Below are 48,646 nucleotides of genomic sequence, written 5' to 3'. Positions count from 1 at the left end.
ACTGACGGAGTTTTCTTCTTCCTCGACCTTACCGGAAAGAAGCCTGCCTACGACTACCTTTCAACAAGCGGAAAGGCTGTTGTATGGTATCAGGACATCATTGATCCGCTGCTTGATCCGTTATATGAACATCTTCCGCCGTCAAGCGTTGATAACTATGTTGATTACCGCAAAGATATAGCTGTCGGCTTCGAGAAACTCCTGCAATGCTTCGAGTCATGCACTCACCGCCATGAGAACGATTCATATTACTACTACGGCAGTGATACCGGAAGATATGTTTATTACAATAAGGGTGAGCTTTATGTCACTGACAGCAAGCCTCCGGTCATTTACCGCAGGTCAGCCCTTATCGCTCTTATCGCAGCTTTAGTATCCGGCGGACTTACAAACCTCATATCCTTCTTCTCGACCAAGAGCAAATACAAGCTGAAAGAAAAGACAGATGCAAGGATATATACGGGAAATCATTCACCGTCATACGCCAATAATTCAGATGTTTTCATCCGTACATATACCACCAAGACACGCATACAGTCCAACAGCGGCGGTGGCGGCGGCGGTCACAGCGGCGGCGGCGGTCACAGCAGCGGCGGTACTCACGGCGGCGGCGGCAGACACCGGTAAATACCAATTCATAATTCATAATGCATAATTCATAATTATTGTCGCTTTATCATTCTGTAGTACTCTGTAACGATTAATTTTTTGTAGGGACGGCGATTCGCCGTCCGCAAATAACCAAATAACATCCGGAAACAAATATTGTATGTGTATTGTTACATTGATACACGGACGACCAATTAAGCAGTCTCGCAAATCTATGATTTGCAGAGAATGCTATATGCAGCTCTGATGTAGGTCGTCCCTACAATATAAAGTTTAAAATGATACATTGTAGTAGGGGCGGATATCATCCGCCCTTTTATTTTATGCAGTCACGGTACACAAAACAAATATGAATTATTTGTTAAGAATAGCCAAAGTATTTTTTTGCTCTTGACAAAAGTGATTATTTATGATAATATTTCCCTATAAACCTTTGACGAAGTGTAAGTAACTGCTTTGGATGTTTTTCAGAGAGCCTGCGGTCGGTGTGAGCAGGTATACAATATTGCGGTGAATGGACTTCTGAGGGCAGGCTGAAAGGTTAGTTCCGAGTATGTGCGCCGCAGCGGTACTGCGTTAACAAATCCCGTGTATGTATGTACACATGAGTGGACGTAAATCGTCAAGCGGGGTGGCACCGCAGAAGCTGAATATGTATATTCGCTCCTGTCCCGGCATTTATATGTCGGACAGGAGTTTTTGTTTTGTCCGATTATGCTGTAAATACCTGAATATTATTATTTCAAAGGAGAAGATCACCATGGCAAACGAAAATATCCCATACAAAATATACCTTGAAGAAAATGAACTTCCTAAGCAGTGGTACAATGTACGTGCTGATATGAAGAAGAAACCCGCTCCCCTTCTCAATCCCGGCACCGGCAAGCCTGTTACCGCTGAGGAGCTTGGTCACGTTTTCTGTGACGAACTCGTTAAGCAGGAGCTTGATGATACTACACCTTATATCGACATCCCTGAGGAGATACAGTCTTTCTACAAGATGTACCGTCCTTCTCCGCTGGTAAGAGCTTACTGCCTCGAAAAGGCTCTTGGTACTCCGGCTAAGATATACTACAAGTTCGAGGGTAACAATACCTCCGGAAGCCATAAGCTCAATTCCGCTATCGCTCAGGCTTACTACGCTAAGAAGCAGGGACTCAAGGGCGTTACTACTGAGACCGGCGCAGGTCAGTGGGGTACAGCTCTTTCAATGGCTTGCTCTTACTTTGACCTCGACTGTAATGTATACATGGTAAAGGTATCCTACGAGCAGAAGCCTTTCCGCCGTGAAGTTATGCGTACCTACGGCGCAAGCGTAACTCCTTCACCTTCAAATACAACTGAGGTCGGCAGAAAGATACTTGCTGAATTCCCTGACACAAACGGAAGTCTCGGATGTGCTATCTCTGAGGCTGTTGAAGCTGCTACTTCAAAGGAAGGCTACCGCTACGTGCTTGGAAGCGTACTTTCACAGGTACTCCTCCACCAGACAGTAATTGGTCTTGAAGCAAAGGCTGCTATGGATAAGTACGGCATCAAGCCTGATGTTATCATCGGCTGTGCAGGCGGCGGTTCAAACCTCGGCGGACTTATCGCTCCTTTCATGGGAGAAAAGCTCCGTGGAGAAGCTGATTACCGTATAGTAGCTGTTGAGCCGGCTTCATGCCCAAGTCTCACAAGAGGCGTTTACGCTTACGACTTCTGCGACACAGGTAAGGTTTGCCCGCTCCAGAAGATGTACACTCTCGGAAGCGGTTTCATGCCTTCTCCGAACCACGCAGGCGGTCTCCGCTATCACGGCATGAGCAGCATACTCTCTGAGCTTTACGATCAGGGACTTATGGAGGCTATCTCTGTTGAGCAGACTTCTGTATTTGAAGCTGCTGAAAGATTTGCAAGAGTTGAAGGTATACTCCCGGCTCCTGAGAGCAGCCACGCTATCAAGGCAGCTATCGACGAAGCTCTCAGATGCAAGGAAACAGGCGAAGAAAAGACAATCCTCTTCGGTCTTACCGGTACAGGCTACTTTGATATGTACGCTTACGGCGCTTACAACGACGGCAAAATGGGCGACTATATCCCAACTGATGAGGAAATAGCAAAATCTGTTTCAAAGCTTCCAAAGATCGGCGAATAATATTACAAGGCGGACATTGATTTGTCCGCCTTAATTTGTTGAAAAAGTTATAAATTCACGTTGATTTGCTTGCAAATCAACTCACACGCTTTCTTTGCAAGGGAAAAACTCTATCTTGCAGAGTTTTTCCCTCTTTTTGAGCATTTCTTTAGAAATGCCCAAAAATTCACCCATTTCAGAGCGCTTGAACGATTGTGGGACGCTGTCCCACACCCTGCCAGAGGCGCTGCCTCTGGACTCCGGCAGGGAGCGAGCCGCCCCCTGCACCCCAGCGATTCTGTGCTTTTTCGACACTTTTAAGTGAACATTGATTTGTCCGCCTTTTTACTACAAGACAAAAAAATGCTCCCATGGCAAGGGAGCATTTTTTCTTGGTAAGAGAGATATATTTTATCTGTGATAATTTCATATTTAACGAGTACTTACTTGAACTGTTCATTGTACTCTTTGTACGCCTTGACGATAAGTTCGGCACACAATTCATCTCCAAGTTCGGCGCTGTTGAGGCAGAGGGAGTATAATTCCTTATCCTGCCAGCTTTTGCCGGTATTGACATTGAAGAAAGTTTCACGGCGCTTATCGGCTTTTTTCATGATATTCTCAGCCTTAGTGCTCGGCATACCGTATTCTTCAATAGCTCTTTTTACTCTTTCCTCCGGCGGAGCATAGATATATACGCTGAAACAGCCTTTATCCTCAAGGATATAGCTTCCGCATCTTCCGACAAGCACAAAGCTCTTTTCACGCTCAGCTATTTCGGTTATTATGCGGCTCTCCATAAGGAACACCTTATCAGAAAGAGGGAGATTATCCTCCATTGACCTTCCTGTGTTCGATGAAAGGAGGAGCGAATAAAGAAAACTTGTAGGTACGCTTTCCTCAGCGGATTCGAGATACTCAGCAGATATACCGCACTTCTCGGCAGTCATTTCAAGTATCTGACGGTTATAGAAATTTATGCCAAGTTTTTCAGCCACAAGCTTGCCGATAATACTTCCGCCGCTTCCGTACTGGCGTTCAATAGTGATGATAGGCTTCTTCAAAGTACTCATCTCCGTTCTGCTTTATATGGTCGAATCTATATAATATTATACCACAAAAAATAGAAATTTCAACAATAAAAAGAAATTTTCCTGAGAAAAAAATGAACTTTCTACCTTTTGTACAACGTTATGTTGAAATCATTGTGCATATGTGATATTTGATATTTTTTTAACGTTTAAAATGCAAGTTCGATTCGGGTATAATACTATGTCAGAAAAATATCAGTCTTGCTATTGACAGTTTCGCTAAAATTGTATATAATAGTTAGTAAGGGAAAATACGCAGCGGCGTTTTTCTCAGGCGGTTACACCGCTTCGTTTATGATAATTTTATAGGAGGTAGATTTCAATGTCACTGACAAAGAACCCTAATGTATTAAAATGGGTAGATGAGATGATCGCTCTCTGTAAGCCCGAAAACGTTGTGTGGATCGACGGCTCCAAGGAGCAGCTCGATGCTCTCACAGAAGAAGTAACTTCACTCCCTGATGACAGCTGGGATAAGATGTACAAGCTCAACCCTGAGAAGTACCCTAACTGTCTCTACCACAGAACCCGTGCTAACGACGTTGCCCGTGTTGAGGACAGAACTTTCATCTGTTCAAGAGAAAAGGCTGGCGCTGGCCCGACAAACAACTGGATGGATCCAGCTGAGATGAAGGCTATGCTCACACCTATGTACGACGGCGTTATGAAGGGTAGAACTATGTACGTTATCCCATATTCCATGGGCCCTATCGGTTCTCCTCTCGCTAAGGTAGGCGTTGAAGTAACTGACTCCATCTATGTTGTTCTCAACATGAACATCATGACACGTATGGGTAAGCAGGCTTTCGAGAACCTCGGTGACACTTCCAACGACTTCGTAAGAGGTCTCCACTCCAAGGCTGACGTTGATCCTGAAAAGAGATACATCGTTCAGTTCCCAGAAGAGAATACAATCTGGTCTATCAACTCTGCTTACGGCGGAAACGTTCTCCTCGGCAAGAAGTGCTTCGCTCTCCGTATCGCTTCATTCCAGGGTAAGAACGAGGCTTGGATGGCTGAGCATATGCTCATCCTCGGCGTTAAGAAGCCAAACGGTGACATCAAGTACATCACTGCTGCATTCCCATCCGCTTGCGGTAAGACAAACCTCGCTATGCTCATCCCACCAGAGGGATACAAGAAGGACGGCTATGAAGTATTCACAGTCGGCGACGATATCGCTTGGATGAAGCCTGGCAAGGACGGCAGACTCTACGCTATCAACCCAGAGAACGGCTTCTTCGGCGTTGCTCCTGGTACAAACGCTAAGTCCAACTACAACGCTCTCGCTTGCACAAAGGACGGCGCTATCTTCACAAACGTTGCTCTCGACAACTCCGACAACACTGTATGGTGGGAGAAGCTCAACGAGAATCCTCCAAAGGATGCTACTGAGTGGACTGGTATCAAGTGCAACGGTGAGGAATGGGTAAAGGAAGGCAAGAAGCTTGCTCATCCAAACTCAAGATTCACAGCTCCTGCTAAGAACTGCCCATGCATCTCTCCTGAGTTCAACAATCCGGAGGGCGTTCCTGTATCTGCTATCATCTTCGGCGGCAGAAGAGCTACAACTGCTCCTCTCGTATATCAGTCATTCGACTGGACACACGGTACATACATCGGTTCAGCTGTATCTTCTGAGACAACAGCTGCTGCTACAGGTGCTGTTGGCGTACTCCGTCACGATCCTATGGCTATGAAGCCATTCATCGGCTACAACGTAGGCGACTACTGGGCACACTGGCTCGAAATGGGCGCAAGACTCGGCAGCAAGGCTCCTAAGATCTTCAATGTAAACTGGTTCAGAACAGACGATGAGGGTAACTTCCTCTGGCCTGGTTTCGGCGACAACATGAGAGTTCTCGACTGGATCATCAAGAGAGTTGACGGCGAAGTTGACGCTGTTGAGACTCCTATCGGATACCTTCCAAAGCCTGAGGACATCAACCTCAAGGGCATCGAGGACGAGGTTCCTGCATCTGCTCTCCAGAAGCTCCTTACAGTTGATAAGGAAGAGTGGAAGAAGGAGATCGCTGAGATGAGAAGATACTATGACGAGGACATCAAGGCTAAGGGCGGCAATATCCCACAGGCACTCTACGATGAGCTCGACATGATCGAAGCAAATCTCAACAAGTAATATCAAAAGGCGTGACTTTTGTCACGCCTTTTTTAGTTGAGAGTTGAGAGTGAAGAGTTGAGAGTTATATTATTCATTCTTATTTTTTCTTTATTCTTTCTTATTCAGAGATAAAAAAAGCTCCCCTTATGGGGAGTTTTTTGACATTCCATAGCGGTTGCTGTGAAATGAAAACAGAGCTTGAATAATTTTACAATAGATCGCCTATAATATGCTGAAAGAGCCTTATTTTAAGCTCTTCGGCATAAAAAATTCAATCTATTTGTATTATATCACAGTTTTGGGTTATATACAATATCAGTATTGCACAAATAAATACTGCCGACTTAGTGTAATATAGATAAATAAATATACTGTCTGTAATAGTACTCCGGATCTCCCTCAGATTTCGTCAGTTTTGTGTAACACTCTCCGCGCCTGCTGCGATTATTAATGTGTAGGAGGACAAGGGCTTGAAAAATTAAATAATTCCTACAAAATCGCATGAAATGGCTTGCAATTTCCTTCGTAAACTGCTATTATAATAAATGCGTCCGCAATAACCGCCGAAGGACGGCAGTTGTTCCGAACAGGCATTAATAATGCGCTTTAATATGAAAGGATATTGAAAATGGAGAAATTTATCAAGTGGTGCGTTTCCATACTTCCGAAGCCGCTTCAGAAGATATATTATAAATATGAAGAAAAGTGGCTGTATCTTGTTTTCGGAGGTCTCACCACCGTCGTGTCTATCGTAACAAAGCTGCTGCTTTTCAAGCTTATCCCCGATGAGCCTAAGTGGGAGAGCACCGCAGGCGTTGTTTTCTCTTGGATATGTGCGGTAACATTCGCATTCTTTACCAATAAAAAGTATGTTTTCAAAAACGAGACCAAGAACGCTAAGGAGTTCTGGAAGGTTTTTGCCTCGTTTTACGGTGCAAGACTTGCCACCCTCGGTATGGAGGAGGCTATATTCCTTATCTTCTGCGACCTGCTTGGCATGAGCAAGACTGTGATCACCTTCCTCAGTCAGGTTCTTATCTTCATCGCAAACTATGTTCTCAGCAAGGTGTTCGTGTTCAGAAATAAGGAAAACGATACCGCGGAGCAGCACCATGATTGATACAATTAAAATAGGAAGCAGAACTGTTGCACGGACGGCTGCACTGGCTCCGATGGCAGGAGTTGCCGACAGAGCATACAGGCTCATGTGCAAGAAGTACGGCGCCGCTTACGTTGTCAGCGAAATGGTGTCCGCAAAGGGCATATGCTACAGTGACCGCAAGACCGCGGAGCTGTGTACGGTAACTGATGAGGAGCGCCCTATGGCAGTTCAGCTTTTCGGCAGCGAGCCCGACTTTATGGCTGAGGCTGTGAAGATAGTTCTGGAGTACAGTCCTGACATAATCGACATAAATATGGGCTGTCCCGTGCCGAAGGTAGTTGGAACGGGAGCAGGCTCGGCGCTGATGAAGGACATGAAGCTGGCTGCGGCGATAACCGAAGCAGCAGTAAAGGCGGCAGGGGAGACTCCTGTGACCGTAAAGATACGCAGCGGCTGGAACGCTGAGAGCATAAACGCTCCCGAAATGGCGAAGGCTCTCGAAGATGCCGGAGCTGCGGCAATAGCAGTTCACGGGCGCACAAGGGATATGTTCTACAGCGGCGAGTCGGACAACGGCATTATAAAAGCCGTGAAAGAGGCTGTCAGTGTCCCTGTTATCGGCAACGGTGATGTGACCGACGCGGCGTCCTGCATTAAGATGTATGATGAGACAGGCTGTGACCTTGTGATGATAGGTCGTGGCAGCTACGGCAATCCCTTTATTTTCCGTGAGATAGAGGCGAAGCTGCGCGGCGAGGCTTACGAGCCGCCTGCTCTTGAAACAAAAATGCAGGTAATGCTTGAGCATATCCGTATGATACTTGACCTCAGCGAAAAGTGCGAGGAGCTTGCCATGCATGAGGCACGAAAACACGCTGCATGGTACATGAACGGCTATTACGGCTCTGCAAAATTCCGCGGACGCTGCTATCAGCTTTCCTCCTATGCAGAGGCGGAGACTCTGGCGGAGGAGTTCATTCAGCTTCAGCGGAGCCGACAGGGGGGCGTCTGAGCTGCGTTATACGCTTTGGAATCCGAAACAGTGCAAATTGTATACAGAGTGGACAAAACAGCAAGTTATCGTCAAAGTGTACAAAAAACATATAAAAACTTCGTATGAATGAACAAATATAGGCGAATACTAAAGCTGGATGGCAGAATTTGCCGTAAATACGTTGTTTTTTGAGCAGAATTAAGTATATTGTGCTTAAAACGCGTTGTAAATTCATTTAAGTTTGATACAATTTGTAATTGCCAAATTAAAAATAATGTGATATAATGAAAATGGTAAGAGGTATAATTTTTATGGATTTTATGCCCTCTGCCGAAAAGGAGACCTCTATGAAACTCAGAAAAGGACGTGCCCTCGGTACAGTTGCTTTTCTTGCGGCGGTGATCGCAGGAGTAGTCAGCTGCAATGTCGTCGGACGTACAGAAACTATTGATCATGAGCCTGCAGCAAGCAGCAGCTCCCTTGCCGAAACGACAGAGGGCGTCAAACCGCTCCCCGAGGATCAGCCTGATAAGGTGGTCCATGTTGTTGCAGCAGGCGATAATCTCATACACTATTCGGTATACAAGAATGCCGAGGCTCTCGCAGGCGGCGTGGGTTATGACTTCAAGCCTATGTATTCCGAGGTAAAGTACCTCGTTCAGGACGCTGACCTTGCAATTCTCAATCAGGAGACTATCATCTCCGAGAGCAATCCTGTCCGCGGTGCGGACGGCGGTCAGCTAATTTTCAATTCGCCTCCCGAGGTAGCAGATGCGGTCATAGACCTGGGCTTCGATGTGATCACTATGGCAAACAATCACCTGCTCGATATGGGTACTGACGGTCTTGAGGAGTCTATAAGATTCTGGAACAGAAAGGCAGAGGAGAACGATCTGACGGTTCTCGGTGCTTATCTGAATGAAGAGGATGCAAACAATATCCGCGTTCGTGAGGTCAACGGCGTAAAGATAGCCTTCCTCGCCTATGCGCACCATATAAACGGCTTTGATCCGCTGCTGGACGACGTTCCCCTGAGAGTCATCAAGAACGAGGAGGAGGACGTCATCGAGAGACAGATCAAGGAAGCCAATGATCTGGCAGATGTTGTCATCGTATCCGCTCATTGGGGCGAAGATGATACAACTGTCGTTACAGAGGACAGAATAGAGCTCGCAAACAAAATGGTCGGCTGGGGCGCTGATGTGATACTTGGCTGTCACACTCATACCGCAGAGACTATGGAGTGGATAGAGCGAGATGACGGAACCAAAGGCTTTGTTTACTACTCAATGGGCAATTTCATCTGCGCACAGACCGACAACTTCAACGTTGTGGGAGAAATGCCCGATTTCGATATAGTCATCGACGGTGACACCAATGAGCTCAGGCTCGAAAATGTGGGCTGTATACCTACTATCATTCATTACGAGGACAATTTCTCCAACATGAAGATATACCCATACAGCAAATATTCACCCGAGCTGGCAGAGCGTCACGGACTTCCTTATGCAGTGCCTCAGGGCTCGTATCCCGAGTTCGGCTGGGACGTCATAAACCGCATAATCGACGAGCAGATACCTGCTGAATTCAGGAAACTCGACAAATAATTTGATAAATTCATTTTTGGTTCAAAAACTGCCTTTCACAGGGCTTTTTCAAGAATTTTGCGATTGTGCAAACCGTGCAAAAATCACTTTTGCAGTTTATGTAAAATACCAAAAACGATATGAACCTATTTACTTTTTTTTAGACCTGATATATAATGAAATCATGAATAAATATAGATTTGGGATTTAGTATCCCATCACGGCAGTGTGATGCGTCTTGAGACAAAACCACTGCTGGCAGAGCACAAGCTTTTTAGTCACAGGCTGACGGCAGAGGGGAGCTTCTGAGGGCGTGTACATACGTCGCGTAAGAATCTGTTCCATGCGACCGCAGCTCGGACAGCTTAGCCTCGTCTGTATGACTGACAGCGGCTTTACAGCCACCGCTTTGCACAGCTTTCATTCGTATATCGGTGATGTGGTTTTGCAGGGAGGGCGGAACGGTGTATCCGCTGCATTAAGACATGATATAATAAAAGGGGCGATCGGTTCCTTTGTTATATAACATTACTGAAGAAGGAGGAAAAAATAATGAAGACAAAAAAGGTAGTCGTCGGAGCTTTAGCTGCGATGCTTTCACTTTCAGTCTGCTCACTCGCACCTGCGGTAGCTGCCGGCGAAACAGTGCAGATATCCGTTGGCAAAGTAAACGCAGAGGCAGGTGCAGCATTCTCGGTGGACGTATCGTTGGCTGATATCCCATCTTCCGGCATCCAGTGCCTTGACTTCGCTGTTTCTTATGACAGCAAGGTACTCACAATTGAATCCATAGAGGCAGGAACACTCGTTAAGAACGGTTCTGACTCAAAGGATCTCTCAGCATCTCTTGCACCTCTTTTTGAGGGAACAGTAAACAGTTCAGAGGGCTGGGCGAGTGCGGCATGGTCCACATCTACTGATGATGCTTCATACTGGCTCAAGAGCGATGGCGTTTTCTGCACCATTAAGGGTAAAGTAGCAAGCGGCGTTGCTGACGGCACAGTTGCTGATCTTAAGATCATTCCTATTGATCGTGAGATTTATTCAAAGTCTGGCGTTAAGAATAAGGAAATCAGCTGTGGCTATGAGAAGGACGGCAAGCCCGTCAAGTATGAGACAAAGCTGACTGACGGCAGCGTTACAGTAGGTACGAAGACGGTGACAACAACTACTACACAGCCACCTACAGGCAAGATCACCCGCGGCGACGCTAACTGCGACAGCGGAGTTGATATGTCTGACGTTGTTCTCATTATGCAGAGCCTTGCTAACCCGAATAAGTACGGTCTTAACGGATCTGACGAAAAGCACATTACAGCTCAGGGACAGGCAAACGGCGATGTTGATGACAGCGTAAAGGGTATCACAGGCGGAGACGCTCTGAAGATACAGCAGTGGCTGCTCAAGAGCATTTCTGAGCTCTGATCCGAGATTATCTGATTTGTCCCCCTTACAAAGGAATACAAACCCAATTTATGTTTTATTAATAGGCTTAAAAACCTAAAGAAAGGAATTATTACAAATGAAAAAGTTAATTTCTGCAGTCACATCACTGTGTATGGCTGCATCAATGGTATGCACAGTAGTTCCTGCAACAGTAGGCGCTGCTGACGCTTCCAAGGGATTATCTATTAAAACATATGATATCCAGAATCCTTCCGCTGATTCCGGTAAGTCAGAGATAACAATCGACAAGAAGGACATTCCTGCCGGCGGTTACACAATTCCATCTGCTGTTTACTATTCAGAGGATACAAACAACTCAACAGGTTCACTTCTTGCAAGTATCACAACTGATTCTAAGGATATCCAGTTCAAGATGTATGATCCTTCCAAGGACGCTTACACATCTGAGAACAAGTCCTACAAGCTCGGCGATGTAGAGTTCACAACTAACAAGTACATCTCATTCGGCGGCTACTGCAAGAGCGCAAGAGATGGCTACAAGGCTGCTGGTCTCTATCAGATGGCTTGTGAATCTTCACAGACAGCTGCTAAGACAGACAACTACTTTATCGGCTGCTCATGGATGAACAACGGTAAGGATTATGCTTGGGCAGGCGCAAAGTCTGATTCATATCCATTATATGCATTCGACACAATCATCCCACAGGATATTGCTGCTGGTACATATAAGGTTATGTTCTGTGACTACAACACAGATGCTACCGGCAAGAACGACAATCCTTGCCCAATGGTTGAGAGCGCTGGCACAAGATACACCAAGAAGGAAGGCAACCTCAAGCTCAGCGAGCTCACAATCAAGGTTACTGACGGTAATACAGGTGCAACAACTACAACTAAGCCTGCTGTTACAACAACTACAACTAAGAAGACTGAAGACCCAACAACAACAACTACAGTTAAGTCTGTAGGCGATGCTGATGTTACTTTCGAGTTTGTTGATTACAAGACAGGCAAGAGCTCTGGTACATATAAGCCAGGCGATACAATCGAAGTTGACGTAAACATCAAGGCTGGCGGCAAGCCTGTATCAGCTACAGATGTTCAGTTCAAGGCTAACGGTCTTACAGTTAAGGAGATCGGTGAGAGCGCAGGCGCATTCGACGGCGTATCTGTAAACTCTAACCTCAAGGAGCTCCGCGCAAGCTATGCTTCACTCACAGGTGACACACCTATGGTTCCTGAGGATGGTAAGTCAGCATTCATGCTCACAATCGAAGTTCCTGCAGACGCTAAGGACGGCGTTTACACACTCGATTTCGACAGCCAGTGCAAGATCTTCAAGGATAACACAAACTTCAACTATAAGACAGCTTCAACTCCTCTTACAGTAACTGTTGGTACACCTGATCCAGGTACAACAACAACTAAGCCTGCTGTTACAACAACTACAACTAAGAAGACTGAAGACCCAACAACAACAACTACAGCTAAGCCTTCTAATGCAGACGTTAAGTTCGAGTTCGTTGATTACAAGACAGGCAAGAGCGCTGGTACATATAAGCCAGGCGATACAATCGAGGTTGACGTAAACATCACAGCTGGCGGCAAGGCTGTATCAGCTACAGATGTTCAGTTCAAGGCTAACGGTCTTGAAGTTACTGAGATCGGTGAGAGCGCAGGCGCATTCGACGGCGTATCTGTAAACTCTAACCTCAAGGAGCTCCGTGCAAGCTATGCTTCACTCACAGGTGACACACCTATGGTTCCTGAGGACGGTAAGTCAGCATTCATGCTCACAGTTAAGGTTCCTGCTGACGCTAAGGACGGTACTTACACTCTCGGCTTCGACAGCCAGTGCAAGATCTTCAAGGATAACACAAACTTCAACTACACAACAGACTTTACTCCTCTTACAGTAACTGTTGGTACACCTGACCCAGGCACAACAACTACAACTAAGGCTCCTGGCAAGGAAACAACAACTACAGCTACAGCTACTACAACAGCTAAGCAAGACCCAACAACAACTACAACTACAACTACAAAGAACCCTGGTGAGACTAAGACAATCAAGGTTACAATGTGGGGCGATGCTAACGTTGACGGTAAGGTAAACGTTGCTGACGTTGTTGCTATCAGAAACATGGCTGCTGACATGGATACATTCCTTGCAGACGCTGGATTCGCATTCGACAAGGCTCAGGGCAGAGTAAACGCAGACGTTGTTGATCCTCAGGATATCACAGGCGCAGCTTGCGATCCTGCTAAGGTTAAGATCACAGGTGCTGACGCAGACCTTATCATCAGCTACATCATTTCTAACGGTTATGATATGGCTAAGGCTGTAACTCCTAAGAAGTCCTAAGCAAGAAACATCAATTAAATAAGAGCAATTTGCTCGGAAAGGAAATGCACTGATGAAGAAACTGCTTTCAGCAGTTACATCCGTTGCCATGAGCTTCTCGCTCATGGCAGGTGCATTTGCTTCGCCAGTTAGTGCTGCGGGCGGTAATACTGCTTCGCAGCCTAAACTTAATATGGGCGGAGTACTGGATGTTTCTGCTAATAAAAATGCCGGTGAATCAGTTGAATGGAACATAGGCACTGCAGTTGCTGCTCCTGGTATGTCTGTAACATTACCAGTAGTAGTAAGCAAGTCTACTCTCGAAGTAACAAGTGCTCAGTTCAAGATCAACCCCAAGTCACCTATCAAGCTCACATCTGTTAAGGCAGGTGAGGCCTACGGTGCTAATGCTTCTTACGATGGTAATGTCATCGTTTTAGAGAGAAGCAGCGGTAAGGGCGTTGTTGCTGACAACGATTCAGTGGTTCTCAATCTTACATTTTCTGTTCCAAGTGACTGTGCTGAAGGCGACTATGCAGTAGAGGCTTCTGACCTCTTCGTTAGTAACGCAAAGAGCGCTGATATTACATCAAGTGTGAAGTTCGGTGCAGGTACGATCAAGGTACAGAAGGATATCCCTAATGGTAACGTTACATGGACACTCGATAATGTTGAGGGTGCTCCGGGTGAGACAGTTACATTAAAGGCTTATGTTACAAATACTGACGGAGTTCTCGCAGTTGCAGGCGCTCAGTTCGGTATCAAGACAGAGTCTCCTATCGAATTCAAATCACTCAAGGAAGGCGGAGCTTATGCTTCTCCTATATCTTTTGATGAGAAGGTTCAGACCTACGTATTCGATTCAGGTTCAGGAAAGGGCGTTATCGCTGGCGACAATGCTACTATCATGAACATTTCTTACACGATCCCATCAAGCTGCCCTGAGGGAACCTACAAGGTCTCATGGAGCAATGGCTTCGTAAGTGACAGCCATTCAGCTGACATTACCTCTAAGGTAAAGTTTGTTGACGGTTCGATCAAGGTATCTAAGGGTACTACAGAGGGCAAGACAACATGGACACTCAGCAATGAGAAGGCTAAGCCGGGCGATGTCGTTACTATGACAGCTAAGGTTTCCGATAAGTCCAAGACTGAACTCAAGGTTGGCGGTGCTCAGTTCTGCCTCGATGCTAAATCTCCTATCACTTATAATGATAAGATCGCAGAGGGCGACGCATATGGTGCTGCTATCAAGTACACAAAGGGTACTGACAGATTCGTGTTTGAGCTTAACGGTGCAGGTAAGGCTGCTGCTGACGGATCAACTATCTTCAGCGTAGACTTCAAGGTGCCTGATAATTGTCCTGACGGCGTTTACGCTGTAAACTGGGCAGAGACATTCGTTTCAGACGGCAAGTCTAACGATGTAACAAATGATATTGTTCTTGTTGACGGTTCTATCACAGTAGGAAAGGTAGACGATATCAAGGGAACAGCAACTTGGGTTATCCCAAGTGAAGTAGAGGCAGAGCCCGGCAAGACAGTAGAGCTCGTTGCTAAGGTAAAGGGTGATTCTGATCTTTCAGTTGCAGGTGCTCAGTTCTCTATCGTAGGAACAGATCCTACAAAGCTTAACAGCGTAACAGGTAAGCCTTACGGCTTTACACTTTCTTCCGATCCTGAGTACAAGGCTAACTGCGTTTTCGAAAATGCAACAGGCGCTACTGCAAAGGACGGAGATACACTCTTCACAATTACATTTGACGTTCCTGAGGGCACACCAGACGGACTTTATCCTGTAAAGTGGTCCAAGCAGTTCGTAACAAATGACAAGAGTGTTGATATCACAAAGAATGTTACTTTTGTAGACGGTAGCATCAGAGTTGGCAAGCCAACATCTACAACCACAACAACAGGTACAGCTACTACAACAACTGTAACAGGTACAACTACAACATTACCTACAGGCGCTCTTATCTGGCAGATCGACACAAAGCAGATCGAAGTTCCGGCAGCGGATACAAAGGTCGAGCTCAGAGTCTATGTAAATGATAAGAACAACGCTAAGGTAGGCGTTGCAGGTGCTCAGTTCCGCATTAACAATGATGCTGGCATCACATTAGATTCTGCTAAGGCTTCAGAAGCATATAATGCTAAGTTTGAGACAGATACAAAGACAGACGGCATTGACAAGAGTGCTGTTACATTTGTATCAGAAGACCTCAAGAATGCAGTAGCTGCTAATGACGCTAACGTTGCAGTTCTTACATTTATCGTTCCTGCTAACACACCAGAGGGAACATATGCTGTAAAATTTGCTGACGGTTCACTTGTTGTAACAGATGACAAGTGCAGAGATATCACAAAGAATATCATCGGTCTTGATGGTGCTATCATCATTAAGAAGCCGGATCCTGATGTTCCTACAGGTACATCTACAACTACAACTTCAACAACAACCGGTACAGGTACAGTAACAACAACTGGTACAGGCACTGTAACAGGCACAGGTACAGTAACAACAACTGGTACAGGTACTGTAACAGGCACAGGTACAGGTACAACAACAGGTACAGGTACAACAACAGGTACAGGTACTGTAACAGGTACAGGTACTGTTACAACAACATTAGCTGACGGTGTTATCAGATGGCAGATCGATACAGTACACGCTGTTCCGGGCGAGACTGTAAAGGTTAACATGATAGTACTCGATCCAAATAAGGTAAACCTCGGCGTTGCAGGTGCTCAGTTCACAGTAACACCTTCTATCACAGGCGATAAGGGCGCAGAGCTTACAGCTGTCGGCGACGTATCAGCTTATGGTGCAAAGGTTCATAAGGGTATTGATAACAACATCAGATTTATCTTTGAGGACAAGGATGCTCATGTTGCACCAGACAAGTCAATAGTTGCTGAGTTCAGCTATACTGTTGGTAAGGATGCTGTTCCGGGCACTGAAATCGATCTTGTTATAAGCGATCTCTTCGCTACAAGCGGCAAGTCAGTTGATATCACAAAGAATATACGTGGTATAAACGGTAAGATCATCATTGACGATCCTAAGACTACAACAACCACAACAACCGGTACAGGCACTGCAACAGGCACAGGTACAGGCACAACAACAGGTACAGGTACTGCAACAGGCACAGGTACAGGCACAACAACAGGTACAGGTACTGCAACAGGCACAGGTACAGGCACAACAACCGGTACAGGTACTGTAACAGGTACAGGTACAGGTTCAACATCTTCCACAACATCTACAACTACAGCTACAGGCACAGCTCTGAACATAAGCTTTACAACTACAGCTAATCCGTGGGGAACACTTCCTGTTGAGGAGTGGAAAAATACAACCACAAAGGTTGGCTATGACAAGTCTTATGCAACTATCAAGACAGATGTAGGATACTACTTCAGTCACGATAACGGTGTTCGTGCAAATGGCGATAAGGGTGGATTCAGTCCGGATCAGATCACTGAGATCCAGATCTATGATGTCTACACTGACGGTAAGGTAGAGCTCAGAGAAGCAAAGACAATTGACAGAAGCTGGATCAACTACGGTCAGGCTACACCTGAGAAGGTTTATAAGAGCCGCGATCACGGCACTGAGCACGTAACAATCGATGACTTCAAGTACGAGGTTCCTGTTCTCTATGGCGATATGCCGCTTGTAAATCCTGACGGCTCAGCTCTTACAGTAACCGCTTATATCGGCGTTAAGGGCGATGCTGATCTTAATAACCTCGTAGATGCACGTGATGCATCTGCTGTACTCACATACTATGCTAACTGGAACAAGATTTCAGGTCCTCAGAAGGATGCATATGTTCTGTCTGCAAATGAAAATAACGGCTTGAAGGTTACATCTCCATCAGATGAACTCGACCAGCTTGCTGCATTCCTTGCAGATGTAGATACTGATGAGTACGATGCAAATAACTGGAAGACAAAGAAGAGCGACAGAACAGTAAACGCTGTTGATTCTTCAGGAATTCTCTCATTCTATGCTTTAAAGCAGACTACAATGAAGAATTCGGATTCAAAGGATATCTGGAAATCAGCTCTTTCCGTAAGCAAATAATGAGTCTTACAGTATAAAAACGCTAAAAAAGCAGGTCTTTCGACCTGCTTTTTTACATTATATACCGCTTGACAAGGATACTGGTAAGATGATATAATACAAATTGTAAGAGAAATTAAGCCGAAATAACAAATGAAATAATACTAAAAGTTCATTTGAATGAAAATATTACGATCCATATAGGGCTATATTGTGAAAAAGCTACAAAAAACGGGAATATTAATCGGCAATAATTTTTTGAAAAAATGCACTGTTCTGCTTGACTTATTGACCTTTGTGTGATAAAATGTAGTTATGAATTTTGGGGCGAAGTATATATATACGCATATATCACCCGAATTTCAGCCTAATGCATAGACTCTTATTTATTATAAGATCGTCTTGGCAAAAGGGGAATAAACATGTTAGAGAGGTATAGGACAATGAAGAATTCATTATTCAAAAGAGCTATTGCAGCAGCTGCAGCTGTTCCGCTTGCTCTTACTCAGTGTCTCACATACGCAAACGCTGTAGACGGTGACACTGTAACAACAACTGCGAACGTTCAGGCTCAGAGCCAGGAAAGCACACTCAAGGCATTCCTTGCTATCCCAGGTGACGCTCCGATCTTAGGAGCAAGTGAAAAGGGTGCTGATTACAATCGTCAGCAGTCTACATGGGAGCAGACAGCTCTCTTCCTTATGAACAGTCTCGGTGCAAAGGACGGAAGTCTTGACCTTACTCCTTATATTAAAAAGGTTGTAGCTAATGCAGGCAGTTACAGCGATGTAGCAGAAAAGTGTGCAGAGCTTTTAGATGGTCAGAAGGTTGATTATACATTTGACGGTAAGGTGCTCAAGATTACAGGCAAGATTAACAAGCCTGATTACAATGCAATTATCAAGGCTGGTATCGGAAAGAAAGAAATTCCAACACAGTCTCCTAAGAAGGCTCCACAGAAGGTTGCAGGCCGTTATATGGCACCAGCAAGTAATGTAGAGATTCCAGAAGAGTATCTTGCATTTATTCCAGAAGGCTATGATGTAGAAAAGCTCAAGAGTATTGATGTCGCTGCGTTCGAAAAGAAGAACCCCGGCTTCATTGATGAAGTAATAAAGACAATCCCTGAGGAGAAGAGACCCGCAGCAGATGTTGTTGAAGGACTTAAGTCAGGTGAGAAGACAATTGCTGATCTTACAAACGAGCAGATCGTTGATGTAGCTCAGGGTTATGTTGCTGTACAGGTTGAAAAGGCTTTCAGCAGCGAGAAGCTTGACGCAATCAGAATTGATGGTACATTTGAACTAATAATAGATGGTTCAAAGCTTGATGCTAATCAGACAATAACTGCTGAACTCAAATATACTTGTGGAGATGGCGAGACTTATGTAGCTGGTCAGATTCCTGGTGTATTAAAGCAGAAGTTCAGCGATATCAAGAAGACAGCTGATGAGGAGATAAATGCTCAGATTGATCCTAAGTACAATTATCTTGTACAGGACGAGTTTGACAAGGTTATCGACAAGCTCATCAAGGCTGCTACAAAGGCTGATAATGCAGTAACAAAGGCACTTGCTTTTGACTGGGATTATACAACAGCTAAGGAGTCAGGCAATGCTGCTGATGCGATCGCTAAGTTAAATGCAAAGCTCAAGAGCCGCGGCTTTAACAAGCAGCTTCCTGCTACAGCAAGCGATATTGCATCTAATTCAAAGGTTGCGGCTGTATTTGCTGAGATCGCTGATAAGACAGGCGGTAAGGTAACAGTTTCTGCTGCTGAGATCGGCGAGTTAGCTGACAAGGTTGGCGGAAGAAGCATAAGCAAGAACGGTGAGGAAGTTGTTTCTACAGACCTCAGCGCAAACATCTTCGGCGGCGTTGGTTCATTCATAGCTGCATTCGATGATGATGCTGATGAGGTAGCTGTACTCAAGAAGAAGGTAGAGGATCAGGGTTACCAGCTCGTAGGTTCTTACAAGAAGGCTTACGCAAGAGTAGACTTCAGCGACATCAAGGATACAGGAAAGGCAACCCTTTCACTCAGCCTTGACAGAATCCTTGTAACTGATACAACAACTACAACAACTTCTACAACAACAACTACTACTACAACTACAACAGGTACAGATTCAGGCACAACATCATCTACTACTACAACAGTAACAGGCACAGATACAGGTACAGGTTCTACAACAACTACAACAGTTACAGATACAGGTACAGGTACAGGTTCTACAACAACTACAACAGTTACAGCTACAGATACAGGTACAGGTTCTACAACAACTACAACAGTTACAAAGCCTGTAGACGAGAAGAAGATCGCTAAGCAGTATGCTAAGACAGGTTACACAACAACTGCTGCATTCTACCTCAACACTGAGGAAGAATTCAACAAGAAGCAGATCGATAATCTCTCTATCGTAATCGAGTACACAGACGGTACTTCTGAGGAGAGAAAGGTTGCTGCTGATGATATCAACTTCGGTACAGCAAAGCCTACAAACACATACGAAAAGAGCAATGAGACATTCAAGTACAATGTTCCTGTATTCGTAAAGGATACAGCTCTCGTAGACGCTGAGGGCAAGGCTGTTACAGTTGAGGCTTACATCGGTGTAAGAGGCGACGCTGACCTTAACAGCACAGCAAACGCTGTTGACGCTTCTGTAGTTCTTACATACTATGCTAAGCTCCAGACAGGCGGCAAGGCTGCAAGAACTCAGCTTTCAACAAGCTCACTTGTAAAGGCTGCAAATGATATTTATGATGACTTCGCTGCATACCTCGCTGATGTATATTACGATGTTGAGAATGGCATAACATTTGATAACCTTACAGACAAGGCTACAAGAAAGAGCACTATCAACGCTGTTGATGCTTCTGCTATCCTCCAGTTCTATGCAAAGAGACAGGTTGCTGAAAACCAGAGCAAGTCTGATGCAGTTCTCTGGGCTGATGTAGATGCAAATACAGGCAACAGTGAGTCTAATCAGTAAGTCAAAAGGCTGAGAATTATCAAAGCTTATATATCTGCCGCCTGAAAAACGGCGGCAGATATAAAATTTAATACTTATGATGTTAGCCGCCGTATTTGCGACGGAAAAACATATATAAAAAATCTGAAAGGAAATAATAACAATGAAGACGAACACTATTAAGCGTGCTTTCGCTGCACTGGCAGTTTCTGCTGTAGCACTTTCAGCAACTGCTATTAATGCTTCTGCTGAAACAGCTGTAGGATATACATCTACAGGCAAGGCAGCAGGCTTCACAGGAGCTTCACTTGAGCTCACACAGAAGACAATCACTCTTGACGAGGCTGCAAATGCTCAGATGATCACTCTTTCTGCTAAGAGCACAAACGGAACAAAGTTTGACTCAACAGGTATCCATGTAACATATGATACTGGCCTTGAGCTCGTTCCAATCACAATCAAGGGCAAGGCTGTAAACGCTGAGGATATGCAGGTTTACGGTACATACAAGGCTGTAACAGACGGCGACAATGGTCTCTTCCTTACTTTTGGTAACGACGAAACATTTAGCGCTGCTGCTGACGGCACAGCTCTCTGGCAGTTCCAGCTCAAGGTTAAGAATCCTGAGGCTGGTAAGAAGTACCCAATCAACGTTTCTTTCGTTGATGGTGACCTCTTCGACCTCAAGGGAAGCGCTGATACTGAGAAGATCAGAGACTATGCTTTCTCTAACGTAACTCAGGGTTACATCGCTATCCAGGACAATACACCTACAACAACTACAACAACTGCAACTCCTACAACTACAACAACTACTACAGTTACAACTACAACAACAGCTACTGACACAGCAACAACATCTACAACAACTAAGCGCAGCGCAACAACAACTAAGGCTGCAACAACAACTAAGAAGGTTAGCACAACAGCTGGCAAGCAGAACTCACCTGACACAGGTGTTCCAGGTGCTGGTATCGCTGTAGCAGGTCTTGCTGTAGCAATCGGTACTGCATTCGTTCTCAGAAAGAAGGAAGACTAATTAATTAGTCCCTGCTTAATGGAATAATTAAAGGCTCTCCAATTGGAGAGCCTTTTTTTAGTCTTTTTTAGCAGGTGGAGCCCAGTTTATACCGCCCCAGCCGTCAATATTTGCCCGTGACATAGCTCCGAAAAGCCTGTCCTTGAAGCCGTGGTCCTTTCTTTCCATATCCGCAAGGAATTCTTTAGTTCTCTGGCGGTTGGTGTGACCGTCCGCAGGACAGACAGATTTGACTATGGGCAGCTCGTTCTTTCGTGCAGCCCTGCGTATCTCCTTTTCGGGAGCGAGCACCAGCGGACGTATCACCGTAACATTTTTGTGACTGAGATATGTGCTCGGCGCAAAGCAGCCGATACGCCCCTCTGTGAAAAGGTTCATCACAAAGGTCTCAACAGCGTCGTCGTAGTTGTGACCGAGTGCGACCTTGTTGCAGCTCAGCTCATTTGCGGCGTCGTGAAGGGCTCCGCGCCTCATTCGGGCACAGAGAGAGCAGGGGCTTGGCTCATTGCGGACGTCGAATACTATCTCAGCTATCTGAGTCTTTATTACATGGTACTCGGCTCCGATACGCTCACAGTGCTCTGCCACAGGCGTGAAGTCCATTTTCTGATTTGTAAAGCCCATATCAAGGGTGACAGCCACTACCTCATAGTCTATCCCGATGAATCGCCTCAGAAGAACGAGCCCCTCCAGCAGCACAAGGCTGTCCTTGCCCCCTGATACTCCAACGAGGACACGGTCTCCGTCGCTGAGAAGCCCATAGTTTTGAATGGCTTTTCGCATATATCCAAGAATTTTCTGCATATTATCGCTCCAAATACATTTTTCTTGATTATAGCATATTATTATAGAAATATCAATACTCGTGCGGTATTGTGCTGATATTTGTGAGCTGATGTTTATTTTTTCTTGAAAATTGAAAATTTTTCTTGCAATGTAAGAAAAAATATATTATAATAGAATAGGTAAACTTTCGGGAGTTGTCCCGATTTTAGCAATACAGAAAGGAGCGGCGCATTTGCGCCTTTTAAGCAATGACAGAACAGCTGAAAAACCTGCTCATATTACTGGCGGCAATAGTTGTCGTACTTATCCTTGTTATATTGCTTTTCAGCGGAAAAAGCTCGTTCAGACGTCTGCTTTCACTCTTTCTTGAAGAGCGTGAGGACTACGAGGGCGATGACGGTGCTGACGAGGGCGGAGTTCCTGTGAAGCAGCAGACTCCCACTCAGCGAAGAAGAGCAGCAGTAGAGGATAATATGCAGAAGCGCACCTCTGAGCCCATAGTAGAAATGGCTACACTGGTACGCAAAAGCGACGACCGCCTCAGAGTTATAGAGAGTACGGGGCAGGTAAGACTGGTCGATGAGTATTACGAGCTCATCTTCGTTACACGTAAGGGACAGAAGCTAAAGATAGAATGCTCTGCCGAGGCTTACGAAAAGGTGCCCTTCAATCAGCAGGGCTCACTTACATACAAACGCAATACCCTTGTAAAGTTCAAGTATTACGAGGATACTGTATTTAATTGACATCGGGGGACGGCTTAGTGTCGTCCCATATTTGTATACGAATGGACGTGCAGACATGGTAAACTTCAATAATGACTGGGACGAGCTTCTGAAGGGTGAATTTGATAAGGAGTATTATCTCAGGCTCCGTCAGACACTTATAAACGAGTACAGAACACAGCGTATATATCCCAATATGTATGACATATTCAACGCAATGAAGCTCACCTCATATGACGATGTAAGATGTGTTATTATCGGTCAGGACCCCTACCACGGTGAGGGACAGGCTCACGGACTGAGCTTTTCTGTCCGTAAGGGTATAGCTCCGCCGCCTTCACTGGTGAATATCTTCAAGGAGATACGTGACGACGTAGGCGTTGACAATCTGGGTAAGCACGGCGAGCTTACCAAATGGGCTAAGGAGGGAGTGCTCCTGCTGAATTCAGTTCTCACTGTCCGCGCAGACCAGGCAAGAAGCCACCGGGGGCTTGGCTGGGAGAACTTCACCACCGACGTTATACAGCTCCTCAACAAGCGTGAAAAGCCAATGGTATTCATGCTGTGGGGCGGTGACGCAAAGGCGAAGCAGCAGTTTATCACCAACAGAAACCATCTTATACTGAAAGCGGCGCACCCCAGTCCGCTGTCAGCCTATAACGGCTTCTTCGGGTGCAGACATTTTTCAAAGGCAAACGAGTTTCTCCGAGCCCACGGCTTGGGAGAGATAGACTGGTCAATAGATTAACGGAGGATATTATGCGTATTAAGGAACTTTTTGGCAAAAAGACCGTATTTTCATTCGAGGTATTCCCACCTAAGAAGGACAGCCCTGTGGACATAATATATGATACCCTTGATGAGCTTCAGGGGCTTTCTCCTGATTTCATAAGCGTTACCTTTGGTGCAGGCGGAAGCGGCAACAGCAGGTACGCTCTGGAGATAGCTTCAAAGATAAAGGAGAGCGGCACTATCCCGATGCTTCATCTGCCGTGTATCAACTTTACAAGATCTGAGATAGACAGCACACTGAAAGAAGCACAGCAGCGCGGCATCGAGAATCTTCTTGCCCTCCGCGGAGATATAAATCCCGACATTCCACCTGTTGATGATTTTCACTATGCCAGCGACCTTATAACCTATATAAAGACAAAGGGTGACTTTGATATTGCAGGAGCCTGCTATCCCGAGTGCCACCCTGACGCAGACAGCATGATAGAGGACATCAAGAATCTCAAGGCTAAGGTCGATGCAGGCGCAGACCACCTTATCTCACAGCTTTTCTTCGATAACGACAGCTTCTACTCGTTCCGTGAAAAGGCGGCTATTGCAGGCATAAACGTGCCTATAGAAGCAGGTATCATGCCTGTTGTAAACAAGAATCAGATAGAGCGCATGGTAACTACCTGCGGCGCAAGTCTGCCTGCAAAGTTCGTGCGTATCATGACAAAGTACGAGCACAGTCCCGAGGCTCTCCGCGATGCAGGTATAGCCTATGCGGTAAACCAGATAGTTGACCTTGTGGCAAGCGGAGTTGACGGTATACACCTTTACACCATGAACAAGCCATACGTGGCTCGCAAGATATGTGAGGCAGTATCGGGCATAATAGGTGCGTAATGGAGCTGCTTCCCATATCGAAATCAGAGGCTGCACGGTATATGGGCGTAAAGGGAGAGCCTGACGAAGCAGTCATGGAGCTCCTTGACCGTGCGGAGCGGCTTGTCCGCGAAAAAGTCCGCCCTAAGTACGTCTATCTCGAAACAGATGTAAGCTTTACAGACGAGGGAGTAGTCCTCGGGGCAATGTCCGAGCCGCTGACAGGAGAGGATATACGCCGCCATTTAAAGGGCTGCAACAGAGCTGTAATGCTGGCGGCTACGCTGTCTCAGGAGGCTGACAAGCTCATAAGACAGGCTGCTGTCACAAATATGGCAGAGTCTCTTGCCATAGACTGCATTTGCAGCGCAGCCATAGAGCAGGTCTGTGACCGTGCAGAGCAGGAGATATTCACAGAGCACCCTGCGCCATACAGGACATGGCGTTTCAGCGCAGGCTACGGAGACCTGCCCATAACGCTGCAAAGGAGCTTTTTGCTGGCTCTCAATGCACAGCGGCGTATAGGTCTCACTGCAACGGACAGCTCAATGCTGATACCCTCAAAGTCGGTGACGGCTATAATAGGGGTGTCGGATGATCCTGTAAAAAAAGGAGCAAAGGGCTGTGCCATATGCTCCATGAAAGATAACTGTGAGTATAGACGCAGCGGCAGGGTTTGTAAGTAAATAAAATTAATCTATATAATAGATTTGGACGGTACATAAATAGTTCATATGTGATAAACCAACTATAAATGCCCACAAATTATATGAAATATTGACATTGACATGAACACGGAGAAAGTGATATAATTAAGTAAAGAATAATCAAAATGTATTATTGGGGAACTTATCTCCGTATTGTTATCAGAAATATTGCAGAGTGTTTTCTGATACGGATAAGTTTATGCGGGCAGTATTAAAGGAGTCATAAAATGAAAAAAGCAAGATATTTTATTTCGGCATTGCTGTTGACATCTATCTCAATGTCTCTTCTTGCGTGCAGCAGTAAAAAGGACGAAAGCTCTAAATATAACAAAGAGCTTGACTCTACAGTCAGAGATGAGATACGTCAGAATGCAGTAGATTCAGAGCTTCTGACAGGCGATAAGCTTGAAAACGGCGTCATAAAGTGGCTTTCTGACTGGGATATCAACCCCGACGGTACAGGCAAGAACGTTCCTATAGACCTTGCAGTATTTCAGGAGCGCTATGGCGGCGAGATAAAGTATTACAGATGCAAATATGAAGAGCGCTATGATATGCTCAGTAAGTATATTGCCTCAGGCGAGGGCATAGACTTCTTCTATGGAGGAAATCTTGACGCTTTCCCTAAGGGCGCTGTAAAGGATATGTTTGCGCCTGTTGATGATTATATCGACTTCGATTCGCCCCTCTGGGAGGACGTTAAGGACATCAATGACCAGTTCGTTTGGAACGGTAAGCATTATATGGCAGGTATCCAGCCTACAGGCGATAAAACGGCGGTAGTCTATAACCGAAAGACAGTTGCAGAGGCTGGTCTTGAGGACCCTGCTGACCTCTATGCAAGAGGCGAGTGGGACTGGAATGCCTTTGAGAATATGCTTGAAAAGTACGTTGATAACAGCAATCAGAAATTCGGCATAGACGGTTGGTGGTTCGAGTACGGACTTATGAATACCATCGGTGTGCCCCCTGTAAGTATCGAGGACGGCAGGCTGATAAGCAACCTCAGCGATCCGTCAATGGAGCGTGTCCAGAACTGGCTCTATGAGCTCTATCAGAAGGGCTATGTTGCCATAGGCGGCGAGGAATTAGGCTGGGAGAGCAAGCCTGCGTATATAGGCGAGGGCAAAGAGCTGTTCTATCCTGTGGGACTGTATGAGTTCTACAAGGAAAAGTCACAGTGGTCAACTACCTTCGGCGCTGACGCATTCTTCGTGCCAATGCCAAAGGATCCAGAGGCTGATGAGTATTATATCCCTACAGGCTTTGAATCATATCTGTTCGTCAAGGGCGGCTCAAATCCTCAGGGCGTTGCCAAGTACCTCGACTGCAAGAGATTCACTCATCTTGACGAGGATACCAAGTCGGTTGCGGATAAGCAGTTCATCGATGACTACGGCTGGACTCAGGAAATGATAGATATGAAGAACAGTATGCAGGAGCTTGCAGAGGCTAACCCTGTTATCGACATATCCAACGGCGTTTCCGAGGACTGCGGAGAGCTTCTTGACAGCAGTCTCAGACTTACCGCAAGAGGTACTCCGTGGAACGAGACCTACGAAGCCATATATGCTACAGTGGATAAGTATCTTGAAAACATCAATTCCGAGGCGAAGTAAAGAAAAATAGCTTTCTCGGAGTTGCATACTGCTAACATATTAACAATTTATTGCCATAGCGATATAATTATGCTATAATAAACATACATAGGACAAAATTTTGATAGTTTTTTAGTTTCAGAAAGGAGGCTATGATCATGGAGAAGGTACTTGTTACAGGAGGATGCGGACTTATAGGTCAGCACATTTGCTCAGGACTTCTGAAAAAGGGCTATGAGGTCATAGCTGTTGACAGAGAAGAAAGCGGATATAACGAAGGAAAGCTTCATTATTCATCGGTACAGTGTGAACCAACAGATAAAAATACAATTGCTGAGCTATTTGAAAAGCATGATTTTTATGCAGTAATACACGCTGCGTGTACTGTTGATAATGATATTGGTCCTATAGTTTCAGACAAGCAGACAAACGAATCGGCTGCGGTGGATAAATTCATTTACCGCTATGCATTGACATCAACTGTAAAGAAGTTCATTCTTCTCAGCACAGATCAGGTCTATCAGTTCCCGAAAACACGCGAGCCTGTCCGTGAGGATAATGATCTGAAGCCTACAACTAACTACTCAGCTATGAAGTACGCTTCGGAAAAGGCTGTCATAAGCGAAATCCAGCACCACAGCAAGGAGGATATCATCTGGTGTGTGATCCGTTTTCCGGCAGTGTATACCTTTAATTTTACAGACAATCTTATGTCTAAGATAACCGATCCGAAGGACGGCTCATATTTTGTGTTCGGTCAGGGACAGTACGGCTTCCAGCTCTGCTGCGTTCATAATCTTGTGGATTTTATCCTGTGCTATATCAAAAATGCAGATGATCCAAGAAATTCAGGAATATATAATGTTGCAGACAAGGAGCTCACTACAGCGGCTGATATAATCACTTTTATGAGAACAAATCACCGCCTCGGCGCTGTAATGCAGAAGCAGCCTTCGGGAGCTATCAGCAAGCTGAAAGGACTTTTCAGTGCAAACAAGGAGGAGAAGCAGAATTACCGCTATCTTGACCTTTCAAGGCTTGAGAACAACAACCTGCTTGATAAGACAAAGGCTTCAAAGTTTGTTACATTCCGCTGGGACATTCATAATACTAAGTAAAAAAAGGCTGTACCTTATGGTACAGCCTTTTTTATTCGATAACGGTGTAGTTATCCGCTGCATTTTCTTTAGTAGCGTGTTCGGTAACACTGAGCACCTTTACCTTCAGCGGACGAGTTCCCATATTTATCTCGATTATATCGCCCACCTTTACGTCGTATGAGGCTCTTTGAGCCTTGCCGTTGACGACTATCTTTTCGGCGTCACAGGCTTCGTTGGCTACAGTGCGGCGCTTTATAAGGCGCGTAACCTTGAGGTATTTGTCAAGTCTCATAATATCTTCCTTTCAAGCTCTTATATGATTAAAAGGGGACAGCGGACTGTCCCCTTTGCTATTACTTGTTTACAGCGTCCTTGAGACCTCTGCCGGCCTTGAATGCAGGTGCCTTGCAGGGAGGGCAGACCATCTTTGCCTTTGTCTTAGGATTGATGCAGGTCTTTTCGCCTCTCTCGCGTACTTCAAAAGTACCGAAGCCTGTGATGGAAACCTTCTCGCCGCTTTCGAGAGCGCCCTGGATTGCTGTGAGTGTAGCCTCGAGAGCAGAAGCAGCGTCCTTCTTAGTGCAGCTTGCCTTATCTGCGATAGAGTTGATAAGTTCAGTCTTAGTCATTTTTCTGTTCCTCCATTTTACTAATTATTGATTTTGCCTTGTCCCAATAGATATCGAGCTCTTCAATAGGAAGATTTTTCATATCAAGCTTTTCCTCAGATACCAGATCCTCTGTAACAGAAAAGCGCTTGATAAATTTCTCCGTAGCGGATTTGAGTGCCAGTTCCGCGTCAATGCCTAAGTGTCTTGCCGCGTTGACGCATGAAAACAGCAGATCACCCATTTCTTCCTCAATGTCTGCCTTGCTGCCGCTTGCGATAGCAGCCTCAAGCTCAGCCTTTTCGCCGCCTATACAGGCTACGGCGTCCTCGGCACAGCGAAAATCCATACCTGCGCGCATTGCTCTTTTGCCGACCTTCTGAGCTCTCATAAGAGCGGGAAGTGACTTTGCAACGCTTGTGAGGGTGTCCGTATAACGCTCCTGTCCCTTAGTTTCCATTTTTATGGCGTCCCAGTTTTTCAGCACCTGATCGGTGGTATTGGCTGTGACGTCACCGAAAACATGGGGGTGACGGATAATGAGCTTTTTGCAGACCTCGTCGCACACATCGTCGAACTTAAAGGAGCTCTGCTCCTCCTCGATCCTGCAATGGAAAACGACCTGTAACAGAACATCGCCCAGCTCTTCGCGGAGAAGTGCGGTATCCTCGAGATCGATAGCCTCGATGACCTCGCAGGTCTCTTCGATGAGATCGCTTCTTATAGACTGATGAGTCTGTTCTTTGTCCCAGGGGCAGCCGCCCTCGCTTCTGAGAAGTCTGACAATATCGAGCAGATCGTTTATTGAATAATGGTCTTTCTGCTGGTATTCAACCATAGGAAAACACTCCCTTAAAGACGGGCTATGTTATATAATACCCTAATTTTTTCTAAATTGCAACCTATTTTTTACATTTTTGTTAATTTCGTAGAATAATAATATTTGCTTAGTCTCGGTTTGTATATTTTTTACATATAATTACTATCTGTTATATAAATCAAAATGTCCAAGATGCATCTGAATGCTTATTTATCCACGAATCCGACCTTGTGATAAACCTTTGAAACTATTCTTCCCGAGTATCTTAGCGCCTTCTGTGCGCCCTCGGTATAGCACTGCTTCAGGTAAGCCTTGTCTGCGCTGAGTCTTGCGAACTCTGTGCGGACGGGCTCTAAGTGGTCAGCGACAGCCTCGCCTACAGCCAGCTTGAAGTCGCCGTAGCCCTTGCCTGCAAACTCAGACTCTATAGCCTTGAAGTCCTTGCCTGTTATGCAGGAATAGATAGTCATAAGGTTGTTGATGCCGTCCTTGCCCTCGCGGTAGCACACCTCAGCCTCGCTGTCGGTGACAGCTCTCTTGAATTTGCGGATAATGGTATCCTTGTCGTCGAGGATAAGAATGCAGGCGTTGACATTTTCGTCAGACTTTGACATTTTCTTTGTCGGCTCCTGCAATGACATTATCTTAGCGCCCACCTCGGGGATATATGGCTCAGGCAGGGTAAAGAAGTCACCGTAGCGCTGGTTGAAGCGCTGAGCGATATTTCTTGCCAGCTCAAGGTGCTGCTTCTGGTCAACGCCGACAGGCACCAGATCTGCGTTATACGCAAGAATATCCGCAGCCATAAGGGTGGGATATGTAAACAGACCTGCGTTTATATCGTCGGGGTGCTTCTGGCTCTTGTCCTTGAACTGAGTCATACGCGAAAGCTCTCCGAACTGAGTATTACAGCCCAGTATCCAGTTGAGCTCAGCGTGTGTGGGAGCATGGCTCTGTATAAATAGTATCGACTTTTCGGGATCAACTCCACAAGCCATAAGGAGCGCATACGAATTGAGCGTATTCTGACGCAGTTTTGCAGGCTCCTGTCTTACGGTGATCGCGTGCATATCAACAACGCAGTATATACAGTTATACTGCTCCTGAAGAGCGCCCCAGTTTCTGACAGCTCCGATGTAATTTCCGAGGGTAAAGGTACCTGTAGGCTGGATACCGCTGAAGATCAGCTTTTTATCGTCCATTTGCTGTGCTCCTTACTTCTGAGAAGCTTTTCTTGCTTCTGCCTCGTCCTTGAGCTGACAGCTTCTTATCTCGCTGAGAACGCGCTGATAGAGTACATAGAATGTGCGGAGCTCCTGCTCATTTTCGGGGATAAGACCTGCCTTGATCTCGGTCTTGTAAACGCCGCCCTTTGTGAGGAGGAAGATATTGTTTGTTCTGCCCTTAGGAAGGTCATACTGCTTTGTCTTTTCAGCCTTTGGGATAAGCTGACCTGCGTTTGCAACGAGGGTATGAGCAGCCTGTACAAGGTTTCTGTACTTCTGTGAAGCGCCTGTGTATTCGCCGCCGTTGTTGAAGTAGATATTAGCAGCTCCGTTGATGAAGCAGACCATAGTTGTGAGCACGTCTGATGACATAGGGATATCGATAACTACACCGAAAACGTCGTTTCTCTTCATTTTAGCGAAATTGTCGAAGTACTGAGCAGGAAAGTTGATAGCCTGTCCTCTTGTCATAAGGTATTTCTGTGTGACATTATATCTGTCGGTCATTCTGTTTGGCATAATGGATTATCCTTTCGATATGTTTTTTATTCTCAATCGAGCATTTCTCTTGTCATACGGGCAAGTATCTCCATGCCTTTGTTTATCTGCTCGTTTGTAGGTGTTGAGTAATTGAGTCTGAATGAATGGCTTATTTCATTCTCATCAATGTTGAACGAATTGCCGGGAACTACAGCTATTTTGTACTCCTGTACAGCCTTTCTGCAAAAATCGTTCATGTTGAAGCTCTCGGGAAGGTCGCACCACACGAAAAGTCCGCCCTGCGGCTTGATATAGCTTATCTTCTTTGAGAACTCATTGTCGATATATCCGCACATAAGGTCACATTTTTCCTTATATATAGCGCGGAGCTTCTTGAAATGCGCTTCTCTGTCAACAGTTGACATGAATCTGTGGGAAACTACCTGTGCCCACATATTCGAGTGAACGTCTGAAACCTGCTTGCACACTACCATTTTCTGGATAATAGGTGACGGAGCAGAGCAATAGCCTGTTCTGAAGCCTGATGAGATTATCTTTGAGAATGTGCTGGAGTATATAACTCTGCCCTCGGTGTCAAAGCTCTTGATACATGGGATATTCTCACCCTCAAAGCGGAGCTCGCCGTAGGGATCGTCCTCTAAGATAATGAAGTCATATTTGCAGGCAAGCTCATATACAGCCTTGCGCTTTGCAAGTGACATAGTCTTGCCCGTAGGGTTCTGGAAATTCGGGATAAGGTAAAGGAGCTTGACGTTCTTCTCGGTCTTGAGAGCATTTTCCAGCTTTTCAAGGTCGATGCCGTCGCTTTCCATATCAATGCCTCTGAGGTGTACGTTGTATGAACGGAAAGCGTTCAGTGAGCCGATAAAGCATGGCGACTCGCAGAGGAGAGTATCTCCCTCATTGAGGAGCACCTTGCAGGAAAGCTCGTTAGCCTGCTGTCCGCCTGATGTGATGATGAGGTCATCGAATTCCTTATGGAAGCAGCCCTTTTCTGTCATCCAGCCCTTTAAATAGTCGCGGAGAGGAGTATATCCCTCTGTCACGCTGTACTGCAAAGCGAGGATAGGATCATCTCTGAGAAGCTCCGCCGATATTTCAGCGATACGCTCCTTCGGAAAAGCTTCGGGAGCAGGATTACCTGCTGCGAAGGAAATAACATCGGGATCAGCAGTGAATTTCAATATTTCTCTGATAGCCGAAGCGTGAAGCTTGGTCACCTTGTCTGAGAATTTATAATCCATGATAAAAACCAGCCTTTCGTCTGTATGTTAATGTTTTGCAATGTCTTGCCCCTTACATTCTTAAACCGGAGCAATATGGTACAAAGTGTCAGCCTATCCTATACATTATAACACATAATTCTGAATTCTGCAACATATATTTTTGTGAAAAAGTGATTTTTCCATACATTATGTCAAATCGGAGGCGGTTTGCACTGAAAAAACAAAACTTCATAAAGGGCTCTATCATACTTATGCTGTCGGCGGCAGCGGCGAAGCTGCTTGGTGCGGCGTTCAAGATACCCCTGACAAACATACTCGGCGGCGTGGGAATGAGCTATTTCAGCTGTGCCTACAGCCTGTTCATGCCTGTATACGCTCTGGCGGTTACGGGACTGAGCTCCGCCGTGGCTAAGATGACCGCGGAAAGCACGGCGCTGGGTATGTACAGGAATGCCGCTAAGGTCAGGCGGACTGCCCTTGCGCTGTTTTCGGCGGTAGGACTGGCAGGGAGCCTGCTGATACTTCTCCTTGCAAAGCCATTCAGCTCCTATATCATCGGACTTCCCGAGGCATCAGCGGCAGTAGCCATGATAGCTCCAGCGGTATTTTTCGGCTGTATCACTGCTGTAGAGCGCGGCTACTACGAGGGCATGAGCAATATGTACCCCACAGCGCTTTCACAGCTGACAGAGGGCGTGGTAAAGGCTGCGGCAGGGCTTTTGCTCTGCGGCTTCACAGCGGCTCACCCTCATACGGTCATGAAGCTGTTCCCTCATGTGACTGACATACGGGCGGCAGCTGCCGCCGCAGGTATATTCGGCGTTACCCTGTCAACAGCAGGGGCGGCGTTGTTTTTTGCGATAATGCGGCTGTTCGGGAGAGCTCACAACGGCGGAGAAGACCATGTGATGAGCCGCAGGACAATTACCCGTGAGCTGGTTGGGACAGCTCTGCCTGTGGGGATAAGCTCCGTTGTGACAAATCTTACGGCGCTGATAGATATGTGGACTGTCATAGGCTGTATCTCGCGGTTCGATGCTGCGTCGGGACTTCCCGTTGGTGTCACGAAAGACGAGCTCCCTCAGTTCATTTACGGCTCATTTGCAGGCATAGCCCTGACGGTGTTCAACCTTGTGCCCTCTGTGACGAATATGCTTGGCAAGGGAGCTCTTACCTGTGTTGCAGCGGCAAAGGGCAGTGGAGACCGCTGTGCGCTGGAGTGCAGTACGTCACAGGCGCTTCTTTCGGCAGCTCTGATAGCTGTTCCGTCAGCAGTCGGTCTTGGAGTCCTTGCCCCCGAGGTGCTTAGCTTTCTGTTTCCGCGCCAGTCCGATGAGGCGGCGGTTTGCATAGGCTCTCTGCGTTATCTCATGGCAGGAATGGTTTGTCTGTGCGTGTCGTTTCCGCTGTTCAGTATGCTTCAGGCAGTAGGCAGGTCAGCCGCGCCTCTGAAAATAATGCTTGTGGGCACGGCGGTAAAGCTGGCAGGGAATCTTCTGCTGATACCTGTTATGGGAGTTGACGGGGCGGCACTGTCTACCTCTCTATGCTACGCAGTGATACTGGCGCTGTCTCTCCGTGCTTACATAAGGGCTTCGGAAGCCAGAATAACCATCGCTCCCTTTGGTAAGGTCCTTTACGCAGGGGCTATGTGCGGCGGAGCAGCGCTTCTTGCGGCGGAGGTGCTTCGGCGCAGAGAGGTCCCCGTTATGGCAGTGCTGGCGGTCTCCGGAGCAGTTGGCGGAGCTGTATATATCGGGCTTGTGTATGCTCTTATCGGGAGGATAAATAAAAACAAGCAATAAGCATGATACTTATCGCTTGCTGTGGATCAAATACAATAATCTCCGCCGTTATGGCTGTGATTTATAATATCATTGAGACTGATGCTGTCGAGATAGTCGGTTATGGACTTGTAAAGCCCCTCCCATATAAAGAGGGTGGAGCAGTCAGCGGCTCTCGGGCATTCATTCGGCTCGAATTCAAGGCAGGCTACGGGAGCAAGGCTGCCCTCGGTAGCTTTAAGCACGTCGCCTACAGTTATCTCGTCGGCGCTTCCTGCAAGCATATAGCCGCCTTTATTGCCGCGGTTGGTCCTCAGGAGACCTGTTTTATTAAGAAGAGGAACTATCTGTTCCAGATATTTTTTTGATATCCCCTGTCTGTCAGCAATATCTTTAAGCGATACATATCCCTCTTCGTGGTGCATAGCGAGGTCGTAGAGCATTCGCAGAGCGTATCTGCCTTTAGTTGATATTTTCATTGATACACGTCCTTTCGCGTTGTCGGTATTTATTATTATACCATAGGTTTAGTATGTTTTCAAGAGGGAACTGAAAAAAACTGCTTTTTTATGCCGCTTTTTGGATTTTTAGACGGACATGATATTTTGTAATTCCTGCTCCAAATGCTTGACATACCGCTGAACTTTGTGCTATACTGAATATAATATACAGAGCAGCTCTCCCTGATGCACTGCGGCGGAGCTGTATTTCAAGGTTAGAGAATGAACCGGAGGATAAAACGATGAAAAAAACAGGAATTTTTGCAGTACTTATCGCAGCAGTACTTACAACAGCTGCTTTTGCAGGCTGTTCAGATAGAAATGATGGCTCATCAGGATCAAGTGTGCGTCCGCGCAGAACGGAAAGCATACCGTCTGAGACCGAGCCTGTAGGCACAAATGTTATAAAGGGCGAGCTTGGCAAGGAGATCGTAGATAAGGATACAGCCTTTACCCTCAATTCCGTTGTCAGCGCTCTGAACAGCGACACAGGCGAGCATTTCATATACATGGATATAACTCTCAGAAACAGTATGGCTAAAGAGTACGCTCTCAGTACACTCAATAACTTCTACATCGAGCTTCCTGACGGAAACGAGGTGTATTCTGATGTCCGCACACAGCTTTATGCAAGGCAGCACTTCAACGAGAGCAAGTACTATACCGATCCATTCAATATCCCGTCAAACGGACAGTTCAGCGGACTTATCGGCGGTATCGTTCTTGTCGGTGATATAAAGGATTTCAAGCTTTGCTTCTATCCTACAGGCGACGATGAGAGAGCGAAGGGCACTGTTATCAAATACGATATAACACCCTCTGACATCATTGATCCTCCTGCTGAGGTATTAAAGTAATATCATCAAGCCCGAAGTATTTCGGGCTTTTTTTAGTTGAAAGTTGAGAGTTTAGAGTTGATCGCCGCTGTATGTGATATTCATATTATCGCCGCAGGCGACACCATAACTCTCAACTCGGAACTTTCAACTCTAAACTTAAAAAAACGGAGCTTTAAGCTCCGTTTTTTTAATGTAAATGGCATAAAATGTGATCATTCAAACATAGGAGTTGAGAGATAACGCTCGCCTGTGTCAGGGAGAAGAGCAACGATAGTCTTGCCCTTGTTCTCAGGACGCTTTGCAAGCTGGATAGCAGCCCATACTGCTGCACCTGAGGAAATACCTACGAGTACGCCTTCTGTTCTTGCGATAGCTCTGCCTGTCTCGAATGCGTCCTCGTTTGATACAGGGATTATCTCGTCGTAAACGTTTGTATTGAGAGTTTCCGGAACGAAGCCTGCACCGATACCCTGGATCTTGTGAGGACCTGCTGTGCCCTCTGAGAGAACAGGTGAGCTCTTAGGTTCAACAGCAACTACCTTAACGTTAGGATTCTTGGACTTGAGGTAAGCGCCTGTACCGCTGATAGTACCGCCTGTACCTACACCAGCAACGAAGATATCTACCTTTCCGTCGGTATCGTCCCATATCTCAACGCCTGTGGTCTTTTCGTGGATAGCAGGGTTTGCAGGGTTTGTGAACTGTGAAGGGATAAAGCTGTTTGGAATTTCCTGAGCAAGCTCGTCAGCCTTAGCGATAGCGCCCTTCATACCCTTTGAACCGTCTGTGAGAACAAGCTCTGCACCGTAAGCCTTCATGAGGTTGCGGCGCTCAATGCTCATGGTCTCAGGCATTGTGATGATAAGTCTGTAGCCTCTTGAAGCAGCTACGGAAGCAAGACCGATACCTGTATTTCCGCTGGTAGGCTCAATGATAACACTGCCTTCCTTGAGAAGTCCCTTAGCCTCTGCGTCATCTATCATAGCCTTAGCGATCCTGTCCTTGACGCTTCCGGCAGGATTGAAGTATTCGAGCTTAGCGAGAAGAACAGCGTTCAGCTCATGAGCGCTTTCGAGGTTTGCGAGTTCCAGAAGCGGAGTACCGCCGATAAGGTCTGTAATTTTCTTATAAGTTTTCATAATAAAAGATCTCCTTTACATAAGTTGTTGATAAAAATGCGTGTTGACATATGAAACAGGAGCGTCAACATCGTTTGGACTTGATTTTATACATGACATAGCACCTCTTGATATTTTCTATATCACCTATATGTTTGGTATGCTTATATTATATCAGCAAAATTTACATTTGTCAAGCCTTTTTTTGAAAAAGAATTCAGAATTCAGAACTAAGAGCTAAGTAGGGGCGGCGTTCCGCCGCCCGTGGAATATATTGAAATCATTTTTTTATTGTATGGGTATATATAATCAGACCTTCAATTTAGATCCGTCCGCATAAGCGGACACCACAATTCCTAATTCTTAATTCCGCATTCCGAATTATAAATTTAGGAACGCCGAGGGCGGCGTTCCCTACATATAATAAAAAAGGGCGTGACCTTTGCCACGCCCTTGTATAAGCTTAGTTCTTTGGCTTTTCGCCTGTAGTTGCAGTTGATGCGAACTTCTCGAATTCGCCTGACGGATAGATACCCTCAACTTCCATAGCGTTTGAATCGTAGTATACCCATACCAGCATAGCTGCGAGACCGGGGTTGTTCTTGAGGTTGATGTGATATGTTATCTCGTCGCCGGGCTTTGCGGAAACGTTGTCGCCGTAAGCTACAAAGCCTGTCTCTGAGGAGACGTTCTGTTCCTCGATATCGCCGCCGACCTTGATATTTCCCTGGATTACCTTATCGGGAGCGATAGACTTGCCTGCAACGGTAGCAAAATCGGGATTGAATCTTACAGGATAGTCCTTGTTGGGGATATTGTCCTTGAGCTTGAATACTACCTCGATGAAATCGCCGTTGAATACATAGTCTGAATCCTTTGATATATCGAGCCACATACAGTATCTGCTGTCTGTCTTGCTTGTGTATTCACCGGAAGCTTCGGTAGGCTTTGTGACGATCTCGGTCACTACAGCACCGTTGGCATCAGTAGCCTTTTCGCCGTTAGCCTGTGTTACCTCAACTACCTCTGTAGCAGGTTGTGTTGTTGACTTTGTCTGAGGATCATCAGAGTTGAGGTCAACGCCGTCGGGGAGAGTAAGACCTAAATTTGCAAGGTCAGCAGGTGAGCCTGTCTGGAAAGGAGTAACAACTACAGCGCCGCTTGCGTTCTCGATGTTTTCAAGTGTCGGCATATTGCCGGCAGTTGCCTGTTCAACGGAGCTGTTTCCTGTAGATGAGGTCTTGTTTGATGCGCTGCCTGCTTCCTTTTTTGAACATGAAGCGGCAGAAGTAATAGCAACGCAGGCAACAGCTGCCAGCGCGATAGCTTTTTTTCTGAAATCAGTCATAGTTTTGCGTCCTTTCATTAAAAGGGATGTATTTTTTCATACTTTTTTGCGGAGCAGTGCACTCCGCTGAGCTTACTTTAATTATACACAAGCGGTGATTATTTGTCAAGACAAAGACGGAATTGTAATCAATTCTTTGACAAAGAGTCACATTTTTACCACGACTATTTCACAGTTCTGTCATTTTGCAGAGTGCCGGGACAATGCCTTTATCGGCAGAATAATGAAAAAGCGTAGGTATAATGGCATATATTAGTAAAAATCATGTATTGCAAATCGCCCTTTGGCGTGATATAATTATAATAAGTGTTTATAAAGTTGTTCCGTAATAAAAAAAGAGGAATGACGTTTCTTTATCGAGATCCAATAAACAATGGGGAAAGGACATCTGACAATGAGGAGATCTGCAATGGCGCTGCTTACAGCCGCTGCAATGCTGCTTACGGGTGTGTCATGCGCGAAGAAAGGCGGTTCTTCAAGTGTGTCTGAGAAAGAAAAAAGCACAGACGCTCAGAAGACAACTGCTATTATTGAGGAGGAAACTACAGAGATGGCGACCGAGCATAAAAGCCCAGTTGAGACCGTTTCGGCCGCTCTTGGTTCACAGATATCCGTAAACAGGACTATCGGACGTGCCGAGGGCAGCAACACGATCAAGTTCCCGCTCGCTGACCTTATCGAGGAAGGCGACAGGATAGAATCGTTCACATTTACCGTATATTCAGGGGACGGAGGGAATATCGGCGAATTCAAAGGCGGCTGTGGCATATCAGTAGACGACAAATGCCCGGCTGCAACAACTAAGGGCTGGTATCAGTCGGGAGATTTTTCGGCTCCTACTGAGGGCAGCTACGGCGAGATAACATGGAACGTTCCCGAGGAGCTGAAGGACTATATCCATGAGGGGGGAGAGGTCCTGTTCGGCTACTGGTGGGGAAACTGCGAAAGCCTGAAGATAGACAATGTTGTATGCAGGTTCAGCAGGACGAGAGAGGTGCCTGTTGACGGTACTGCCTCTGTTCAGGTAGGCAAGTCGGTGAGCTACTCCGACGAGGACAACAGAGTGCATATACCTCTTGATTTCATACCTGAGGGCATGGTGCCTGAGGTGGTAACGTTCAGCGTCAGCACGACCGGCAGCTTAGGAAAATTCACAGGCGCCTACGGAATAAGCTCTACTGCTGGTGAATTCCAGTCTGGAGATGTGTCAATATTCACAGACAGCGATAATTTACAGCTCACATGGTTCGTGCCTGACAAGGCAAAGGGCTGCATGGAAAAGGATAACGAGCTCCTTCTGGGATACTGGTGGAGCGATCAGCCCACCATCACCGTTGACAAGGCGGAGGTCAAGTACAGCGTCGGCAGCGGAGATTATCCTGCTCCCACAAAGATAGAGGTGGCAACTATGGCACCCACTACGGAGGATACTTCGGGTGAAAAGGGCTTCAGAAGCGCTTCCGAGATAGTATCAAAGATAAAGGTGGGCTGGAATCTCGGAAATACCCTTGAAAGCTATAATACAGGCAGATCGGGTCTCGACACCGAGACAGGCTGGGAGAACCCCAAGACTACTAAGGAAATGATAAAGTCTGTAAAGGCAGCAGGCTTCAACGCCATAAGAATACCTGTAACATGGTCCGAGCATATGAACGATACAAGTATCCAGAAGGAATGGCTCGACAGAGTACAGGAGGTCGTTGACTACGCATATAATGAGGGAATGTTCGTTATCATCAATATGCACCATGACGACTATATCTGGTTTGATCCTCAGCCGGCTTCATTCAGCGGCGACTGTATGCGCCTTGAAAGTATCTGGAAGCAGGTGAGCGAGCGCTTTGCCGATTATGATGACAGACTCATATTCGAGGGCATGAACGAGCCGAGGACCGTGGGTTCATCTATGGAATGGACGGGCGGTACAAAGGACGAGCGCAGCACTGTCAACAAGTACGCCAAGGCATTTGTTGACACGGTACGTGCAAGCGGCGGCAACAACGCCAACAGAACTCTTATCGTCACCACATATGCGGCTTCTGCCGACAGCGTGGCGCTTAATGATATGGTAGTTCCCAGCGGCAAGAATATCATTCTTTCGGTACATTACTATGCACCGTGGAGATTCTCCGAGGGCACAGATACAGTCTTTACTCCAAGCGGCGAGAGCGAGCTTGAGGGCAAGTTCACAGAGCTGAGACAAAAGTTCATCGACAAGGGCATACCTGTCCTTATCTGCGAATTCGGCTGTGTTCACGGAGCTGACGAGGCTACAAGAAGCAGATACTACACCTACTACATAAGCGCCGCAAAGAAGCAGGGCATAAAGTGCTTTGTATGGGATAACAGTAAGTTCAGCGGCGAGTCAAGCTTCGGTATATTCAACAGAAACTCTGTTGCGTGGGACGGAGCTGTCCTCAATGCTGTCATGGAGGGCGCTAAGTGATAAGGTGACATATTTTTCCGCTTGACAGAAAAGTTCATATCATATATCATATACTATACATAGCCGGGGGAAGCTTTCTCGGCTGACGCAGCAATTCAAAGGAGGAATTTTACATGAAGAAACTTATTTCAATGCTGCTTTCCGCAGCTACAGGACTTTCAGCGCTGACTTCCGTTTCAGGCACAGCTTTCAATGAAAAGGCAGCAGCTGCCGAAAAGGGCGGCATGGTGGTTTTCGGTGACAGTATAGCTGCCGGCGTTACAAGAAAGGGCAATGTCGAGCATAACTACGGCGAGATATGCGGCGATTACCTTGGCTGCAAGGTGAGCAACTACGCGGTTTCTGGAGATAATTCTTCTGACCTTATCAATGTGATAGATAAGCTTTCACCCGAGCAGAAGCAGAACGTTGCCGACGCTGAGTATATCGTCATCTCTGTTGGCGGAAACGACATCATGCAGTTTGCCTCAAAGAAGCTCATAGCCTATGCCGTAAATAAGAATTTCCTCAATGACGGCTATACAAAGGACAATATCCCTGCCAATCCCTCGGTATCCGATATGGTAGAGATAATCAAGTTCAGAGGCGAGGGCAGCCTTTCCGAGTACGCTTCAAAGGGACTTTCTCAGGCACTTGAAGTAAACAGCCAGGTAAGCGGCGTTGCAACAGACCTGACCTCAAGCGAGAATGGTCACGACGGCTATTTTGAAAAGGTAACTATCCCGAATATAAAGACTGCCGTTTCAAAGCTGAAGGCTATTTCGCCTGATGCCAAAATAATGGTACAGAATATATTCCAGCCTGTTGAGCTTGAACAGACATATATGGAAAAAACCTACGGCAAGAGTTCTTCACAGAACACTCTTATAAATACTGTTATAAGACCGAGACTTGAAGATGTTATGGAAGCCTTTGACCAGCAGCTCCATACTATTGACGGTATTGACGTTGTCGATGTAAAGACTCTTTTCACATCGACTAATGAGACACTTTCACAGAGCAACCCCGGACACGCAAGCTATTTCATCGACACTCAGACAGGCGGACTTTCATCAGCAGATGTTCACCCGAATCAGAAGGGACACGTTGCAATTGCAACTGCTGTGCTTTCAACTATAAACAAGCTCCACAACGATAACGGACTTCTCAGAAAGACCTTCAACAGCTTCAGCGATAAGGACAAGTATCCTGCAATAGCACTTGCAGCTTATAACAAGGTCGCAGGTCAGGATCCGACGCTGACTACTACCACTACTACTTCCACCACCACTACAACAACTACAGTAAAGCCTACAAAAACTACTACAACAACTGTCACGACTACACAGAAGCCTACTACTACAACTACGACTTCAACCACTACAACAACAAAGAAGCCTACAACAACAACTACAACTACTAAGGCAACGACTACAACAAAGAAGATAACCACAACAAGCACCACAACTACAACAGCACCTGTTACAACGACTGCTCAGCCCGTCAAGACTATCGCTTTGGGTGATGTAGACAACAACAAGGCTATAAACGCAGTAGATGCTTCATATGTTCTTGAGGACTACGCAAGGACTTCAACAAATCAGTCCTCAAAATTCAGCGAAGATCAGAAGAATGCGGCAGACGTTGACAAAAACGGCAAGATAAACGCAGTAGACGCATCATATATCCTTTCCTACTACGCTTATACCGCTGTTACATCAAAGGACATCAAGAGCTTTGAAGAATACTTAAAGACAGCATAAGATCACAGCGGACAGCTAACCCCTGTCCGCTGATTGTATAGGGAGAAAAATAATGAAAAAGATGTATTTTATAGTCAATCTCGTTGCGGGAAAGGCTGTGATAAACAAAAAACTGGGCAAAATAGTTGACGAGTTCGTGAGATCGGGCTATGAGGTAACTGTCCATACCACACAGAGCGGCAGTGATGCCGTGGAGCAGGCTGTATACGCCTGTGAAAAGGGATATGACCTCCTTGTGGTAGCAGGAGGCGACGGTACCCTCAGTCAGTGCCTGCAAGGAGTAATGGGCTGCGAAAAGCGCATACCCATAGGCTATGTGCCGGCAGGCTCTACCAATGATTTTTCAAAAAGTCTCGGTATTCCCTCAGACCAGATAAGGGCAGCAAAGCTTATTACCCACGGCAAGCCTGCTCTCTGTGACGTGGGAGGCTTCAACGACGGGTATTTCTCATATGTTGCGGCTTTCGGAGCTTTCACCAATATCACTTATGAGACCTCACAGAAGGTCAAGAACGTTTTCGGTCACGCTGCCTATATCGCAGGGGGAGCTGCTCATCTCGGCAGCATAAAGGCAAAGCCCATGCGCATAGAGTACGACGGCAGGACTATCGAGGGCGATTTCGTATACGGCATGGTGACGAATACCGCTTCCGTTGCAGGCATGATAAATATGAAGAACTTTCTCCTTGATGACGGTATCTTTGAGGTAACTTTAATAAGAAAGCCTAAGAACGCCACAGAGCTGGGCAAGACCGCTGTAGCACTGCTGAAAAACGACATGACCGATAAAAATATAGTTTTCTTCCGTACAAATGAAGTTACTGTCACAAATCTCTCCGACAAGCCCTTCTCGTGGACAAGAGACGGTGAGTACGGCAGTGAGGAGGTCGTAAACCACATCTGCTGCCATAAAAAGGCAGTTCCCTTCATGGTGCGCGGCAAGAGCCGCCTGCCCTTTGAGAAGTGAGCGGCATGAAGAAAATATACGGAAACAAACAGCTTCTTGACGCCCTTGCAGGCATGAGAGCCAGCGGCAGGACTGCTCATTCGTTGATAATATGCGGTGAAAAGGGCAGCGGAAAGAAGCTTATCGCAAAATATTACACACAGGCGCTGATGTGCGAGACTCCCGAAAACGGCAAGCCCTGCGGAGTCTGCAATGCCTGCAAAAACGTGGAAAAGGATATACACCCCGACGTGATATACCCCGAAAGGTCGGGAAAGCTTGGAAATTACAGCGTAAAGACAGCCCGTGAGATAATCGCGGACGCCTACGTTAAGCCTAATAACAGCAGCGGCTGCAAGGTGTATATCTTTGCGGATTGCAGTCATGTGCAGGATCAGACTCAGAACGCTCTGTTAAAGCTCATAGAGGAGCCCCCCGAGTATGCCTATTTCATATTCACCTGCGGCTCAAAGTCGGAGTTCCTGCCAACTATCATATCCCGATGTGTGTGCTTCTCCACAGCCCCCTGCACCGAGGAGGAGGCTGCGGAAGCTCTCGGAGACAGCGGCTATGCTTCGCAGGACATACAGGCAGCTGTGAGCTGCTTCCACGGTAACATCGGTATGTGCGAGAGCTACATCAACGACGAAGCTCTCCGCAGGCAGGTGGATTTGACAAAATCCATTGCCGATAGTATAATAAGGAAAGACGAGTACGCTCTCAGCGTATGGCTCTGCTCTTCAGGACGAGAGAGGGACGACGTGAGAGAGGTGCTGACAATGCTTGACAAGCTTATCCGCGATGCAGCAGTTCTCAGCAAGGACGATGCTGCACGGAACATAGGCTGCTTCCGTGAGGGAGCAAGAGCGCTTTCACGCTCGCTGACAGCTTATCAGTCCGCAAGGATACACTCGCGTATCGAAAAGGCGTGGAGTGCAGTGGAGAGCAATGTGGGCATACCGCTGGCGCTTACTGCGCTGGGTGCGGAGATAATGGAAATAGTCGGATAAACGGCTTTAGATAGGAGTTTCTATGAAGGAAATAGTCGGAGTACGCTTTAAGAGCGTAGGAAAAATATACTACTTTTCACCGGGAGATATAAAGACTAAGGTGGGTGACCGTGCTATCGTTGAGACAGTGCGCGGTGTTGAGTGCGGAGAGGTGGTCATTGCCAACCGCCAGATAGACGATGAGGAGATAAATTCACCTCTCAAGCCTATAATCAGACTGGCTGACGAGAATGACCTCAAAACCGTGGAGAAGAACAAGCAGCGCGAAAAGGACGCTTTCAGGATATGCGAGGAAAAGATAGCCTTTCGTAAGCTGGATATGAAGCTGGTGGACGTCGAGTGCACATTTGACAACAACAAGCTGCTGTTTTACTTTACAGCCGAGAACCGTGTGGACTTCCGCGAGCTTGTAAAGGACCTTGCGGCTGTATTCAGAACAAGAATAGAGCTCAGACAGATAGGTGTCCGCGACGAGGCAAAGATACTGGGCGGACTCGGCATCTGCGGCAGAGAGTTCTGCTGTAAGAGCTACATGGGCGATTTTCAGCCTGTTTCTATAAAAATGGCAAAGGAGCAGGGACTTTCCCTCAATCCCACAAAAATATCGGGAACCTGCGGCAGACTTATGTGCTGTCTCAAAAACGAGCAGAACGCATACGAGGCTCTGCTGAAGATAACGCCTAAGATAGGCGCTACAGTTGTTACTCCCGACGGCGACAAGGGACGTGTTGAGGACGTAAACCTCATCACAGGAAAGCTCCGCGTAAAGACCGATAAGTCAGAGGTTCCTGTGACACTTGACAGAAGCGAGGTCAAGCTCCTTAAAGACGCCGAGATAAGAGTAAATAAGGAAGAGCTTAAAGCGCTTAAAAACCTTGAGGACAAGTAATGGCTCAGCAGCAGAAGATAAACTACGGCTTGCTTCTGGATAAGAAGATAGCCGAACTTGAAAAAAACGGCGAGAGACCGTCGCTGCTTCTCCATGCCTGCTGTGCGCCGTGCAGCAGCCATACCCTTACGGTGCTGGAGAAATACTTCCGTGTAACGCTGTATTTCTGCAATCCGAATATAGCTCCCGAGGAAGAATTCACATTCAGATATGAGGAGCTTAAACGCCTTGTGCATGAAATGGGACTTGATATACCCATTATCGAGGAGGAGTATGACCCCGCCCCGTTTTATGAGCTGGCAAAGGGACTTGAAGACCTGCCAGAGCGCGGAGAGCGCTGCCAAAGGTGCATAGAGTACCGACTGCGAAAAGCAGGCGCAAAGGCAAAGGAGCTGGGCTGCGATTTTTTCACTACTACCCTGACCATAAGTCCCCATAAGGACTGCACGTTCATCAACGAGTGCGGCGGACGTTTGCAGGAAGAGATAGGTGTGCCCTATCTTTTCTCTGATTTCAAGAAGCACGAGGGCTATAAACATTCCATAGAGCTGTCGAAGCAGTATAATTTGTACAGGCAGAATTACTGTGGCTGTGTCTTTAGTAAAAAGTAGGGGACGGCGTCCCGAAGCAGGGGGCGGATACTATCCACCCGAATATTCAGCTTATGGTGATCTTAATGAATAATAATATTTATATTGAATATATTAAATATGCTGCGTTATTTATCGGCTTTTCTATAATATATTTAGGCATATATTACCTTTGCGCAAAGGCAAAAATCAGAGATGCAGAGAAAAAAGGAACAAAGCCTGAACTGAGGCGTTTAAGACTGAGCTTTTTCGTTATATGGCTGGTTTTACTGCTTTTATTTGTTTGGTTTTGTCTTAATTATGTAGGTGTGCTGCTGTAATATATTTTTACGATCATATATGGGAGAAAAACAATGGGCAAGGAACTAAAGACCAACGCAATGCGTTTTCTTGATAAAAGCAAGATTGAATACACCGTGCAGACCTATGAATGTGACGAATTCATTGACGGCATACACACCGCCGAAAAGCTTGGACAGCCCCTTGACGAGACTTTCAAGACTCTCGTTGCGCAGGGTAAGAGCGGCAGCTATTACTGTTTCCTTATCCCCGTTGCGCTGGAGCTTGATATGAAAAAAGCTGCAAAGAGCGTGGGAGAGAAGTCTGTTGAGCTTATCCATGTTAAGGACATTACAAAGATAACAGGCTATGTCCGCGGCGGCTGTACTCCTATCGGCATGAAAAAGCAGTTTATGACCGTTGTGCATGAGAGCGCGGCAGAGCTTCCGCAGTTCTACATAAGCGGCGGACGCATCGGCGTACAGATACATCTTTCTCCGCAGGAGCTTGTAAAAGCCATACGCGGAAAATTCGAGGATATTATCCTTTGACAAACAGCCATTTGGGGCTGTCGTAAGGGGGGCGGCGATATGAAAGGCGATTTTTTAAATGAAAGGCTTTACAGTGTTGGCAGAGCAGTTGTGGACAGAAGCTTCCACACGCAAAGCGGCAATGAAGCCTTTTTTGCTTTTTTCGGAAACGATGTTACCTATTCCATAAGGCGAACCATCTGTGACGAGGACTATCCGAGGATACTTGAATGTATGGAAAACGCCTCCGTTGGAAATATCCGCAGGACAGTTATCCGCATGAAGAGCGTCAGCGGAGAGTTCCGCTGGATACTGGTTACAGTCAGACTTGTGCTTTCCGAGGGCAGAGAGCCCATGTACAGCATGAATTTCAGCGATGTTTTTTCACTGGAGTCCCTTGCTTACAGCCGTCAGCGCAGGCTTTCCGAATACCGCCATGTGCTTAGCCTCATATCCGACCTTGCTTTCGAGTACAGCTTTGAAACAAAGAAACTGCGCATATATATGTTCGACTGCTTCCGCGAGATAGTCCTTATGGACGAGGAGCTGGAGCAGTGGCGGAAAAATGCCATAGAACAGGGCTATGTACTGACGCGGTATATTGACGCCTTCAATGCACTGTGCAGGGATATCCAAAGCGGAGCATACCGCTTCGACCATGAGCTTGAGACCTCTGTGCTCACCGAGGGCAAGACTAAGGAGGTCTGCCTTTTCCGCGGACTTACGCGGTATGACGATCCCGACACCCGCAAGGTCACGGGTATCATTTCAGTTGTAAGCTCACGAAGCAGAGGCAAGGAGGTAAACCTTGCCCTTGAAGCAAACAAGGACTCTCTTTCGGGACTTCTCAACAAACGTGCTATAACTGCTTTTGCGCAGGAGATACTGGCTGATGAGCCTCATCACAGCGTACATCTTGTCATACTCGACATTGACGATTTTACCGATATAAACAACAGCTACGGGCATCTTTTCGGCGATGAGGTCATATATACTGTGGCACGTATAATCAAGACAGAGATAGGCTCACGCGGTATTGCAGGCAGGATAAGCGGCGGCGGCTTTCTTATGGTTCTTGAGGGGGTACGGGACGAAGAAGACCTGCGAAGCATTCTCCGCGCTATACGCACTAATATTGAATTTTCCTTTGCGGACAGATTCGAGAAATTCCGCCTGACCTGCTCTATGGGAGTTTCCGCATACCCCATAGACAGCAGGAGCTACGACGAGTTGTTCATGCAGGCGGACAAAGCCCTGTATATCGCACAGGAAAAGGGACAGAACCGCTATGTTATCTACGATGTTGTCAAGCACGGTCCTGTAAAGAAGGACATGAGCAACAGAATAGCATTTCTCAGCGGAAAGGGTGAGTCCTCGGAGAAGCTCAGCTTTGTCGGCGGACTGGCTGAGAGTCTTGTTCTTGGCAGGATACCTGATATATCCGTGCTTCTGGAGCAGGTCCGTGTGCAGTTCGACCTTGACGATATATGCGTTTTTTCGGGCAGCGATATGGGACTTATTCTCAGCTGCGGAAATGCAGTTGTGAGAAACGCGGCTTATCTCCTTGAAAACGGCTATACAGACCGATTTACAGGGGACGGTCTCTTTGTTATCGACAATGTCAACGAGCTTGAGGGACGTGACGACGATGCCTTTGCTCAGCTTGTAGCGCAGAATATAGGCGGAGCTGTGCAGTACCTCATCACCGAGGAGGGCATGATAAAGGGAATGATCTCGTTCTGCTACATCGGGCGCTTCAAGAAGTGGTCGGTGGCTGATATGAACTATTTTGTAATAATCGGCAGAGTGATCTCGGCAATACTGAAAAAACAGGCTTATATCTGATTTCATAGGCGTTATGCACTAATGGCGGAGAGCGAAATTGTTTATTCATACAAAGTTTTTAAAAAAGTGCAACAAAACGGGCTTCTCAGGAGACTTATACAGTAGAGACCATTTTTTGAACCGTATTTTTCATATATAATAATTATGGGGGGGATATTATGGAAGAAGCATTGGCGGCTGTTTCAGCCATAATTCTGCTAATAGGCTGTTATGCAGGCTGCGGCAGGGATAAAAAGAAGAAAAAGGACGATTAGCACTCTCGCACCGAGAGTGCTAATTTTCATTGTAATCAGAAAACCCCCGGCTCGGCCGGGGGTTCAAAAGAGCTTACAGCTATAAGTCTTGAAATAAAAACTCCTTTTGATTATAATAAACTTGCGGCTACCAACTGCAAGAAGAATCAAAAGGAGGTCATTATAAAGTG

General features: G+C 46.4%; 38 protein-coding genes. 27 read left to right on the top strand and 11 right to left on the bottom strand.

Features of this window, described 5'->3' with window-relative positions; translation table 11 throughout:
- Together K5677_RS11440 and K5677_RS11435 are read left to right on the top strand one after the other, a co-directional pair.
- On the top strand, positions 1–627 hold a 627-nt coding region (locus K5677_RS11440), incomplete at its 5' end, for a hypothetical protein (RefSeq protein WP_296728113.1).
- Between the two features lie 742 nt (positions 628–1,369).
- Positions 1,370–2,746 carry a TrpB-like pyridoxal phosphate-dependent enzyme gene (locus K5677_RS11435; protein WP_296728110.1) on the top strand — a complete coding sequence of 459 codons (1,377 nt, stop codon included), beginning with the start codon at positions 1,370–1,372 and terminating at the stop codon, positions 2,744–2,746.
- Positions 2,747–3,168: 422 nt separating this feature from the next.
- Here the strand turns inward: K5677_RS11435 and K5677_RS11430 are convergent, their stop codons facing one another.
- Positions 3,169–3,789, bottom strand: coding sequence for an AAA family ATPase (locus tag K5677_RS11430; RefSeq protein WP_173324526.1), 621 nt, complete (start codon positions 3,787–3,789; stop codon positions 3,169–3,171).
- Positions 3,790–4,138: 349 nt separating this feature from the next.
- Between K5677_RS11430 and K5677_RS11425 the strand changes: the two genes are divergently transcribed.
- The 9 genes from K5677_RS11425 (at position 4,139) to K5677_RS11385 (ending at position 21,460) form a co-directional block, all read left to right on the top strand.
- A complete protein-coding gene (locus K5677_RS11425) occupies positions 4,139–5,956 on the top strand; it encodes a phosphoenolpyruvate carboxykinase (GTP) (protein WP_296728102.1) in 1,818 nt (605 codons plus the stop codon).
- 610 nt (positions 5,957–6,566) lie between these two features.
- Positions 6,567–7,058 (top strand): GtrA family protein, encoded by a 492-nt coding sequence (locus K5677_RS11420; protein ID WP_296728095.1) that lies wholly within the window; start codon positions 6,567–6,569, stop codon positions 7,056–7,058.
- A complete protein-coding gene (gene dusB, locus K5677_RS11415; protein WP_296728093.1) occupies positions 7,051–8,052 on the top strand; it encodes a tRNA dihydrouridine synthase DusB in 1,002 nt (333 codons plus the stop codon). The genes K5677_RS11420 and dusB overlap by 8 nt, the downstream gene beginning before the upstream one ends.
- 329 nt (positions 8,053–8,381) lie before the next feature.
- Positions 8,382–9,641 carry a CapA family protein gene (locus tag K5677_RS11410; RefSeq protein ID WP_296728091.1) on the top strand — a complete coding sequence of 420 codons (1,260 nt, stop codon included), beginning with the start codon at positions 8,382–8,384 and terminating at the stop codon, positions 9,639–9,641.
- Between the two features lie 531 nt (positions 9,642–10,172).
- Positions 10,173–11,045, top strand: coding sequence for a cohesin domain-containing protein (locus K5677_RS11405; RefSeq protein WP_296728088.1), 873 nt, complete (start codon positions 10,173–10,175; stop codon positions 11,043–11,045).
- Positions 11,046–11,142: 97 nt separating this feature from the next.
- Entirely contained in the window at positions 11,143–13,392 is a 2,250-nt protein-coding gene (locus K5677_RS11400; RefSeq protein ID WP_296728085.1) for a hypothetical protein, read from the top strand.
- Positions 13,393–13,444: 52 nt separating this feature from the next.
- Positions 13,445–17,464, top strand: a complete 4,020-nt coding sequence (locus K5677_RS11395) for a cohesin domain-containing protein (protein WP_296728083.1) — start codon at positions 13,445–13,447, stop codon at positions 17,462–17,464.
- Positions 17,465–17,886: 422 nt separating this feature from the next.
- Positions 17,887–20,442 carry a hypothetical protein gene (locus K5677_RS11390; protein ID WP_296728080.1) on the top strand — a complete coding sequence of 852 codons (2,556 nt, stop codon included), beginning with the start codon at positions 17,887–17,889 and terminating at the stop codon, positions 20,440–20,442.
- A 142-nt stretch (positions 20,443–20,584) separates the two neighbouring features.
- Positions 20,585–21,460 (top strand): NPXTG-anchored protein, encoded by an 876-nt coding sequence (locus tag K5677_RS11385; protein WP_296728077.1) that lies wholly within the window; start codon positions 20,585–20,587, stop codon positions 21,458–21,460.
- A gap of 57 nt (positions 21,461–21,517) precedes the next feature.
- Here the strand turns inward: K5677_RS11385 and K5677_RS11380 are convergent, their stop codons facing one another.
- Positions 21,518–22,264 (bottom strand): ATP-binding protein, encoded by a 747-nt coding sequence (locus tag K5677_RS11380; protein ID WP_296728075.1) that lies wholly within the window; start codon positions 22,262–22,264, stop codon positions 21,518–21,520.
- Between the two features lie 230 nt (positions 22,265–22,494).
- On the opposite strand from K5677_RS11380, the gene K5677_RS11375 reads away from it, so the two are divergent.
- The 6 genes from K5677_RS11375 to K5677_RS11350 all read left to right on the top strand — a co-directional run bounded on the left by K5677_RS11375 (position 22,495) and on the right by K5677_RS11350 (position 27,993).
- Positions 22,495–22,992 carry a hypothetical protein gene (locus K5677_RS11375; RefSeq protein WP_296728072.1) on the top strand — a complete coding sequence of 166 codons (498 nt, stop codon included), beginning with the start codon at positions 22,495–22,497 and terminating at the stop codon, positions 22,990–22,992.
- Between the two features lie 55 nt (positions 22,993–23,047).
- Complete coding sequence (locus tag K5677_RS11370; protein ID WP_296728071.1) at positions 23,048–23,719, top strand: uracil-DNA glycosylase; 672 nt, start codon at positions 23,048–23,050, stop codon at positions 23,717–23,719.
- 11 nt (positions 23,720–23,730) lie between these two features.
- Positions 23,731–24,591, top strand: coding sequence for a methylenetetrahydrofolate reductase [NAD(P)H] (gene metF / locus K5677_RS11365; protein WP_296728069.1), 861 nt, complete (start codon positions 23,731–23,733; stop codon positions 24,589–24,591).
- On the top strand, positions 24,591–25,256 hold the full coding sequence (locus tag K5677_RS11360) for a vitamin B12 dependent-methionine synthase activation domain-containing protein (protein ID WP_296728066.1): 666 nt from the start codon (positions 24,591–24,593) through the stop codon (positions 25,254–25,256). Before metF ends, K5677_RS11360 begins: the two co-directional genes overlap by 1 nt.
- A gap of 248 nt (positions 25,257–25,504) precedes the next feature.
- Positions 25,505–26,896 carry an ABC transporter substrate-binding protein gene (locus K5677_RS11355; protein WP_296728063.1) on the top strand — a complete coding sequence of 464 codons (1,392 nt, stop codon included), beginning with the start codon at positions 25,505–25,507 and terminating at the stop codon, positions 26,894–26,896.
- A gap of 137 nt (positions 26,897–27,033) precedes the next feature.
- Positions 27,034–27,993 (top strand): NAD(P)-dependent oxidoreductase, encoded by a 960-nt coding sequence (locus K5677_RS11350; protein ID WP_296728061.1) that lies wholly within the window; start codon positions 27,034–27,036, stop codon positions 27,991–27,993.
- Positions 27,994–28,024: 31 nt separating this feature from the next.
- Here the strand turns inward: K5677_RS11350 and K5677_RS11345 are convergent, their stop codons facing one another.
- The 6 genes from K5677_RS11345 to K5677_RS11320 form a co-directional block, all read right to left on the bottom strand.
- Complete coding sequence (locus K5677_RS11345; protein ID WP_028516039.1) at positions 28,025–28,267, bottom strand: RNA-binding S4 domain-containing protein; 243 nt, start codon at positions 28,265–28,267, stop codon at positions 28,025–28,027.
- 61 nt (positions 28,268–28,328) lie between these two features.
- On the bottom strand, positions 28,329–28,604 hold the full coding sequence (locus K5677_RS11340) for an HU family DNA-binding protein (RefSeq protein WP_028516040.1): 276 nt from the start codon (positions 28,602–28,604) through the stop codon (positions 28,329–28,331).
- On the bottom strand, positions 28,597–29,421 hold the full coding sequence (mazG, locus tag K5677_RS11335; RefSeq protein WP_296728058.1) for a nucleoside triphosphate pyrophosphohydrolase: 825 nt from the start codon (positions 29,419–29,421) through the stop codon (positions 28,597–28,599). The genes K5677_RS11340 and mazG overlap by 8 nt, the downstream gene beginning before the upstream one ends.
- 188 nt (positions 29,422–29,609) lie before the next feature.
- Complete coding sequence (gene trpS, locus K5677_RS11330; protein ID WP_296728055.1) at positions 29,610–30,605, bottom strand: tryptophan--tRNA ligase; 996 nt, start codon at positions 30,603–30,605, stop codon at positions 29,610–29,612.
- A 12-nt stretch (positions 30,606–30,617) separates the two neighbouring features.
- Positions 30,618–31,148: a hypothetical protein gene (locus tag K5677_RS11325; protein ID WP_296728053.1), complete on the bottom strand. Its 531-nt coding sequence runs from the start codon at positions 31,146–31,148 to the stop codon at positions 30,618–30,620.
- A 32-nt stretch (positions 31,149–31,180) separates the two neighbouring features.
- Positions 31,181–32,374, bottom strand: coding sequence for a PLP-dependent aminotransferase family protein (locus K5677_RS11320; protein ID WP_296728052.1), 1,194 nt, complete (start codon positions 32,372–32,374; stop codon positions 31,181–31,183).
- 170 nt (positions 32,375–32,544) lie between these two features.
- Here K5677_RS11320 and K5677_RS11315 point away from each other — a divergent pair, with 170 nt between their 5' ends.
- Positions 32,545–34,161 carry a polysaccharide biosynthesis C-terminal domain-containing protein gene (locus K5677_RS11315; protein ID WP_296728050.1) on the top strand — a complete coding sequence of 539 codons (1,617 nt, stop codon included), beginning with the start codon at positions 32,545–32,547 and terminating at the stop codon, positions 34,159–34,161.
- 26 nt (positions 34,162–34,187) lie between these two features.
- Here K5677_RS11315 and K5677_RS11310 read toward each other — a convergent pair whose 3' ends face one another.
- Positions 34,188–34,619, bottom strand: a complete 432-nt coding sequence (locus K5677_RS11310; protein ID WP_296728049.1) for an Rrf2 family transcriptional regulator — start codon at positions 34,617–34,619, stop codon at positions 34,188–34,190.
- Positions 34,620–34,882: 263 nt separating this feature from the next.
- Between K5677_RS11310 and K5677_RS11305 the strand changes: the two genes are divergently transcribed.
- Positions 34,883–35,497 carry a hypothetical protein gene (locus K5677_RS11305; protein WP_296728047.1) on the top strand — a complete coding sequence of 205 codons (615 nt, stop codon included), beginning with the start codon at positions 34,883–34,885 and terminating at the stop codon, positions 35,495–35,497.
- 194 nt (positions 35,498–35,691) lie between these two features.
- Here the strand turns inward: K5677_RS11305 and cysK are convergent, their stop codons facing one another.
- Positions 35,692–36,618 (bottom strand): cysteine synthase A, encoded by a 927-nt coding sequence (gene cysK, locus K5677_RS11300; protein ID WP_296728046.1) that lies wholly within the window; start codon positions 36,616–36,618, stop codon positions 35,692–35,694.
- A 442-nt stretch (positions 36,619–37,060) separates the two neighbouring features.
- Positions 37,061–37,945, bottom strand: coding sequence for a hypothetical protein (locus K5677_RS11295; RefSeq protein WP_296728044.1), 885 nt, complete (start codon positions 37,943–37,945; stop codon positions 37,061–37,063).
- A gap of 409 nt (positions 37,946–38,354) precedes the next feature.
- On the opposite strand from K5677_RS11295, the gene K5677_RS11290 reads away from it, so the two are divergent.
- The 8 genes from K5677_RS11290 to K5677_RS11255 all read left to right on the top strand — a co-directional run bounded on the left by K5677_RS11290 (position 38,355) and on the right by K5677_RS11255 (position 48,222).
- Complete coding sequence (locus K5677_RS11290; RefSeq protein ID WP_296728043.1) at positions 38,355–40,391, top strand: cellulase family glycosylhydrolase; 2,037 nt, start codon at positions 38,355–38,357, stop codon at positions 40,389–40,391.
- 113 nt (positions 40,392–40,504) lie between these two features.
- A complete protein-coding gene (locus tag K5677_RS11285) occupies positions 40,505–42,133 on the top strand; it encodes a GDSL-type esterase/lipase family protein (protein ID WP_296728041.1) in 1,629 nt (542 codons plus the stop codon).
- Positions 42,134–42,185: 52 nt separating this feature from the next.
- On the top strand, positions 42,186–43,100 hold the full coding sequence (locus K5677_RS11280) for a YegS/Rv2252/BmrU family lipid kinase (RefSeq protein WP_296728040.1): 915 nt from the start codon (positions 42,186–42,188) through the stop codon (positions 43,098–43,100).
- A 5-nt stretch (positions 43,101–43,105) separates the two neighbouring features.
- Positions 43,106–44,089 (top strand): DNA polymerase III subunit delta', encoded by a 984-nt coding sequence (locus K5677_RS11275; RefSeq protein WP_296728038.1) that lies wholly within the window; start codon positions 43,106–43,108, stop codon positions 44,087–44,089.
- 22 nt (positions 44,090–44,111) lie between these two features.
- Positions 44,112–44,978, top strand: a complete 867-nt coding sequence (locus K5677_RS11270) for a stage 0 sporulation family protein (RefSeq protein ID WP_296728036.1) — start codon at positions 44,112–44,114, stop codon at positions 44,976–44,978.
- Complete coding sequence (locus K5677_RS11265) at positions 44,978–45,589, top strand: epoxyqueuosine reductase QueH (RefSeq protein ID WP_296728035.1); 612 nt, start codon at positions 44,978–44,980, stop codon at positions 45,587–45,589. The genes K5677_RS11270 and K5677_RS11265 overlap by 1 nt, the downstream gene beginning before the upstream one ends.
- Positions 45,590–45,921: 332 nt before the next feature.
- The gene (gene ybaK / locus K5677_RS11260) at positions 45,922–46,398 is read left to right on the top strand and encodes a Cys-tRNA(Pro) deacylase (protein ID WP_296728034.1); all 477 of its coding nucleotides are present in this window, start codon (positions 45,922–45,924) and stop codon (positions 46,396–46,398) included.
- Positions 46,399–46,437: 39 nt separating this feature from the next.
- Positions 46,438–48,222, top strand: a complete 1,785-nt coding sequence (locus K5677_RS11255) for a GGDEF domain-containing protein (protein ID WP_296728032.1) — start codon at positions 46,438–46,440, stop codon at positions 48,220–48,222.
- The last annotated feature ends 424 nt before the right edge of the window (positions 48,223–48,646 follow it).

The organism is Ruminococcus sp. (genome assembly GCF_024684275.1).
Note: the sequence above shows the minus strand (reverse complement) of the source record. Positions and strands in the feature narration are given on the sequence as shown.

Excerpts from the sequence above, each read along its gene's own strand:
- K5677_RS11435 (WP_296728110.1), top strand. The coding sequence starts at position 1,370 with ATGGCAAACGAAAATATCCCATACAAAATATACCTTGAAGAAAATGAA.
- K5677_RS11425 (WP_296728102.1), top strand. The coding sequence starts at position 4,139 with ATGTCACTGACAAAGAACCCTAATGTATTAAAATGGGTAGATGAGATG.
- K5677_RS11420 (WP_296728095.1), top strand. The coding sequence starts at position 6,567 with ATGGAGAAATTTATCAAGTGGTGCGTTTCCATACTTCCGAAGCCGCTT.
- dusB (WP_296728093.1), top strand. The coding sequence starts at position 7,051 with ATGATTGATACAATTAAAATAGGAAGCAGAACTGTTGCACGGACGGCT.
- K5677_RS11410 (WP_296728091.1), top strand. The coding sequence starts at position 8,382 with ATGAAACTCAGAAAAGGACGTGCCCTCGGTACAGTTGCTTTTCTTGCG.
- K5677_RS11405 (WP_296728088.1), top strand. The coding sequence starts at position 10,173 with ATGAAGACAAAAAAGGTAGTCGTCGGAGCTTTAGCTGCGATGCTTTCA.
- K5677_RS11400 (WP_296728085.1), top strand. The coding sequence starts at position 11,143 with ATGAAAAAGTTAATTTCTGCAGTCACATCACTGTGTATGGCTGCATCA.
- K5677_RS11395 (WP_296728083.1), top strand. The coding sequence starts at position 13,445 with ATGAAGAAACTGCTTTCAGCAGTTACATCCGTTGCCATGAGCTTCTCG.
- K5677_RS11390 (WP_296728080.1), top strand. The coding sequence starts at position 17,887 with ATGAAGAATTCATTATTCAAAAGAGCTATTGCAGCAGCTGCAGCTGTT.
- K5677_RS11385 (WP_296728077.1), top strand. The coding sequence starts at position 20,585 with ATGAAGACGAACACTATTAAGCGTGCTTTCGCTGCACTGGCAGTTTCT.
- K5677_RS11380 (WP_296728075.1), bottom strand. The coding sequence starts at position 22,264 with ATGCAGAAAATTCTTGGATATATGCGAAAAGCCATTCAAAACTATGGG.
- K5677_RS11375 (WP_296728072.1), top strand. The coding sequence starts at position 22,495 with ATGACAGAACAGCTGAAAAACCTGCTCATATTACTGGCGGCAATAGTT.
- K5677_RS11370 (WP_296728071.1), top strand. The coding sequence starts at position 23,048 with ATGGTAAACTTCAATAATGACTGGGACGAGCTTCTGAAGGGTGAATTT.
- metF (WP_296728069.1), top strand. The coding sequence starts at position 23,731 with ATGCGTATTAAGGAACTTTTTGGCAAAAAGACCGTATTTTCATTCGAG.
- K5677_RS11360 (WP_296728066.1), top strand. The coding sequence starts at position 24,591 with ATGGAGCTGCTTCCCATATCGAAATCAGAGGCTGCACGGTATATGGGC.
- K5677_RS11355 (WP_296728063.1), top strand. The coding sequence starts at position 25,505 with ATGAAAAAAGCAAGATATTTTATTTCGGCATTGCTGTTGACATCTATC.
- K5677_RS11350 (WP_296728061.1), top strand. The coding sequence starts at position 27,034 with ATGGAGAAGGTACTTGTTACAGGAGGATGCGGACTTATAGGTCAGCAC.
- K5677_RS11345 (WP_028516039.1), bottom strand. The coding sequence starts at position 28,267 with ATGAGACTTGACAAATACCTCAAGGTTACGCGCCTTATAAAGCGCCGC.
- K5677_RS11340 (WP_028516040.1), bottom strand. The coding sequence starts at position 28,604 with ATGACTAAGACTGAACTTATCAACTCTATCGCAGATAAGGCAAGCTGC.
- mazG (WP_296728058.1), bottom strand. The coding sequence starts at position 29,421 with ATGGTTGAATACCAGCAGAAAGACCATTATTCAATAAACGATCTGCTC.
- trpS (WP_296728055.1), bottom strand. The coding sequence starts at position 30,605 with ATGGACGATAAAAAGCTGATCTTCAGCGGTATCCAGCCTACAGGTACC.
- K5677_RS11325 (WP_296728053.1), bottom strand. The coding sequence starts at position 31,148 with ATGCCAAACAGAATGACCGACAGATATAATGTCACACAGAAATACCTT.
- K5677_RS11320 (WP_296728052.1), bottom strand. The coding sequence starts at position 32,374 with ATGGATTATAAATTCTCAGACAAGGTGACCAAGCTTCACGCTTCGGCT.
- K5677_RS11315 (WP_296728050.1), top strand. The coding sequence starts at position 32,545 with ATGTCAAATCGGAGGCGGTTTGCACTGAAAAAACAAAACTTCATAAAG.
- K5677_RS11310 (WP_296728049.1), bottom strand. The coding sequence starts at position 34,619 with ATGAAAATATCAACTAAAGGCAGATACGCTCTGCGAATGCTCTACGAC.
- K5677_RS11305 (WP_296728047.1), top strand. The coding sequence starts at position 34,883 with ATGAAAAAAACAGGAATTTTTGCAGTACTTATCGCAGCAGTACTTACA.
- cysK (WP_296728046.1), bottom strand. The coding sequence starts at position 36,618 with ATGAAAACTTATAAGAAAATTACAGACCTTATCGGCGGTACTCCGCTT.
- K5677_RS11295 (WP_296728044.1), bottom strand. The coding sequence starts at position 37,945 with ATGACTGATTTCAGAAAAAAAGCTATCGCGCTGGCAGCTGTTGCCTGC.
- K5677_RS11290 (WP_296728043.1), top strand. The coding sequence starts at position 38,355 with ATGGCGCTGCTTACAGCCGCTGCAATGCTGCTTACGGGTGTGTCATGC.
- K5677_RS11285 (WP_296728041.1), top strand. The coding sequence starts at position 40,505 with ATGAAGAAACTTATTTCAATGCTGCTTTCCGCAGCTACAGGACTTTCA.
- K5677_RS11280 (WP_296728040.1), top strand. The coding sequence starts at position 42,186 with ATGAAAAAGATGTATTTTATAGTCAATCTCGTTGCGGGAAAGGCTGTG.
- K5677_RS11275 (WP_296728038.1), top strand. The coding sequence starts at position 43,106 with ATGAAGAAAATATACGGAAACAAACAGCTTCTTGACGCCCTTGCAGGC.
- K5677_RS11270 (WP_296728036.1), top strand. The coding sequence starts at position 44,112 with ATGAAGGAAATAGTCGGAGTACGCTTTAAGAGCGTAGGAAAAATATAC.
- K5677_RS11265 (WP_296728035.1), top strand. The coding sequence starts at position 44,978 with ATGGCTCAGCAGCAGAAGATAAACTACGGCTTGCTTCTGGATAAGAAG.
- ybaK (WP_296728034.1), top strand. The coding sequence starts at position 45,922 with ATGGGCAAGGAACTAAAGACCAACGCAATGCGTTTTCTTGATAAAAGC.
- K5677_RS11255 (WP_296728032.1), top strand. The coding sequence starts at position 46,438 with ATGAAAGGCGATTTTTTAAATGAAAGGCTTTACAGTGTTGGCAGAGCA.